Raw genomic sequence first — 52,671 nt, forward strand, 5'->3', positions numbered from 1 at the left:
TGCCGCGTCGGCGACATCGAGTGTCTCGGGAGCCGCCGCCGCGAGCAAAGCGGCGGCGCAGAGCGTCAACACGGCGACCGACGCGCTCACAAGCGCCAAGGCGAGCGCAAGTTCGCTCTCGAAGAGCGCCGGCGGGTTGCTTTCGAATTGAACGTGTCGGAATGGTCCACCCGGCGGACCAATTCTTACCTCGTCTCACGCATGCGAGTCGCCCGCAAACAGCGCGAGATATCCTTCCGGGTCGACCGGCTTCCCGCCCACACGCACCTCGAAATGTAGATGCGGTCCCGTGGATCGACCCGTCGAGCCCACCTCGGCGATAGTCTCGCGCGGCTCGACCTGCTGTCCGACGCGCACTTCGATCTTCGAAGCGTGAGCGTATCGCGTGATAAAGCCGTTGCCGTGATCGATCTCGACCGTATTGCCATAGCCCGGCATCGGTCCGGCGTGGATCACGCGGCCGCCGGCGGCCGCGAGAATCGGCGTACCTGTCGGGGCGACCAGATCCACGCCCGGGTGGAAACTCAGGTGACGATTGAACGGATCCAGACGGTTCCCGAACGATGAACTCGTTCGTCCGAACGCGAGCGGACGACGCCCCGGAAAGGCTTCCCACGCCGCCTCGTGCTGCGCCGCGTCTTGTTCGAGCGCGTCAAGCGTCGTCGCCAGGCAGTCGAGTTCGTTGCTTCGGTTTCGCGGCTCCGGTCGCGCGTCGGCGGCCTGGCAAGGGCGGGGCGGAAGCTCTGGGCCGCCCGCTGCGTCGCTGGAGGCCGCGCGCACCGAGGCCACTGCGCTGGTCGCCGTGGCGCGCGGCGGTTTTGCGCGCAAGCGTTGATCGAACCCACTGAGCGTGTCCAACTGCGCAGCGAGCCGCTCCACGCGCGCATCGAGCGCGGCGTTCGACGCCTTCAGACGCGCGAGCTCATCGGCGTTGTAAGGGGCTTGGGCGTATCGGACGGCGGCGGGCTCCTGCGCACGCCGCATCTGAACGTCATACTGGCCCAGCGCGAGACCGCCTGCCAGCGCCAGCACCGCCACCGAGCAGGCAGTACCAACGATGGCGCGCAGCGCGCCTCGCCGCATCACGATGTAAAGATCGTTTTTCGAGCGCGAGATGACTGACACCACCCTTATCTCCCTGCAATCAGTGCGAGTTTTGAGATGGTAGGAGCGCGCCGGATCTCGGCCTATCGGACGAATCAGAGAAATTTGGGACAAGAGTCGATTCCGCGGCCTGCGCTATATCCGCTCATACATTCCGCCCTATATAAACAATAAAAATGTTTTGCTTTCATAGATGGTTCTTCTCCCTCAACATGAAGTGATCCGAAAAAGCACTGGAGCGAGACATGGAAAGCACCGCGGATTTGAAGCGCTATGAATTGCTGATCAATGGCGAGTTCGTCCCGCCGAGCGGAGGCGACTACTCGACGAACCTCGATCCTTCGAACGAGAATCCGATCGCCCACGTCGCGCAAGGCACGTCCGCCGATGTCGACCGCGCGGTGCAGGCGGCGCGCGCCGCGCTCAAGCCGTGGAATGCGATCCGCGCCGCCGAACGCGGCCGAATCCTGATGAAGCTTGCCGATCTCCTGCGCGAAAATCAGGAAGAACTCGCGGCGCTCGAAAGTCTCGATGCCGGCAAGCCGATCTCCGGTGTACAACGCCAGGACGTGCCCGCCGCCATCGATACGCTCGCCTACTATGCCGGCTGGTGCGACAAGATCAACGGCCAGGTCGTGCCCGCACGCCCCGACGCGCTGACCTACACCGTGCGCGAGCCGGTCGGCGTCGTCGCGGCGATCGTGCCGTGGAATTTCCCGCTGATGATCGGCATGTGGAAGATCGCGCCCGCGCTCGCGTGCGGCTGCACGCTGATCGTCAAGCCGGCCGAAATCACGCCGCTTTCGGCGCTGATGGTCGGGCGGCTCGCGCTGGAAGCCGGCGTGCCGCCGGGCGTGCTCAACATCGTGACCGGCAAGGGCTCGGTCGTCGGCGATTCCCTCGTCGCGCATCCGGGCGTCGACAAGGTGACGTTCACCGGCTCGCCGTCCGTCGGGCGCGGCATTCTGCAGGGCGCGGCGGGCAACTTCAAGCGCGTCACGCTCGAACTAGGCGGCAAGTCCGCCAACGTGATCTTCGCGGATGCGAACATCGACGGCGCCGTGCGCGCGGCCGCATCGGGCATCTTCTTCAACGCGGGGCAAGTCTGCTCGGCGGGCTCGCGCATTCTCGCGCAGCGCGCTGTCTACGACGAAGTCGTCGAGCGCCTCGCCCAGCGCGCGCAGACGATCAAGCTCGGCGATCCGTCCAAACGCGAAACCAACATGGGCCCGCTCATTTCCGCCAAGCAGATGAAGAGCGTGCTCGACTACGTGGACATCGGCACGGGCGAGGGCGCCTCGCTCGTGACAGGCGGCAAGCGCGCGGGCGAACGCGGCTATTTCGTGGAGCCGACGGTGTTCGCCAACGTCGAGCACGAGATGCGCATCTCGCAGGAAGAGATTTTCGGGCCGGTCGCGAGCGTGATTCCCTTCGACGACGAAGCCGACGCGCTGCGCATCGCCAACGGCACCGCGTACAGTCTCGCAGCGGGCGTCTGGAGCGCGGATATCGGCCGCGTGCATCGCATGGCCGCGGAATTGAAAGCGGGCACGGTCTGGGTCAATACCTACGGTTTCACGGACGTGCGCCTGCCGTGGGGCGGCGGCGGCGACTCGGGCTTCGGCCGCGAACATGGCGACGTCGCCATCGAGAATTTCACCGAGCCGAAGGCGGTCTGGGTGGCGCTGACGCCTTGACGGAATGAACGCCGCGGCCAACCGCGGCGAAAGGGAAACGGGCGGTCCGACTCATCGAACCGCCCGTTTGGATCGGAAAGACCCGTCAGACGCGCGCCGTTTCCTCGTTGCGCGCCCGCCAGAGCCGCGCCCGCTGCGTGCTGTCTTCATATTGGACCGTGTTTTGCCGGCAGGCTTCGATTGTCGAATTCTTGCGCTCGACGATCGCCTGGCAAAGAAACTCGGCGCTGTAGGCCGTCAGCAAATGCGGGGAATGGGTTGCGATGTACTGTGCGATCTTCCCGTAATCGCTATCCGCCGATGCCAGCGCGCGATACGTCTGCACATCCCAGCGGAACATCAGGTCGAGTTCTTCGAAAGCCGTGTTGAACGCGCAGACTTGCGCCTGAAGTTCGCGGTCATCGTCGTGCGTTGCATGGATCATGATCGTCTCCTGTATGGCCGTGGGGCTTGAATGCAGGATAGAAAAGTCGATCCATATACGATAGTTAAAGTTTTTTCGCTTATCTATTCAGAAAGAATTATGCGTTCGGTTTGCCCGTCTTCGCGACGATTTGCGTGATCGCTTCGATCTGCGCAGCGCCTTCTTCGATCAGAAACTGCTTGAACGCAAGCGCCACCGGCGGTAGCCGCTTGTTGTTCCGATGCACGACGAACCAGTTGAGCATCACGGGAAAGCCCTCGATATCGAGCACCGCCAGCTTTCCGACCTGCAATTCCATGCTGATCGTGTGCGCGGACAAGAAGCTCAGGCCCATGCCGGCGATCACCGCCTGCTTGATCGTCTCCGTGCTGGTGATTTCCATCGCGACGTTAAGGTTCGGCAGCCGTCCGCCGAATCCTTCTTCCATCGAATTCCAGGTGTCGGAGCCACGCTCGCGCACGATGAACGGTTCGTCGGCGAGCGCTTCGAGCGGCAAGTTCCTCCGTCCGACGAGCGGATGATCCGGCGGCGCGACGATCACGTACGGATGGGGCGCGAATGAGACGTTCACCGTGTCCATATCGCGCGGGGGGCGGACCATCACGGCGAGATCGGTGAGATTGTCGGACAGCTGATGCAGCAGTTCCTCGCGATTGTGTACCGCGAGATTGAGCCGGACATCGGTATTGCGCTGCGTGAACGCGGCGAGCAAGCGGGGGAAAAAGTAATCGCCGGCGCTGATCACCGCGACGTTGAGCGTGCCGCCCGCGATGCCTTTGAGTCGGGCCATCGCATCGTCGGCTTCGCGGAATTGCTCCAGAATCGCGCGGCTGTAGTGAAGCATTTCATTTCCGGCCGGCGTCAGATAGATTTTCTTGCCGAGCTGCTCGAACAGCGGCAGCCCGGCGTGCTCCTCCAGTTGCTTCACCTGCGTCGAAACAGCCGGCTGCGTAAGGTAGAGCTCTTCAGCGGCGCGCGAGAAACTCAGTCGACGGGCGACGGTCTCGAAGATCTTGAGTTGACGCAGGGTGGCGTTGCGCAGCACAGCAATCCCTCATCCATTAACGATCACTAATTTATACAATAATTTTTTCTAACTTTCCTTAATCGTTTTTCTCCCCCACGATGCTTTCACGTCCGCGAAAGTTGTAAGGCGGACGGGTGCGCCAAGAACGAAGGGCCACGCCAGACCCCAGGCATCGGCCAGTTTGCCGCAAAGCAACATGAGCACACCCGCAGCATGGAAGCCCGCAAACGCTGCATAACCCATCCGGACTTTATTGGGAATCGCTTTGAAATGATTCTTCGATCGCCTGAAGCGGATGTTTGCCGGATGTGCGAATCGATCGCCCACCTCAAAACGCGCGACATGCGCAATACCCGTGACCGGCGGCCTCACGCCCATGCCGCCTGGACCGAGCATTTCCCCTGACCGACCGCTCGCCGCCGACGCACCGCGCCGGCTTCTCGCAGCACATCAAGCGCCGTACGAGCGCTAAGACAGATAACGGAGACAGACATGGCAAGCGCAGACACGGTTGTGTCCGGGCAATCGCACGGGCGTCACCACAACAGATGGATCCAGCTCGCAGTCGGCATCGTATGCATGGGGCTGGTCGCCAACCTCCAGTACGCATGGACTCTTTTCGTCGTTCCGATGGATGCGAAGCACCATTGGGGTCAAGCGGCGATTCAAACCGCCTTCACCATCTTCATCGTCACTGAAACGTGGCTCGTGCCCGTCGAGGGCTGGCTCGTCGATAAATTCGGACCGCGCCCGGTCGTGATGGGCGGCGCACTTTGCGCCGCCATCGGCTGGATGATCGACGCCCACGCCACCACGCTCACGCATCTGTACATCGCCGCCGTGGTCGCAGGTATCGGCGCCGGTTGCGTGTATGGCACCTGCGTCGGCACGGCGCTCAAGTGGTTCCCGGACAAGCGCGGTCTCGCGGCGGGCCTGACCGCTGCTGGCTTCGGCGCGGGCGCGGCTGTCACGGTGATTCCGATCTCGAACATGATCCAGAGCTCAGGCTACGAGCACGCGTTCATGTTCTTCGGCATCCTGCAGGGCGCGTGCATCTTCGTGCTCGCGCTGATGCTCGTGCGGCCGAATCCGCCGAAAGGCATCGTGCCGGCCAAGCGCATCGTGTCGACGAAGATCGACTACACGACAGGACAGATGGTGCGCTCGCCGCTCTTCTGGGTGCTGTATCTGATGTTCGTGTTCGTCGCGGCGGGCGGCGTGATCGCGACCGCGCAGTTCGGGCCGATCGCGAAGGAATACGGCTTCGCCAAGATGCCGGTGAATCTGCTCGGCGTAACGCTGCCGCTGCTCGCGATGACGCTGTCCATCGACAATCTGTGCAACGGCTTCACGCGTCCGCTGTGCGGCTTCATCTCGGACAAGATCGGCCGCGAAAACACGATGTTCATCATCTTTCTCGGTGAAGGCGTCGCGCTGCTCGGGCTGATGGAGTTCGGCCACAATCCGTATCTCTTCATGCTGTTCGCGGCGATGACGTTCCTCTGCTGGGGCGAAATCTTCTCGATCTTCCCGGCGACCTGCGCGGACACCTTCGGCAGCAAGTACGCCGCCGCCAACGCGGGCACGCTCTACACCGCGAAAGGCACGGCGTCGATGCTGGTGCCGCTCGCTTCGGTGCTCGCGTCGATCGGGTCGTGGAACGCGGTGTTCATCACGGCGGCGGTGACGTCGATCGCGGCGGGACTGTGCGCGAAATTCGTTCTCGCGCCGATGCGAAAGCGCTGGATCGAAAACACGCTCACGGAAGAGTCGTCGGCCGAATCGTCGATCAACGCGTCGTTACGGACCGGCTCGATTCAATGAAACAGGGCACGCCGACGTTGAGCGTATCGCTGCATCAACTGAGGCTTTTCGTCACCCTCGCGCGGCATCGCAGCTTCACGCGCGCGGGCGACGATCTCGGCATCACCCAATCGGCGGTGAGCCGCAGCATTCGCGAACTCGAAGATGAAATCGCGCTGCGGCTCTTCGATCGCACGACGCGTCAGGTGGCGCTCACCGAAACCGGACGCAAGCTGCTCGCCCGCATTGCGCCGCTCGTCGAGGAACTGGAAGCGACTCTGCGGCCGCGCGCGCAAGAGGGCGGCGAGCCGGGCGTCGTCAATCTCGCGAGCAGTTGCGCTCTCACGGCGAGCGTTTTGCCCGCGATGCTCGCATCGTGTCGCGAATGTCTGCCTGAAGTCACGATCATCGTGATGGATCGGCCGCAAAATGCCGTGCTGCAACTCGTGCGTTCGGGCGAGGCGGAACTGGGCGTCGCGATCGCGCCCGACAATCTCGACGAACTCGCCGCCGAGCCTCTTTTCGCCGACGGACTTGCTGCCGTCGTCAGCGCGTCGCATCGACTGAGCGCGGCGGCGGGCATCGACTGGCAGCAGTTGCGCGGCACGCCGCTTCTCCTGCTCGACGATGACACCGGCAGCCTGGGCGCCATCGAGGCTGCGCTCGCGCTGCACGGCGTCGCGGGCGCGGTGCGCCAGAAATTCACGCAAGCTGCCGCGGTTGCGCGCATGGCGGAAGCCGGCCTCGGCGTCGGTATCCTGCCGATGCACGCGCGCGCTGCCATCGACTGCGCGCAGACGCGCATCATCCCGCTCGTGCCGGACACGTCGCGCACGATCATGCTCGTACGGCGCAAGAGCCGCGCGCTGCGCTCGAGCGCGGCGAACGTCTGGTCACACATCGTCGCATCCTCGTCGCATACTTTCATCTCGGGTCAGGCCGTCGAGGTCTGACCGACTTCTTGCCGCTGAAGGAAGCCCGCCGCGCATCTCGCGCATGCGGGTTTTCGCTCGTCTGCGAGCGCACGATTCGCCTTGTCCTGTCTGCACTCGGAATGTAGTATCTTGTATATCAGAGAGATATAAAGCTACAACCCTCAGGAGACGAACCATGAAGATCTGCGTGTACGGCGCCGGAGCGATCGGCGGCTATATGGGCGCGCAACTGGCGCGAGCGGGTGCGGACGTCAGTTTCGTCGCGCGCGGGCCGCATCTCGCGGCGATGCAGGCGAACGGCGTCAAGCTCCGGATCGATGGCGAGGAGCACACCGTCAAGGTGCGCTGCACGAACAATGCCGCCGAACTCGGCCCGCAGGATTACGTGATCGTCGCGCTGAAGGCGCATTCGATTCCGGGCGTCGTCGATCTGATTCCGCCGCTGCTCGGCCCGGAAACCGCGATCGTCACGGCCGTCAACGGTCTGCCTTACTGGTATTTCTACAAACACGGCGGCGCGCTCGAAGGCACGAAACTGCAGAGCGTCGATCCTGGCGGCCGCCAGTGGGACGTGTTCGGTCCGGAACGCGCGATCGGCTGCGTGCTGCTGCCGGCGGCGGAAATCGCGGAGCCGGGCGTCATCGAACATCACTACGGCAAGAAATTTCCCATCGGCGAGCCGAGCGGCGAAATCACGCCGCGTCTGCAGGCGCTGCACGACATGATGGCGAAGGCGGATATGGAAGCGCCGATGCGCGACAACATCCGCGATGAAATCTGGCTGAAGCTCTGGGGCAATCTGTGCTTTAACCCGATCAGCGCGTTGACCGGCGCGACGCTCGACGTGCTCACGAGCGATCCCGGCACGCGCGCGCTCTCGAAGGCGATGATGCTGGAGGCGAAGGCGATCGGCGACAGGATCGGCGTGAATTTCCGCGTCGACGTCGAGCGGCGCATCAACGGCGCCGGCGCGGTCGGCGCGCACAAGACGTCGATGCTGATGGACTGCGAGGCCGGACGCCCGATGGAAATCGATCCGCTGATGACGGTCGTGCAGGAAATCGGCCGCCTCGTGCACGTCGAAACGCCGATGCTCGATGCCGTTCTCGCATTGATCAAGCTGCGCGAAGGCGTGAATCAGGGCACGGCGAAGCCGCTGCCGCTCCCGCAATCTCAAAAAGCCGCCTAAACTGCAGACGAAGAGACCAGCGTTGTTTCTGATATACAAGATGCAAAATACTTGCGTGCTGTTGCGATGCAGCATATACTGAGGGCTCTTGAGTGATTCAACTGGAGCCTGAAATGAGCATCGCCCTGCTGGTTGTTGTCGGATTCGCGCTGGTTGCCGTTGGTGTAGGTGTTACGTTTATGATTGCGTCGGCCGTGCCGCAAAGCATGCTGCAGCGCGCACAGGATCACGGTCGCTTCGCCGGTCTCGCGGCGGATGACCAGAACGGCGGTTCGGGCAAGCGTGTCGACGCTCGCCGTCCGCACTTGGGAAATCAAGCCATCAATGCCATCTGATACTCAATCCGTAGATAGTCCGGAAGTTCGCCCCGATGTACGTCCGCCCGGGCTGACGCTTTCGCTGGAGCCGATCAATGCCACGGTTTCGCTGCGCGATCAGGCGTACGCGAAGCTGCGGCAGGCGATCGCCGAGGCGGACATCTATCGTTCGCGGGAAGAAATCCGTCTCGACGAGAAAGAACTGACCGAAGCGCTCGGCGTGTCCCGCACGCCGATTCGCGAGGCCATGACGCTGCTCGAGCAGGAAGGTTTTCTGCGCACGGTGCCGCGCCGCGGCGTCTATATCTTGCGCAAGACCAAGCGCGAGATCGTCGAGATGATTCACATGTGGGCGGCGCTGGAAAGCATGGCGGCGCGCCTCGCGACGCAGCGCGCGACGGACGAGGAAATCGCCCATCTGCGCCACATGTTCGACAATTTCCGCGACTCGACGCCCGCCGAGCATATCGACGAGTATTCGGAAGCGAATATCGCGTTCCATTCGGCGATCGTGCGGCTGTCGAAGTCGGAAATCATCTTCGACACGATCAAGAACATCTTCGTGCACGTCCGCGCGATCCGTAAGATGACGATCTCGCAGAGCGACCGGGCGTCGCGCTCGATCGTCGATCACATGCGGATCATCGAGGCGCTGGAGAAGCGCGACACGGAGCTGGTCGAGCGGCTCGTGAAGCAGCATTCGCTCGATCTGGCGGCGTTCGTCGAGGCGAATTGCGACTTTCTGGACTGATGACGGATTGAGTTGGAAAGAAAAAAACCGCATGGCGTTCGCCGTGCGGTTTTTTTATTTCGTCGTCGATCGAAACGGTGATGCGCGAAGCGGATAGTCGTCGCTCGGCAGCGCGCCGCGCGTCTCGACGGGCACGAAGCCGGGCGCATGACTCGGAGCCGGCGCGACGGCTTGCGATGTCGCGAACGACAGGGCAGTGACCTGGCCGATGCGCAAGGCCACCGCCATCGCAGAGTCGAGGTAGACGAACATGGCGCGGAAAAAAGGCGCAAGTCTATCGATGCTGCCCTTTCTCAGCAATAGCGCGCGCCCTTGCTCGGCCCGCGCCGGTTGCCCGCGTGACTAACGCATCGCGTGCAGCATCGTTTCGCCGAGCGCGGCCGGCGAATCGGCGACGTGAATGCCCGCCGATTTCATCGCGTCGATCTTCGCGCTGGCCGTGCCCGATCCGCCCGAGATGATCGCGCCCGCGTGACCCATGCGGCGTCCCGGCGGCGCGGTCGTTCCGGCGATGAAACCGACCACTGGCTTCGTCGTCTTCGCGTCCTTGAGAAACTGCGCGGCTTCTTCCTCCGCCGATCCGCCGATCTCGCCGATCATGATGATGCCCTCGGTCGCATCGTCCTCCAGAAAGAGCGACAGGCAATCGATGAAGTTCGTCCCGTTCACCGGATCGCCGCCGATACCGATGCACGTCGTCTGCCCGAGGCCGGCCGCGGTCGTCTGCGCGACGGCCTCATAGGTCAGCGTGCCCGAACGCGATACGACGCCGATCTTCCCCGGCCGGTGAATATGCCCCGGCATGATGCCGATCTTGCACTGCCCCGGCGTGATGACGCCCGGACAGTTCGGCCCGACGAGCCGGCTCGACGAACCGCTCAACGCGCGCTTCACGCGCAGCATGTCGAGCACCGGAATGCCTTCCGTGATGCAGACGATGAACGGCACCTGCGCGTCGATGGCTTCGAGAATCGCATCGGCGGCGAAGGGCGGCGGCACATAGATGACGGAGGCGTCGGCGCCCGTTTTCGCGACGGCATCGGCGACGGTGTCGAACACGGGCAAGTCCAGATGCGTCGTGCCGCCTTTGCCCGGCGTCACGCCGCCGACCATGCGCGTGCCGTACGCGATCGCCTGTTCGGAATGAAACGTGCCTTGCGCGCCGGTGAAGCCCTGGCAGATGACCTTCGTATCTTTATTGATGAGAACGCTCATTGGGCCACTCCTTGAGCGACGGCGCTGACGATCTTGTCGGCGGCATCGGCGAGATTTTCGGCGGGGATGATGGTGAGACCGGACGTGCGCAGAATCTCGCGGCCCGCATCGACATTCGTGCCTGCGAGGCGCACGACGAGCGGCACGCTCAGATCGATCTCGCGCGCGGCCGCGACGACGCCTTGCGCGATCACGTCGCAGCGCATGATGCCGCCGAAGATGTTGACGAGAATGCCCTGCACCTTCGGGTCGCGCAGGATCAGCTTGAACGCGGTCGCGACGCGCTCCTGGGTCGCGCCGCCGCCGACGTCGAGAAAGTTCGCCGGCTCGCCGCCGTAGAGCTTGATGATGTCCATCGTGGCCATCGCGAGGCCCGCGCCGTTCACCATGCAGCCGATATTGCCGTCGAGCTTGACGTAGTTCAGACCGTGCTTCGCCGCTTCGATTTCGGCGGGATCTTCCTCGTCCTCGTCGCGCAGTTTCTCGATGTCGGGATGGCGATACAGCGCGTTGTCGTCGAAATTGAGCTTCGCGTCGAGCGCCATCACGTCGCCGGAGCCGGTCACGACGAGCGGATTCACTTCCACGATCGACGCATCCAGATCGACGAACGCCTGATAGAGCGCCGTGATGAACTTCGACGCAGCCTTGATCTGATTGCCGGTGAGCCCGAGTCCGAACGCGATCTGGCGCGTGTGAAAGGGCTGAAGCCCGGTCGCCGGATCGATCGCGACCTTGAGAATTTTTTCCGGCGTGCGATGCGCGACTTCCTCGATCTCCATGCCGCCTTCCGTCGACGCCATGATCGTGATGCGCGAGTTGGCGCGATCGACCAGCATGCCGAGATACAGCTCGCGCGCGATATCGCAGCCTCCTTCGACGTAGAGCCGCTTCACTTCCTTGCCCGCCGGCCCCGTCTGCTTGGTCACGAGCACGGACGCGAGCATCTTCTGCGCGTTCTCGCGCACTTCGTCGACCGACTTCACCACGCGCACGCCGCCTTTTCCGTCCGGATCGTTGGCGAAGCGCCCGGCGCCGCGGCCGCCCGCGTGAATCTGCGACTTCACGACCCAGACGGGTCCGGGCAGCGCGCGCGCCGCATCGGCGGCCTCCGTCGCGGAAAAGGCGACGCGGCCCTCCGGAACCGCGACGCCGTACTTTCGCAGCAGCGCCTTCGCCTGATATTCGTGGATGTTCATCTCGTCTCCTGATGTCCTCTGATGGGAATGAGCGAGCCGAGCAACAGCATCGTCGGCGCGCTGAAATACTGTATATCAGATTTCACGACGCGCAAAACTTTCGTTTGCGGGCTTCTGCAGCGTTAAATGAGTGCTTAACGGGCCGAGGCGGACGACGGTGATTGATGCACTGCAGAATTAAAAATCGGTCGAGCGTTGCTCACAGCGGCGTTCAAGGGATCGTGCGCTGCATCACAGGGTTTTCATCGACCGGCGGACGGTTGACTAATACTGTGTGTGGAATATTGTATATCACAGGAGGCGGGTCGCTTTGCGGTCCGACGGTCTACGCGCTCCGGGCACGACGGCGCGGGACGATGTACAAATAATCGCGAATCTATAAACGTCGAAAGAGAGTGGGAGACAAAGCCATGACGGTGAACACATCTGGCAAGGCGCTGGACGGCGTGCGAATCCTGGACTTCACGCACGTTCAGTCGGGACCGACCTGCACGCAGTTGCTCGCGTGGTTCGGCGCCGACGTCATCAAGGTCGAGCGCGCGGGTTCGGGCGACATCACGCGGGAGCAGTTGCGCGATATCCCCGACGCCGACAGCCTCTACTTCACGATGCTCAACCACAACAAGCGCTCGATCACCATCGACACGAAGAATCCGGAAGGCAAGAAGGTGCTCGAGACGCTCGTGAAGAAGTGCGACGTGCTCGTCGAGAACTTCGCCCCGGGCGCGCTCGATCGCATGGGCTTTACGTGGGAGCGCATCCAGGAACTGAATCCGCGGATGATCGTCGCGTCGGTGAAGGGCTTCGGCCCGGGACCGTACGAAGATTGCAAGGTGTATGAGAACGTCGCGCAGTGCGCGGGCGGCGCGGCGTCGACGACCGGTTTCGAAGACGGTCCGCCGACCGTCACCGGCGCGCAGATCGGCGATTCGGGCACGGGCCTGCATCTGGCGCTCGGCATCGTCACGGCGCTGTATCAGCGCAACACGAGCGGACGTGGTCAGAAAGTGCTCGCCGCGATGCAGGATGGCGTGCTCAATCTCTGCCGCGTGAAATTGCGCGACCAGCAGCGCCTCGAACGCACTGGCGTGATGAAGGAGTACCCGCAATATCCGAACGGCACGTTCGGCGAAGCCGTGCCGCGCGCGGGCAACGCATCGGGCGGCGGCCAGCCGGGCTGGATTCTCAAGTGCAAGGGCTGGGAGACCGATCCGAACGCGTACATCTACTTCATCACGCAGGCGCCGGTCTGGGGTGAAATCTGCAAGGTGATCGGCAAGGAGGAATGGATCGATCATCCGGATTACAAGACGCCGAACGCGCGTCTGCCGCATCTGAAGCAGATTTTCGAGGAAATCGAGCGCTGGACGATGTCGAAGACCAAGTTCCAGGCGATGGAAATCCTCAACAAGCACGACATTCCGTGCGGCCCGATCCTGTCGATGAAGGAAATCGCCGAAGAGCCGTCGCTGCGAAAGACGGGAACGGTCGTCGAAGTCGATCATCCGGTGCGCGGGAAGTATCTGACGGTCGGCAATCCGATCAAATTGTCCGACAGTCCGACCGAAGTCGTGCGCTCGCCGCTGCTCGGCGAACACACCGACGAAGTCATGGCCGAACTCGGCTACACGCCGGATCAGATCGCCACGCTGAAGAGCCTCGGCGCGATCTGAGCACATTGCCTTGCACTGACGTCCGCCTTCGAAAGAGGGCGGCGCAGGCCCCTGCACGCCCCTATAACGGAGACGCACCAAATGAACAGCACGGTTGCCCAGGACCGCGGCGAAGCAGCCAATTCATCCACGCACGCGGCGGCGGTCGTTCCGCTCCACGCGCCCGACGCGAAACGCCGCGTCGCGGAAGTGTTCGCCCGAGTGAAGGCGGAAGGCCGCACGTCGCTGACCGCGCCGGAAGGCAAACTCGTCTGCGATGCATACGGCATCGCGGTGCCGCAGGAAGGCGTCGCGAAATCGGCGGACGATGCCGCGAAGCTCGCGTCGTTCATCGGCTTTCCGGTGGTGCTGAAGATCGTTTCGCCGGAAATCCTGCACAAGACCGAAGCGGGCGGCGTGCTCGTCAACCTGAAGAATGAAGCCGATGTGCGTGCCGGTTTCGACACGATCATCTCGAACGCGAAGAAGTACGACCCAAACGCGACGCTTGTCGGCGTGCAAGTTCAGCAGATGGTCGGCGCGGGGCAGGAAGTCATCATCGGCGCGGTGACGGACCCGTCGTTCGGCAAGCTGATCGCGTTCGGTCTCGGCGGCGTGCTCGTCGAAGTGCTGAAGGACGTGACGTTCCGGCTCGCGCCCGTCACGCGCGAAGAAGCCGCATCGATGCTCGACGGCATTCAGGCCGCAGAAGTGCTGCGCGGCGTGCGCGGCGCCGAACCGGTACATCGCGAGGCGCTGATTACCCTGATCGAGCGCGTGTCGCGTCTCGTCGACGATTTCCCGCAAATCGCCGAGATGGACCTGAATCCGGTGTTCGCGAGCCCGAACGGCGCGGTCGCGGCGGACGTGCGCATCGTGATGGATTTCGCGCCCGCCGAACCGCGCTATCGGCCGACGCAAGAGCAGATCGTCGCGCAGATGAACCGCATCATGAAGCCGGATGCGGTCGCGGTGATCGGCGCGTCGAACGAGGACGGCAAGATCGGCAATTCGGTGATGAAGAACCTCATCAACGGCGGCTATCAGGGCACGATCTATCCGATTCACCCGAAAGCCGACGAGATCATGGGCCGCAAGGCGTACAAGAGCGTGAAGGACGTGCCCGGCGTGGTCGATGTCGCCGTGTTCGCGATTCCCGCGAAGTTCGTGGCTCAGGCGCTCGTCGAAGTCGGCGAGAAGAAGATTCCGGGCGCGGTGCTGATTCCGTCGGGCTTCGCGGAAACGGGCAATCACGAAGGTCAGGAAGAGATCGTCAAAATCGCGCGGCAATACGACATCCGCATGATGGGCCCGAACATCTACGGCTTCTACTACACGCCGAAGAATCTTTGCGCGACGTTCTGCACGCCGTACGACGTGAAAGGCAAGGCGGCGCTGTCGTCGCAGTCGGGCGGCATCGGCATGGCCATCATCGGGTTCTCGCGTTCGGCGAAGATGGGCGTTTCCGCGATCGTCGGTCTCGGCAACAAGAGCGATATCGACGAAGACGATCTGCTCACGTTCTTCGAGCAGGACGACAACACCGAAATCATCGCGCAGCATTGCGAGGATCTGAAGGACGGCCGTGCGTTCGCCGAAGCCGCAAAGCGCGTGTCGAAGAAGAAGCCGGTCGTCGTGCTGAAAGCGGGGCGCACGAGCCTCGGCGCGCGCGCGGCCAGCTCGCATACGGGCGCGCTCGCGGGCAACGACAAGATCTACGAAGACGTCTTCGAGCAATGCGGCGTGATCCGCGCGCGGTCGCTGCGCGATCTGCTCGAGTTCGCGCGCGGCATTCCGAAGCTGCCGACGCCCAAAGGCGAGAACACGGTCATCATCACGGGCGCGGGCGGCTCGGGCGTGCTCTTGTCGGACGCATGCGTCGACAACGGCCTCTCGCTGATGGCGATGCCCGACGATCTCGATGCCGCGTTCCGCAAGTTCATCCCGCCGTTCGGCGCGGCCGGAAATCCCGTCGACATCACCGGGGGCGAGCCGCCGTCGACGTACAAGAACACGATCCGCCTCGGGCTCGAGGACGATCGCATCCATTCGATCATCCTCGGCTACTGGCACACGATCATCACGCCGCCGATGGTCTTCGCGAAACTCGTCATCGAAGTGAAGGAGGAGATGAAGGCGCTCGGCATCGAGAAGCCGATCGTGGCGTCGCTCGCGGGCGACGTGCAAGTGGAAGAAGCCGCGGAATACCTGTACGAGCATGGTGTGCCGGCCTACGCTTATTCGACGGAACTGCCCGTTGCCGTGCTCGGCGCGAAGTACAAGTGGGCGCGCGGCGCAGGTTTGATCTGAGGTTTGGAGGAGGGGACAGGGGCGCGGACCACGTATGTCCGCGCCCTTTATAAGGGAGACACACTTGACACACTGGATTCGTTTTCGCGATGCCGGCGGCAGCATCGGTTTCGGTACGCTCGATCAGCATTCTGGCCGCGTCGTGCAGCACGACGGCGCGATGTTCGACAATCCGCGCCCGACCGACATGTCGTTCGCCGTCGACGACCTGACGCTGCTCGCGCCCTGTCAGCCGAGCAAGGTCATCGCGTTGTGGAACAACTATTACGCGCTGTCGCAGAAGCTCGACAAGGCGCCGCCGCAGCATCCGCTCTTTCTCATCAAGCCGCCGATGTCGGTGATCGGGCCGGGCGAGTCGATCCGCCGGCCGAAGAGCTATCACGGCAAGATCGCGTACGAGGGCGAACTCGGCATCGTGATCGGCAAGACGGTGAGCGGGGCGTCCGTGGAGGAAGCCGAAAGCGCGATCTTCGGCTACACGTGCGTGAACGACGTCACCGCGATCGAGCTGCTGCAGGAAGATCCCAACTTCGCGCAATGGTGCCGCTCGAAGGGCTTCGACACGTTCACCTGCCTCGGGCCGGCGATCGTCACGACGGGCAACGGCTTCGACTGGCGCACGGCGAGCGTCGTCACGACACTCGAAGGCGTCGAGCGCCAGAACTATCCGCTCGACGACATGATTTTCTCGCCCGCCGAGCAAGTGAGCATGCTGTCGCAAGACATGACGCTCGTTCCCGGCGACGTGATCGCGTGCGGCACGTCTATCGGCGTCGGCTCGATCAAGGACGGCGCGCGCGTGGATGTGTCGATCGCCGGAATCGGCACGCTGTCGAACGTGCTCGAAGCATGATCGCGGATGGACTCGCGGGCGCGCTCTGCGTGCTCGCGGCGCTGTCGGCGGGTTCGTCGATGCGTGCGTCGCGCGGAAGGCGGGAAACGGGCGCGCTCCTTGCCGCCGCGTGCTTCGCGAGCGGCGCATCGGGCGGAACCGCGCTCGTGCTTGCGCTGGTCGCGGGATTCATCGGGTATCGATCCGCGCGTGCGACGCCGGGTGTATCGGCGCAATCGCTCTTCGCGACGATGGCGTTCGTCGCGTGGGCGCTGCCGGGCCCGGACAGCGCGTATGCGGTGCTGGCGGGCGGCGCGCTGGCGGCATTGGCTTGCGTCGTCGTTCGCCGGCACACGAACGGAGCAAGCGCGAACCTTCAATCGATGCATCTCGCCTGCGCAGGCGCATGCGCGGCGTTCGCCTATGTGCTCGGCGTTCAGTCGGACGTGATTTCCGTTATCGCGATGCTCGCGCCCATCGGCGCGCACTCGTCTCCCGCTATGGGCGCCAACTCCGCCGCGCCGCTCGCATACGCGATGAGCGCGGCGGCGGCTGGCGGACTTGCGCTCGCGGCAGCGATCGGCGGTTCGCATGGCGCGCTCGTCGTGGCGGCAGTCGCGATCGCCGTCGGCTGCACGCGGTCGGCGACGCTCGTCGGCATCGTGCGCGAGACGCCATGAAACGACAAAGCCGGCGCAACCTTCGCGCCGGCTTTGCATCGCGATGCCCGAGACACATCAGCGATCGCGATTCCACAACGCGCCGAGCACGAAGCCGACGGCCGCCGCGATCAGCACGCCCTGAATCGGCTGGCTCGCGACCGCGAGACGCACGTTGTCGACGGTCTGACCATAACTTTGCTGCAAGTTGCCGTAAGCCTGCCGCACCTTGCCTTCGGCTTGCGTGCCTTCATCGCCCGTCAGTGCGCCGACTGCGTCCTGCACTTTGCCGACGACCTTCTGTGCCGCGCCTTCCACTTGATCCTGCACCATGGTGCCTCCCTTCGGTTGAGCGGTTTCTCGTAAATCCGGATTCGCCGGAACGCTCATCAGCAGCACGCAGCGTGCCCGGGCCAATTCAGGCCGAACCGATCAGTCCCTTCACGGCGTCGATCAAATCGTCGATAGAAAGCGGCTTGCGGCGAAACTGCGCATGCGGGTGCTCGAGCGCCGGCGCATGCGCCGCCGCGCTCATGAGGATCACCGGCACGCGTGCGAGGGCGGCGCTCGCGGCCAGTTGACGGATCAGTTCGACGCCGTCCATGTGCGGCATCATCCAGTCGGTGATGACGAGCGCGGGCGGATTCGAGCGCGCCGCGTCGAGCGCGGTCCGTCCGTTGGACGCGGTCGAAACTTCGTAGCCCTCCATTTCGAGCACGAGGCGCCACGTGGTCAGAATGTCGAATTCATCGTCGACGACGAGGATCTTCTTCATGCGCGCGCGCCGGGGTCCGACACAGACAGCGCGGGCGCGGCGATCGAGGGGTGTCCGGACAAGATACCCGTCGAGCCAATGAAGCCTTCGCTGATATGCAGGCCGCGCGAGTCGATCGTGAGACGGCGGATCGCCGAATCGTGCGGGCCTTCGCGCTGCTTGACGATCGACACCATGCGATACAGCGAGGAATTCGCCTCGACATAACGCATGAGCACGATGTTCTCGGTCATCGCGGACGCGCGCAACGTCGTGGGCTGCACCGAATCGCCGTAGAGCGGCATTTCCTCGGTGAGCAGGGTCGTCACGCCCGCGTCGCGCAGACGGTGCGTGAGCGCGTTGAGGAAGAGGCCGAAACGCTCCGTGCGGTTCGCGGACTGAAAAAAGCCGTCGATGCCGTCGACCACGAGCCGCGACGCATTCGTGTTCCGCACCGCGGTCATCAGTTCGACGGCGAGCTCGTCGATCGAGAGTTCGACAGCCGGATGCCAGCGGATCGCGAGACGTCCGTCCTGCACGGCCGGCGCGAGATCGATGCCGACCGACAACGCTTTGGCGAGAAGCCGCTCGGGCGATTCGTAGAGGCCGAAGTAGACGCAGCGCTCGCCGCGTTCGACGCCCGCCTGCAGGAACTTGAGCGACAGCAGCGTCTTGCCGATGCCCGATGGCCCGACGAGCGTCGTCGTCGAGCCGCGCACGATGCCGCCGCCGAGCATCTGGTCGAAATCGGGAAAGCCGAAGCTCAACTTGTTCTTGAAGTCCGGCGCGCCGTCATCGTTCGCGGGCGACGCCTCGATGCGCGGAAAGGTCACGAGACCGTTCTCCGTGATCTTGAAGAAGTGCTTGCCGAGCAGATGATCGCGGGCGCGCAGCTTGTGGACTTCGATTTCGCGGGCACGCCGCATGCCGGTGTTGTAGCGGTTCAGTTCGATGAGCCCGTCGACGAGCGTGTGCTCCGGATGCGGCTCGTTGCCCGAAAGCGGCGCGAGGATCAGCGTCGTGCAGCGCGCGGCGCTCACGAACGCCGAAAGCTCGTGGATGAACTGCGAGAGTTCGAGTTCCGTCGAGCTGAATTCGCGCGCGCTGCGAAAGCCGTCGATGACCATGAAACGCGGCCGGCTCGTCTTGATCGTCGCCGCGATCAGCGCGAGAAAGCCGGACAGGCCGTCGCGCATCAGTTCGTGATAACCGGAGACGAAGAGCATCCGGTCGGAGATGGCGTCGGCGTTGTAGAACGACAGTCCGCGAAGATGAGACAAAAGCTTGGTGTGCGATTCGGCGATCAGCGTGATGTACAGGACCAGGTCGCCCTGCGCGACGCGATGAAAGCCGATCTGCGATGAAAGAATCGTCTTGCCCGCGCCCGCCATGCCTTCGATCAGATACAGGCCGCCCTCGACGAACCCGCCGCCCAGGATGTCATCCAGGCCCGCGACGCCCGTCGTCACGTTGCCGTCGTTGGCAGCGTGTTGCCGGGGTTGAGCGGTGGAGTGCTTGTCGTCTTGGTTCATGGGATTTTCTTTTTTACTCGGCGTACCGGCTTTTTTGAGAAGGCGAATTATGGCTGACTATTGGCAAGCCGTGCTGGAAGCCATACCGCTCATGCCCGCCGTCGCGCCTTTGCGTGCGCGGTTTTGGGCGGCCACGCGCCTTTGCGTCGTCGCTGCGGCCTTTTGAAGCGAGCCCGCCGGGGCCGCGCGCGGGCGAATGCATCATGCACGCATTTTCTGCGCCCGAGCGTTTTGCGGATGGGAGCGATTGCCCGCCAACAGGAATTCTTTGAGAACTGTCTCATGGGCACTCGGAGCAGCGGGTGATGAAATGACGAACGTCTTACAGGGGCGCCGTGTTTTCTCCCGCCGCTTCACTCCGGCGCTCGCGCGCCTTCATTGCCTTCATCTCGCCATGCACCGTTCGCACTCGATTCCCGGCGCTCTTGCGCTCGCCGCCAGCTTTTTTGTTCTTTTTGCCGCGACAGCTTCGGCCGCCGCGCCGCACGCCACCGAAAGCCTGCCCGACGCGCGCATTCTCTCGGCCGCGCCTTTCGTTTTCCACGGCGACCGCCATATTTTTTCGCGCATGTCCGTGGAGCCGTCCGATTCGCGCATCTTCATGCCGGTCGAAACGATCCGCAACCTGAGCGAGCCGCGTTTGTCGCAAGTAAGTTTCAAGCGCACATCGACCATTTAAAGACGCACGGATTAACGGCGTTCGAATGAAGTATTGAGTCGTCTGGAATCGATTGCCTTGCCGCGCCATAATTCTTTCCGGGCGACGCGCGTTGCCATTACGGAAAATCGCAATGAAGCGCTGGGTAATTGCGGAAATCGTGCTGATTGCCGCCGGTTGTCCGGTCCGTTGGCGCGGGCCGCTGATTCATCGCCGATGAGGCCCGAAGCGGCTATTGCGAGCAATGGCGATGTCGCGGAACTCGAGAATCTGCTTGCCGCCGGGAAAATCACGGCGTTACGCAGGACGTTGAATGGCAGTTATGGCGCGAGTCTCTCGTATTATCCCGACGAGATGATTTATTACGCCGCGCTGTTTCAGCAAAGCAATATCTGGCGCGTGTTCAAAACGCAAAATGACGCGCGGGCCGAAACGGTCTATGCGGATTTCGCCAAGACGTCGAACACGCTCGCCGATGCGGAAATAAAGCGCATCAAGCTCGAAGCGGAGAAGGCATATGCGGACCGGCAGATCGCCGCCCAGCAGGCGCGCGCGAACCGGCTGCAAGCCGATCTCGATATTGCACGCGCGCAGCAAAATCAGGTGACGAGTTATCAAGTGGAGCAGCAGAATGCGATCCGCGAACTTCGCACGGAGCAGGCAGCGGCGCAGGCGCAACTTCGCGCGCTGCAGATCCGCGTGCAGGAGCTTCAGAAGCAATCCGACGGCGACCTTCCGGTCCCGCCCAAATAGGGGTTTCGATACGGGCGCCGCCGGCCTTGTATTTGGGAGTTGTCCGCTTAAATCGCACGAATTGTCACGCTACAATCGCGCAGCTTTCGGATTGCTTATCGAACGTTTGGCGCATCCGAAATCGATCCATCATTTTTCACGTCACCTTTGGGTTGTTCCCCGGCCCGGAATCGAGGTGCGCGCTCAGCGGCTCGCACTTTGAAATTGACTTGCATGACCACCAAGATGCTCACGAAAACCCTTGCTGTTAGTCTTATCGCCGCTGCCGTACTTGCGGGCTGTTCGTCCACGTCGGGACCGGCCTTCAATATCAGCGAAATTCAAACGTCGGATGGCCAGAAGGCTTTTCGCGCCGAATGCTACGGTCTGTTCGAAAACGGCAGCGCCTGCATGACCGCGGCTCAAAAGATGTGCGGCGATCAAAAGGTGAACGTGCTTCAGACGCTCGCCGGAACGAAGACGCCGAGCGATCCGCGCAACGTAATCTTCAACTGCGTGACGCCGCCCCAGCCGGTCGTTGCAACGCCGGAACCGGCGCCAGCGAAGGCCCCGGCTGTCGTGCCGCGCAAGATTTCGCTCGACGAAAAGACGAACTTCGCCTTCGACAGCGCCGCGTTGACGCCGAAGGCCAGGAGCATTCTGGATAAGCTCGTCGCCGACTCGAAGGGTGCGAATTTCGCGTCCGTCACGGTCGAGGGCTACACCGATTCGATGGGCCCGGATGCCTACAACCTCGGTCTGTCCCAGCGTCGCGCGCAGGCCGTGCTCGACTACCTGAAGGGACATGGCCTGAGCGCCGAGAACTTCGCGATGAAGGGTTTCGGCAAGGCCAATCCGATTGCGTCGAACGCAACGAGCGTCGGGCGTGCGGAAAATCGTCGTGTGGAAGTGATGCTTACGCCGTAATTCATCATCGGACGATGTCGAAAAAAACCCCCGCGAACCGATGGTTCGCGGGGGTTTTTGTTTTGTCGCCGACTGTGCGCTGCTTCAGAAGAGCGCGAGTTGTTCGCGCCCCGGACCGCCCTCCAGCGTGAGCAAATGGCGTTTGCGTTCGACGCCGCCCGCATAGCCGGTCAATTCCCCGTCGACGCCGATCACGCGATGACACGGCACGATGATCGCGACCGGATTCCGTCCGTTCGCGCCGCCGACGGCCCGCGATGCGCCCGCGGGCAAGCCGAGCCGGCGCGCGAGATCGCTGTACGTCCACGCGTCGCCGAAAGGGATCTGGCAAAGCGCGTCCCAGACTTGTCGCTGAAAGGGTGTTCCGCGAAACTGCACCGCAATCGAAAACTTCCGACGCGTACCCGCGAAGTATTCGCCGACCTGCTCGCGCGCATCGGCAATCACGCGGGATCTCGGCGCTGTCTCCGACAGCGTCGGCGCGTGCAGACCATCGGGAAAATACTTCTGTCCGATGAAGAAGAGACCCGTCAGACATTCGTCTTCGGCGCGATACAAAATGTGCCCGAGCGGGCTCGGGCCGACATGGCATTCGATCACTTCGATTCTCCGCGCGGCTGTCTTCGGCGACGGCCGCTTCAGATGAACGGATTATCGGCGGTGCCTGACGGCGCATCCGGCTCGTCGGGCAGCTTCGCGGGCAGCGACGCATCGCTTTGCAACGCTTCGACGATCGCACCGATCGCCTTCTGAAGCGCCAGCGCGTTCGCGAGTCCGGCCTTGTCGCGGGCGATCGTCAAATTGCCGCTGATCGTGAGGCGCTTGACGCCGTTCTCGATGTTGATCGCGTCGCCCGCGATGTTCATCACATCCGTATCGTTTGCAAATGGCTTAAACACCGCGCAATCCTCCAATTCGCTTGTCCTTCAGTCCGTCCGGGATGCCGGGAAACGCGAGTCCGCTCATCGCTTCCAGTTCGTGCACGGTTTTCATCGTGTACGTGTTCGTCGGCGTATTTTCGATTACGACCGCGAACGCGATCTGACGCTGCGGCAAATAGACTACTTTATACAGTTGCGTGGGCACGAACACGCGCGATTCGCCGATCGTCTGCAACTGACGTCCCGAGAAGAGCGGCCCGGTGACGACATACGCTTCGCCCGATTCCTCCGTGAGCCTGCGCACCGCTTGCTCGATGCGCGACCAGATGCGCCGGTTGTTCGACGGATCCTGCGGGACGATGTTCGCGAGCGAGAACGATTCGGCCATGCCTTTCTTGCTTGCGCGATCGCCCGCGGGACTCATGTGGCCGCGGTCGTAACCGCTCCTCTTGTAGTCGGACAGTTGCGCGGCCTCGTCGGGCGGCAGACGTTTGTCGACGAAGAAGCGATTCGTGCGCGTGTTGTTCTTCGCCTGGTCGACACTGCTCGCGGTCAGATGTTCCGCCGACCACAGCGGCCCTTTCGTGATGCCGGAGTGCAGCAGCGCGAAGTCGGAATAGCAGACTTCCTGCGTCGACGCGCGCATCTTCGAATTGACGACGACCGGCGCGCGGCCGTTCGGGCTGAACTGCGGACAGTCGCTCGCGGATGCGCTGATGCACGCGAATGCGAGGAGCGCGGCGGCGAATGCCTTGATGCGGAATTGCATGCTTGGAATGATCCTGACGACGATCGGGGTCGCAAAGTATAAGCGCTGAATACAGCATGCGGGCGCGTGCGAAATTCAGCCGCGCTAGAATGCGTCGGCCGACGTCATCTTCAGATCAAAAAATGAAACCAGCGCGCAGCAAGCCGTCCGTCGTTCGATCCTTGATGTTGTGTCTCGCGATGTCCTTCGCTTTACAAGCACATGCCGACGAAGCCACGCAAGCGGCCGGCAATGACGGCCCCGCATACGGCCCCGAGTTGCAGGGCTTCGACTATCCGTATCCGGTCGCGCGCTTCGCGCTTACGTCGCAGCGCCAGGTCGTGCGCATGGCGTATATGGATGTGCATCCGGCGCATCCGAATGGACGCACCGCGGTACTTCTGCACGGCAAGAATTTTTGTTCGGCGACGTGGAAGCAGACGATCCAGACCTTGAGCGATGCGGGCTATCGCGTGATCGCGCCGGATCAGATCGGCTTTTGCAAATCGACGAAGCCCGCGCGCTATCAATACAGTTTCCAGCAACTTGCCCGCAACACGCATGCGCTGCTGACCGCGCTCGGCGTGTCGAAGGCGACGCTCATCGCGCATTCGACGGGCGGCATGCTCGCGGTGCGCTACGCGCTCATGTATCCGCGCGAGACGGAGCAGCTCGTGCTCGTGAATCCGATCGGGCTCGAAGACTGGAAGGCGAAGGGCGTGCCGTCGATTTCCATCGACGACTGGTATGCGCGCGAGCTCAAGACGAGCGCCGACGGCATCCGCCGCTATGAGACGAGCACGTACTACTCGGGCCAGTGGCGCGACGACTACGAACCGTGGGTGCAGATGCTGGCGGGCATGTATCGCGGACCGGGCAAGGACATCGTCGCGTGGAACTCGGCGTTGCTGTACGACATGATTTACACGCAGCCCGTCGTCTACGAATTCGATCAGTTGAAGGCGCCGACGCTATTGCTTATCGGCGACAAGGATACGACCGCGATCGGCAAGGACTTCGCGCCGCCGGAGATTCGGCCGATGCTCGGGCGATATCCGGATCTCGCGAAGCTGGCGAAGGAGCGTATCGAAGGCGCGAAACTCGTCGAGTTTCCGGAGCTCGGGCACGCGCCGCAGATGCAGGATCCGGCCGCGTTTCATAAGGCGCTGCTGGAGGGGCTGGCGGGGCAATAGCTTCGATTCGCTCGCAAAGTTTCGTTGGCTGTTCTGCATTGCGATTTCGCTCAACGTGACCATGATCGTGCCACGCCGACGCAGGGCGGCCATTATCTGGCGCACGTTATGGCAGGTCTTCTCTTGTCGATGCTGACTGTGCCGACCTCCAAGAAAATCGTTGGACGAAGCGAGGGCAGACTTGCCATCCGCGCAGAAACCCGACGCACCATACCTCACCTTCCCAAAGTCGCACACGAAGCCCGCTCGATCGCCGGCACCTGAATCGCCAACGTAATACCTCTCGCCACCATGAAAACAGTGAGCGCCAGCCACAGCCCGTGATTCCCGAGCGATCCCGCGAGCGCCCACGCAGCAAGCAGAAAGGCAGCAAGCGAGACCGCCATCGCCTTCATCAACTCGCGCGTGCGCGTCGCGCCGATGAACACGCCGTCGAGCTGAAAGCCCGCGACCGACGCGAGCGGCAGAACCGACGCCCACGGCAGATAGCGCACCGCCGCCGCCTTCACGACCGCCTGATCCGTGAGCTTGCCGATGATCCATTCGCCGCTAAACCAGAAGACGATGGAAAAGCCCGCCGCGCCGATTGCCGACCAGAACATCGTCACCTTCACGGCCTGACGGAACGCGTACCGGTCGCGCGCGCCCGCCGCCGCGCCGACGAGCGCTTCGGCCGCGTGCGCGAAGCCGTCGAGACCGAAGGACATGAAGGTCTGGAAGTTCAGCAGGACGGCGTTCGCGGCGAGGATCGCATCCCCCTGACGCGCGCCGAGATGCGCGAACCAGCCATACGAACCGAGCAGGCAGATCGTGCGGATGAAGATGTCGCGGTTGATCGCGACGACCCGCCTCAACGCGTGCGCGTCGAAGAGCGAGCGCGGGACGAGCGGCGGGAGGCCGCGCGGACGCAGATGCCAAAGAATCGCGAGTCCGAGCGCAAAGCCGCAGAAATCCGCGAACGCCGTTGCCGCGCCGATGCCCGCGATGCCCCAATCGAAGCGATACACGAAAAGCAGCACCGCGACGATGTTCACCAGATTGATGAAGATCTGCGTGACGAGCGCGAGCCTCACGCGCTGGCAGCCGAGCAGATAACCCAACACGACGTAATTGCCGAGCGCGAACGGCGCGGCCCAGATGCGCGCGTGACAGTACGCGCTCGCGGTGTCCTGCACGGCGGCGCTGCCGCCCAGCGCGACGAGCGCGTAACGAATGATCGGCACTTGCAGCACCAGCACCGCCGCGCCGATCGCGAGTCCGAGCAGCAACGCGCGCAGCACGCTCTTGCGCAAGGCGTCGTCGTCACGCGCGCCGAACGCCTGCGCCACGAGTCCCGTCGTACCCATGCGCAGAAAGCCGAAGCCCCAGAACACGAAGCTGAAGACGAGCCCGCCGAGCGCGACGCCGCCGAGATACTGCGGCCCGTCGAGATGCCCGGCGACAGCCGTGTCGACGGCGCCGAGAATCGGCTGCGTGAGATTCGCGAGAACGATGGGAAAGGCCAGCATCAGCACGCGCTTGTGCCAGTGCACGGGCAACGCGGCGGCATCGGTTGAATCGGTCTGCAAGGTCGGCGGCCTGAAGTTTCGAGCAAGGGCGTCATTGTCCGCAGCGGACGCGGACCACGCAACGTCTCGCGAACGCCGATAATGCGCCTCATGAAAACGTTCGCGCTCTATGTCGTCACCGCCATCGCCGAGATCGCCGGCTGCTATTTCCCTCATCGATGGCTCAAGGAGGGCGGCTCGCCGTGGCTCGTCGTGCCCGGCGCGCTGTCGCTCGCGCTGTTCGCGTGGCTGCTCACGCTGCACGCCGCGGCGGCGGGGCGCGTCTACGCGGCGTATGGCGGCGTGTATATCGGCGTGGCGATCGCGTGGCTATGGGCCGTCGAGCGCATCCGGCCGACGGCGTGGGATGTCGCGGGCGCGGCGATCGCGCTCATCGGCATGGGCGTGATCGCGTTCCAGCCGCGCGTCTAGAACCGCTCAGGCTTCCAGCGCCAGCAGCGCGAACGTCGCGAGCCAGTGCTCGCCCATGTAATCGCCCGCGACATGCGCAATGCCCGACGCCAGATGTTCGTGCGCCGCCGTCTCGAGCACGGCGATACGCGCATCGCCCGCCGGCAGCGCGCGTGCGATCGTGCGCTGACACCACGCGCGCGAGAGGTTCAGGCCGTCGAGATGCGCGAGCTTGCCGTCGCTGCGATCGGTGACGGTGGCCGGCGCGAAGAGCGTCGCGGGTTCTCGCTCGGCGATGCGCGGCAGAAACCGGTCGAACCAGCCGACGAAGCGCTCGCCCGGCAGCACATGACGCATCAGCACGGCTTCCATCAGCGACGGCGACAGGAACTCGTCGCCCGCCGGTTCCCACGCCTGACAGCCTTCGTCCTTCTCGAACCAGCGCAGGGCGGTTTCCTTCAGCAGATGCTCAAAATCGGCGTTCTGCGCGACGCGCGCGTAACCGATCGAAAGCGTCAAGGCGAACGCCATGTTGAAGTGCGTGCCGACGCGAAGCGGATACGTCGATTTCGGCAGGAATTCCTCGAAGCGTGCGACGAATGCGTCCGCGAGCGGCTGGAGCGTGCGGGCCCAGCGCGCGCCGTCATCGGAACGCATCGAGCGCAGCTGGCCTGCGAGCGCGAGCAGCCACGCCCAGCCATAAGGCCGCTCGAAGCCGCGCGCGGCGGGACGCTGCAGATAAGCGACTTCAGCGGCGACGTTAGCCTCGGTGACATGCTCGTCGATCACGGCGCGAATGCGCGGCGCGTCCGGCAGATCCGGAAAGCGGTCGATCAGCCGAGCGATCAGCCAGTAACCGTGCACGCACGAATGCCAGTCGAAGCTGCCGTAGAAAATCGGATGCAGCGCGCGCGGGCTTTGCACGTCGGCAACGCTTGCCATGACGTGATCGAGCTTGTTGGGATATTCGCGCGTCAGGTGGCCGAGCGCGACTTGCGCGAATGTCGACGCGAGCGCGGCGTCGAGAATGATCGGTTGATGCTGACTCATGCAGTCCTCGTCGATGTGAATCGTGATCCCGAGACTTTATCGATAAATAATCGTCAAAATCTTTAATCAGGGTAACCACCTAGTACGAACGATCGAGGCAAAGACGATTTATGTCGAAAGCGTTGAACGATGCCGTCGCAAGGGCGGCAAATGCTTTTGCGGCAAGCCTGAGCGGGTGGGGCGGTCATCGGTGAACGCGATGCGGGCGCGTCCTTGCGCGAATTTTCCTACTCCGTTCGGCCGTGTTTCGCGCGCCACGATCGCGCGCCGGTTGCGAAACCGCGTATAAACTTGCGCCCGAACGCCGCCAAGAGCGCCCGGATCGGGGATGAAACCCCGACATACGCCATCCAGACAGTGACCAAGAGATCAGAAACAACATGACCGACCTTCCCGCTTACACCGCAGAGGACACCCGGCGCCGCGTTTTCGCCATCGTCGGCGCCTCGTCGGGCAACCTCGTCGAATGGTTCGACTTCTATATCTACTCGTTCCTCGCGCTGTACTTTTCGGCGGCGTTCTTTCCCGGCGGCAATCCGACGGTTCAGTTGCTGAACACGGCGGGCGTGTTCGCGGCGGGCTTCCTGATGCGCCCGATCGGCGGGTGGCTCTTCGGCCGCATCGCCGACAAGCACGGCCGCCGCAACGCGATGATGATCTCCGTCCTGATGATGTGCGGCGGCTCGCTCGTCATCACCTTCCTGCCGACGTACGCGTCGATCGGCGCGTGGGCGCCGTTCCTGCTGCTGATCGCGCGCCTGTTCCAGGGCTTGTCGGTGGGCGGCGAATACGGCACCAGCGCGACGTACATGAGTGAAGTCGCGCTGCGCGGCCGGCGCGGCTTCTTCGCGTCGTTCCAGTACGTGACGCTGATCGGCGGCCAGCTCGCCGCGCTGCTCGTGCTCGTGATCCTGCAACTGTTCCTGTCGACGGAGGAGCTGAAGGCGTGGGGCTGGCGCATTCCGTTTTTCATCGGCGCGTGCGCGGCGCTGATCTCGCTGTACCTGCGCCGTTCGCTCGACGAAACGTCGACCGCTGAGACGCGCGATCGCAAGGAAGCGGGCACGCTCGCCGGCCTGATGCAGCACAAGGCCGCGTTCATGACGGTCGTCGGCTTCACGGCGGGCGGCTCGCTCATCTTCTACACGTTCACGACCTACATGCAGAAGTATCTGGTCAACACGGCGGGCATGCACGCGAAGACCGCCAGCAACGTGATGACCGCCGCGCTCTTCGTCTACATGCTGCTGCAGCCGCTGTTCGGCGCGCTGTCGGACCGCATTGGCCGCCGCGCCTCGATGCTTTGCTTCGGCGCGCTCGCGACCATTTGCACGGTGCCGCTGCTGCACGCGCTCTCCACGGTGACGAGCCCGGTCATGGCGTTCGTGCTGGTCGTGATCGCGCTCGCGATCGTGAGCTTCTACACGTCGATCAGCGGTCTCATCAAGGCGGAAATGTTCCCGCCGGAAGTGCGCGCGCTGGGCGTCGGCCTGTCGTACGCGGTCGCCAACGCGGTGTTCGGCGGCTCGGCGGAGTATGTGGCGCTGTGGCTGAAATCGGCGGGCAGCGAATCGACGTTCTTCTGGTATGTCACGGCGATGTGCGCCATTTCGCTCATCGTCTCCTGGCGCATGCTCGATCCGAGCAAGGAAGGGTATCTGCGCAACGAACCGTAAGCCGGCCGGCGGCGTGCGCGTCGTGTCGCACGCCCGCATCGGCGCGGACGCCGTTGTCCGCCCGGCTTGCCGATGAAGGTAGTATGGTGTTTTATGCGGTATGTAGACGACGCACCGGCCACGGTGCACGATGTTGATCGGAAAGCGCGGGAACCGGATACGCATGCGCGCAGCGCCGCCGCGCGCAAATCCGATGTGCACGTTCGGGCGCGTCGGACTGCCTGGAGCCTGTTCATGGAAGATTTCGACGAAACGCTGTTCATAGTCTGGCGAGCCAACCTCAATGTCCTGGTCGGCTCGCCGGGCGGCGCTGGCCGCCTCGCGCGCATGATGAACTTCTCGCCGACGTTCATGAAGCTGATCGTCGGCGGTCAGCGCGATTTCAACGAGGAATTCGTACGCGGCATCGAGCTCGTGACCGGCCTGCCGCCGCACTGGATGGACGAGCGCCGCACGCTGGACGAGATTCCGCCCGACGTCCTGCGCGCGATCGACGAGGAAACGCCGATGGCCGTGTTCCGCGGCACGGCCCATCCCGCGCCGAAGCGTTCCGTGTTGCGCGGCCCGGAACCGCTGCTTTCCCAGACCGAAGCGACGCGCCGTGTCGCCGATCAGGCCCAGCAACAGGCCGAAGCCAACCGCCGCGATCTGGTTTTTCGGAAGAATCGCGAGCTGCTGTCGCAGGACTTACGCCGCCTGGAGCGCCAGCTCGGCTTGCTGCAGGTCGAATCGATGCAGCCGAAGGTCGATGAACTCATCGCGTCCGATCGCATGAGCGAGTCGGCGAAGGCCGATCTGACCGGGCGTCTCGAACAGATCGACAAGCACGTCAAGCTGTTACATCAGCACGTCGAGAAGCTCGTGGTGCTGCTCTCGAGTCCGGATGAGCCCGACTCGGGCGAATAACCGAACGACTACTTGTTTTTCCGGTCTTCAGGCGATTCCGGCTCCGGATGCACCGCGATCGGATCGCTTGCGGGGAAGGTCTCTTCCAGCGCCTCGTCGAGCAAATCCTCTTCGGTTTCCTTCTTCGGTTGTTCCTGCTTCGAACGTTCATCCCGGCTGGCTTTGGTCATGGTGCGCTCCGTGGTGCGAAATCATGGACGATTCAATATAGCAGCCTCGATGTTCGCGCGCTTCAGCTCTCCCGCCGGTAATCCGCGGGGCGCACGCCCGTCCACTTCCTGAATGCGCGCCGGAACGCGCTCGGTTCCGCGAAGCCGAGCGCATCGGCGATTTGCGGAATCGTCTCCTGCGTATGCGCAAGACGCGCGATGGCCAGATCGCGCCGCAATGCGTCCTTGATGGTCTGATAGGTCAGCCCTTCCTGCTTCAGACGCCGCCGCAGCGTGGCTTCGGCCATATGCAGCGCGGCCGCGATGCTTTCGGCTTCCGGCCAGTCCGTCGGCGCGGTTTGCCGAAGACGCGTCCGGATGCGCGCCGCGAGCGAATCCGGATTGCGATACTTCACGATGAAATTCGCCGGCGCATCGCGCAGGAAGCGCTTGAGCGTGGTGGACGTCTGCACGATCGGCAGCGCCGCGCATTCGGCCGACAGGTCGACGAACGAGCGCGTCGCGTCGAAACGCAGGTCGTTGCAGAACATGAGGCGATATTCGTCGCTGTCGGCGGGCTCGGGGCAGCGCATGTGCGCCGCGAGCACCGGAATGCGCCGCCCGACCAGCCAGCACAAGAGCCCATACACGAGGATGAAGCCCGTCGCGTAGGCGAACATCGACTTCGGTCCGGCTTTGTCGGCGAGCCAGATTCGCACGCGCTTGTCGTCGATGTCCGGCTCGAAGCTCAGATCGTCGAGCACGAGCCGCATGAAAGTCGCGATGCGCCCGAGCGCCTGCGCGCCGTCGCGCGAGGAAAGCGCCGCGTGGCATAGCAGCACGAAGCTGCCGCGCCGCATCGGATGGGCGTCCTGGCCGAAGAACTCGTCGTCGAGCGCGTCGGCGGTGGCGTTCCACAGCTTGCCGTACTGGACCGGCGACACCCGCGCGCGCGGCGAATCGAGCGTCGCCGGCGCGATGCCCGCCGCGGCCAGCAAATGCCCGCGCGCGACGCCGCGCGATTCGGCGCATCGCAATGCGGCTTCGACGAGGCTCACGGAAATCGAGTCGCGCTCGATCTTTTTTTTGGTACTTGGGGTTGTCACTAGGTGGCCAAAGCGCTCAGTTAGCGTGATCGTTTTGGGCATCGGCTAACGTTAGGCGATTGCCTAGACTCGTGCTCAGACGGCCCAGCCGCCCATCATCGACCGGGCGAGCGGCGGCCAGAAAGTTTAAACGATCGATGCGGCGAGCCTCGCCGCGCAAGCCCCCATCACCGAATTCAGAACATGATCGACGCATTTCTCACCGAAGAGCAACGCATGATCCGCGACGCGGCTCGCCAGTTCGCAACCGAAGCGCTCGCGCCGAACGCGGGCCAGTGGGACAAGGACGGCGCGATCCCCGACGCAGTCGTGCGGCAACTGGGCGAACTCGGCCTGCTCGGGATGATCGTGCCCGCCGAACTCGGCGGCACCTTCAGCGACTACACCGCCTACGCACTCGCGATGGAAGAGATCGCCGCCGGCTGCGCGTCCTGCGCGACGATGATGAGCGTGCACAACTCGGTCGGCTGCGGGCCGATCCTCGCGTACGGCACCGACGCGCAGAAGGCCGAATGGCTGCCGAAGCTCGCGAGCGGCGAGGTTATCGGCGCGTTCTGCCTGACGGAGCCGCAGGCGGGCTCCGAAGCGAACAACCTGCGCGTGCGCGCCGTCGAGAAAGACGGCAAGTGGGTCATTTCGGGCAGCAAGCAGTTCGTGACCAACGGCAAGCGCGCGGGCGTGGCGATCGTTTTCGCCGTGACCGATCCCGATCAGGGCAAGCGCGGCCTCTCCGCGTTCGTCGTGCCGACGGACACGCCCGGCTTCAACGTCGGCGCGCCGGAGCACAAGCTCGGCATCCGCGCGTCGGATACGTGTCCGATCAACTTCGACGATTGCGCGATTCCCGCCGCGAATCTGCTCGGCAAGCGCGGCGAGGGCTTGAAGATCGCGCTGTCGAATCTGGAAGGCGGGCGCATCGGCATTGCGGCGCAGGCGCTCGGCATCGCGCGCGCGGCATTCGATGCGGCGCGCGCCTATGCGAAGGAGCGCGTGCAGTTCGGCAAGCCGATTCAGGAACATCAGTCGGTGGCCAACATGCTCGCCGACATGCAAACGCAGATCAACGCCGCGCGCCTCTTGATTCATCACGCGGCGCGCATGCGTACCGAAGGCGTGCCGTGTCTGACGGAGGCGTCGCAGGCGAAGCTGTATGCGTCGGAAATGGCGGAGCGCGTGTGTTCGGACGCGATCCAGATTCACGGCGGATACGGCTATCTGCAGGATTATCCGGTGGAGCGTCATTATCGCGATGCACGCATCACGCAGATTTACGAAGGCACCAGCGAAGTGCAGCGGATGGTGATCGCGCGCAACGTATAAATCTTTGGAGACGCAATGAACGAAGCCCAGGCATTCATCGAAGCACGAGACTTCCTGTTTGCTCATCGCACGGACTACGACACCGCGTATCGCGACTTCAGATGGCCGTCGCTCGATCGCTTCAACTGGGCGCTCGATTATTTCGATCCGATGGCGCGTGGCAACGACGCGCCCGCGTTGCAGATCGTCGGCGAAAGCGGCGACGAGACACGGCTTTCGTTTGCGCAGATGAGCGAGCGTTCCGCGCGCGTCGCGAATCATTTGCGGGGGCTGAACGTGAAACGCGGCGAGCGCATTCTGCTGATGCTGCCGAATCGCGTCGAGCTATGGGACACGATGCTCGCCGCGATGAAGCTGGGCGCGATCGTCCTGCCCGCGACGACGCAGCTTCCGAGCGCGGATTTGCGCGACCGCATCGCGCTAGGCGGCGTGCAGCACGTCATCGTCGATGCAGCCGAAACGAGGAAATTCGATGTCATCGACGTACCGGGCTTGCGCATCGCGGTGGGCGGCGCGCAGGACGGCTGGCTCGCGTATGAAGCCGCGTACGACGCATCGGCGGAATTCGCCAAGGACGGCGAAACGTCCGCGAACGATCCGTATCTGCTGTACTTCACGTCCGGCACGACGTCGAAGCCGAAGCTCGTCGCGCATACGCATCAGAGTTATCCGGTCGGGCATCTCTCGACGATGTACTGGATCGGCCTGCAACCCGGCGACGTCCACTGGAACATCAGCTCGCCCGGCTGGGCGAAACACGCGTGGAGCTGCTTCTTCGCGCCGTGGAACGCGCAGGCGTGCGTGTTCATCTACAACTTCAGCCGTTTCGACGCCGCCCGCGCGCTCGATGTGCTCGTGAAGCACGAAGTCACGACGCTGTGCGCGCCGCCGACCGTGTGGCGCATGCTCGTGCAGGAGCCACTCGCGTCGTACGAGGTGAAGCTGCGCGAGATCGTCGGGGCGGGCGAGCCGCTGAATCCGGAGATCATCGAGCGCGTGCAGCATGCGTGGGGATTGCCGATCCGCGACGGCTACGGCCAGACCGAAACCACCGCGCAGATTGCCAACACGCCGGGCCAGCGGCTCGTGCCGGGCTCGATGGGCCGTCCGCTGCCGGGTTATCGCGTGGCCTTGCTCGATCCGGATGGCAATCCTGCCGAAGAAGGCGAAATCGCGCTCGCGCTCGATCCGCCGCCGCTCGGCCTGATGACCGGTTACGCCGATAACCCCAAGGCCACCGAAAACGCGATGCGAGGCGGCTTCTATCGCACATCCGATGTCGCCGCGCGTGGCGCGGACGGCTACTTCGTCTACGTCGGCCGCGCGGATGACGTGTTCAAGTCGTCGGATTACCGCTTGAGCCCGTTCGAGCTGGAAAGCGTGCTGATCGAGCACGAAGCGATCGCCGAGGCGGCTGTCGTGCCGAGTCCCGATCCGCTGCGTCTTTCGGTGCCGAAGGCGTTCGTCACGCTGCGTCACGGCTATTCGATCGGACCCGAACTCGCGAAAAGCGTGTTCGCGTTCTCGCGCGAACGGCTCGCGCCGTACAAGCGCATCCGCCGGCTCGAATTCGCGGAATTGCCGAAGACCATCTCCGGCAAGATTCGCCGCGTCGATTTGCGCCGGCAGGAAATCGCGCGCACGCAGGACGGCGCGCGCGGCGAGTTCGAGTTCTGGGAGGAAGATTTCCCGGAGCTGCGCCAGACCAGCAAGGCCGACTAAAGGAATTCATGAGCACGCTTGAACTTTCACGCGACGCGCCCGAAGTCGCCTTCGAGGTCGTGAACCGCGTGGCGATCGTCACGCTCGACCGTCCGCATGCCTTGAACGCGCTCTCGCACGGCATGATCGCGCATCTCGCCGAACGTTTCGCGCAATGCGCCGCGGACGATTCGATCGCCGCGGTCGTCTTGCGCGGCGCGGGAGAGAAGGCGTTTTGCGCGGGCGGCGACGTGCGCAAGCTCTATCACGCGGCGCGCAACGATCCGCATCACGAGACGCCGTGGCTCAAGTTTTTCATCGATGAATATCGGCTCGATTTCGCGGTGCATCGCTTTGCGAAGCCGGTTATCGCGCTGATGGACGGCATCGTGATGGGCGGCGGCATGGGCCTCGCGCAAGGCGCGGCGTTGCGCATCGCGACCGAGCGCACGCGCATGGCGATGCCGGAGACGCGCATCGGCCTGTTGCCCGATGTCGGCGCGACGCATTTCCTGCGCGTGCTGCCGCGCGACCTCGCGCTTTACGTCGGGTTGACGGGCGCGCGTCTGTCGGGCGCGGATGCGCGGCGTGTCGGTCTCGCGGACGAATGCGTGCCGTCGACGTGGCTGCGCAGTTTCGTCGAGCGTCTCGAAGCTATCCGCTGGGACGATGCGCAGGACACGATGACGCAACTGGCGCGCGTGTTCGTGCCGAGCGCGAATATCGAACGGCACGCGCCGCTCGACGATATGCGCGCGCAAATCAAACGCCATTTCGCCGTGTGCGCGACGGGCGGCGTGGAACGCATCGTCGCATCGCTCGCAACGGATGAATCCGACTGGGCGCGCGCGACGCTCGCGCTGCTCGAAAGCCATTCGCCGACGATGCTCGAAGTCACGTATCACGCGCTTTTGCGTGGCCGTCAGATGTCGCTCGCGGACTGCTTTCGCATGGAACTCGGCGTCGTGTACCGCGCGATCGATGACGGCGATTTCGTCGAAGGCGTGCGGGCGCTCATCATCGACAAGGACGAGCGGCCGCGTTTCGCGCCGACGACGCTCGCGCAAGTGCGCGCCGAGCGCGTGCAGCACTTCCTGTCATCGCCGTGGCGCAGGGAAATGCATCCGCTCGCCGATCTGTAGGCGGGACCTCTCGACGGAATTTCGCAAGCAAATGTTTCTGCAGCGAACCGTCCAGATGACCGATGGTCGAATCGGGCTTATCGAACATCGGACAATTCTGAGGAGGAACCGAACATGGCGAATCGTACGTATCGAACGGCGCTTCTTTCGGCTGGGATCGCATTTGCGGTAATCGCGCCGGGGGCATCGTACGCACAACTCAATCTTCAACAGTTCGGCTTCGGCAGCGGCAAGTCCGACGTGACGTCGGGCGCGAACGGCGCGACGCAGCCTTCGGCGCTGAATTCGCTTCTGCAAAGCTATGTCGGCGCGAACCAGCAAGTGCTGACCGGGCAGTCGACCCTCGCCTCGGCGATGGGCATGTCGAGCGTCGCGAGCCAGGCGCAATCGGCGGCGGGGTTGCTCTCCGGCGCATCGGGCGGGAACGCCGTTCCGAGCACGAGCGTATTGTCGCAACTCGGCGGCACGCAGCAGAGCGTGTCCCAATCGCTGATGCAGGCATTCACGAACGGCTCCGCGACGCCGCCGACAGCCGCCAGCAAGAAGACCTTCAGCGACGGCCTCGCGTCGCTCGGGCAGGGCGTGAAGCAGTACGCCGGCCTGCAATCGAATCTCGGCTCGGTGACGAATTCGATGAACATGTCGTCGCTGCTGGAGGCGGGTTCGAATCCGTCGACCGTGCAGGCGGCGAGCTATGTCGCGCAATCGGCGCCGGGGCAGTTGCAGTCGCTCATGCAGACGCTCTCGCAAGCGGTGCAGTACGCGAAGACCAATGGCATTTCGGTGCCGTCGATCGCGACAGCGGCGCTGAGCGGCGCGCAGTAACGCGATGTGAAGCGGCGATCACGCGCGCAAAGGAAAAGCGGCGGGGCTCATGCGAGCCACGCCGCTTTTTTCGATCGCGGGAGTTGGTTCAGTAGCTTGCCGCCTGACGCATCGCGAGACGCCTGAGCAGGGGCAGCGCCTGCGGCAGGCCCGATTTGGGCATCGAGGGCGGAAGATACGAAACGTCGGCGACGTCGGCGAGTTGCTGCATGCGCGGGTCGGGATCGAGCACTTCCAGCGCGGGCGGCTCGACCGGTTCGGCTGCGACGCGCTCCGGTTTATCGACGGAAATGCCGAGCGAATGACGCACGTCGACGCCACGGATATGCACCTTGTAACCCGCGTCGGTCACGACGCGTTCGCGCGATTTCCAGAATTCGAGTCCCGACGGCGTCATGGGATGCATCGACACGTATTCGACCACGATCTCATAGCCGCGAACTTTCGGATAATTCAACAGCAATTTGCCTGAACGAATATAACGGATGTAGCGGTCGATCTTCTTTGTGAGCAAATCCTGATGCTTCTCTTCATCGCGCCAGTCCAGATCGTCGAAGAGCCCGACATATACGCGCTTGAAGAGAATATTCACTCCGATGTAATCGATGTCGTCCACGTCACGCAAAGACATGGTCAATCCCCTGCGCCCTCAATCGGGCAAATAACGAAGGATTGCATTGTAACGGATATGCATCGCCCAAAAACCGTGAAACACCGTGTTAACCGGCACAAAATCTCATTTTCGTAAGAGTCCGAATTCTCGATTTAAGCGCATTCCGATTGTCGATAAAAAATGCGACAAATCGAGAATATCTTTATCAATTAACCCTGTCTTCCCGATGTATCCGCGAGACCCCGCGTCGACGGGGTGTTCGCGATTTCCTCGTTACTCATCGCTTCGACTTGCGGCAGCGGCGGTTGCTCGTTGATCCACGCGTTCAGAATCGTCGACGTCACGGCGAGAATCACCGGACCGATGAACAATCCGACTATTCCGAATGCGAACATGCCGCCGAGCACGCCGGAGAGAATCAGCAGCATCGAGAGATTCACGCCGCGCTTGATGAGAATGGGGCGCAGGAAGTTATCGAGCATCGCGATCATGATCGACCACACGAGCAGCATCGAAGCGACGACGGTCGATCCGTTCCAGAAGAGCCATGCAACGCCGCCGAGCAGCGGCAGGAGCGGGCCGATCTGCGCGAGGCAGAGCATCAGCATGACCGCGGTGATGATGCCCGCGGCGGGCACGCCCGCAACCGCAAGCCCGATGCCGCCGAGCGCCGATTGCGTGACCGCCGTCACGACGATGCCGAGCGCGACCGCGCGGATCGCGAGGCCGGCGAGCTTGACGGCTTCGGCGCCGCGCTGCGCGGCGATGCGCGTCGCGAAGCGCGTGACGAAGCGGCCGGCCGCCTCGCCGTTGGTGTACAGGATCCCGGAGATGATGACGGTGATCACCATGTGCATGACGAACACGCCGACCACGGCCGCATGCGAAAGCATCCAGCGCGCGACGATCGTCACGTAGGGTTCGAGCTTCGCGAGCAGGCCGCCGGGGCCGGCGTCGGAGAGCATCTGCCATTCCTTCGATACGCGCGCGCCGACGAGCGGCACGTCATGGATCCAGCCCGGCGGCGGCGGCAGCGCGTAGCTCGGCAGACTCTTGACGGCGGCCATGATCTCGCCGCCGTGCTCCGCGAGCGTCGAGATCGCCGAATAGAGCGGCAGCACGATGACGACCAGCAGCATCAGCAGCATGACGGTGGTCGCGATCCAGCGGCGGTTGCCGCAGCGGCGCTGCACGGCGAGCATGAGCGGCCAGGTCGCGACGACGATCGTCGTCGCCCAGATGAGTCCCGGCAGGAACGGGCGCAGCACGTAGAGACTGCCGACCGTGAGCGCGGTCAGGATCGTGATGACGAGCAGAATGCGCGCGATGTCCACCGGCTGGCGGGGATTCGGATTCGGCTGTCCGTTGGATAGGATGGGCATGATGCGTCCGGATAAAGGTGATGATCGAAGCGGCGCCCGCGCAGAGGCCACGCGCGTGACGAGGATGAACGAGCGATAAGCGAAAGCCGGCGATCCGGCAAGCCGCTCCCGGCATCGACGGGCGCAATCATAACGGCACGCCAATCCATACTACTAAAAATCGGCGCCCGTCTTCCCCTGAAATACCCTTCGTGCAGCGCGTGCCGAAACGAACGCGCGCGTTTAACGAAATCTGGAAATGCATTTTTAAATTGCCTATTCTTTTTTGCGGGCGCAGAAGAGGGCACGCAATGTTCCGCCGCGCATAACGAGGCCCACACAAGAACGATTTGGGAGACTGACATGGCCGGTTTTTCCCGTACCTCGCTCGTTGCGCTCATTGTTGCCGTCGGTGCTTTCGGGATCGTGACATCGCCCGGAATCGAAGCCGCCGACGAAATCCAGAACGCCAACACGACGCAAGCCTCGCCAGTCCCGAGCTCGCTGCGATCCATCTCGCAGCAGCAGCTCGACGGCGCCGCGGGCGACAGCGCGTCGTGGCTGCATTCGAACGGATCGTATGCCGAAACGCGCTACGCGCCCGCGACGCAGATCAACACGTCGAACGTCGCCAAGCTCAAACCGGCGTTCATCTTCCAGACCGCCGTGATGGAGTCGATGGAAACCGCGCCGATCGTCTCGAACGGTGTGATGTTCCTGACCACGTCCTACAACCACGTCTACGCGATCGACGCGGTCACGGGCAAGGAGTTCTGGCATTACAAGCACAAGATGGGTCCGGTCACGACGTTCTGCTGCGGTCCGAACAATCGCGGCGTGGCGATCTCGGGCGACCGGCTCTTCATGGGCACGCTCGATTCGAAGCTCGTCGCGCTCGATGCGAAGACCGGCAACGTGCTCTGGTCGACGCAGATCGCCGATCCCGAAGAAGGCTATTCGGAGACGATGGCGCCCGTCGTCGTCGAAGACAAGGTGCTGATCGGCACGAACGGCGGCGAGTACGGCATACGCGGCTTCGTGAAGGCGTTCGACGCGAACTCCGGCCAGTTGCTGTGGACGTTCTACACGATTCCCGATACCGGCAGCGAAGGCGTCTGGGCCGAGAACGACGCCGTCGGCCGCAACATGAAGCGCGACATCGCGGCGGAAAAGAAGACGCTCGCGGAGAAGGGCGGCGACTTCAACAAAACGCTCGGCGGCGGCGTGTGGATGGCGCCCGCGATCGATCGCAAGACGCGCACGGTGTACTTCGTGGTCGGCAATCCGTCGCCGGACCTCTACGGCGCGATTCGTCCCGGCGACAATCTCTATACCGATTCGCTCGTCGCCGTCGATCTCGACAGCGGCAAGTACAAGTGGCACTTCCAGTACATCGCGCACGACGTATGGGATCTCGACGCGGCGAGCCCGCCGATTCTCATCGACGTGAAGGACAAGAACGGGCAGATGATTCCGGGCATCATCCACGGCGGCAAGACGGGCTTCGTCTATGTGCACGATCGCCGCGACGGCAAGCTGATTCGCGTCTCCGAAGCGATGATTCCGCAGGAAGGCGTGTGGACACTGCCGACGCCCACCGGCGCGCGGATGCTGCCGGGCGCGAACGGCGGCGTCGAATGGTCGCCGATGGCCTTCAGCCCGAAGACGCGCATGGCGTATGCGGCGAACCTGCATCAGCCGATGACGTATCAGGTCGAGGAAGTCGCGTACCCCGGCGGCAAGCTGTGGCTCGGCGGCGCGTTCAAGGTGATTCCTTCCGAGCAGCAATGGGGCAGGCTCGTTGCGGTGAACGTCGATACCGGCAAGATCGCGTGGGGCTTCAAGACGGATCAGCCGTTGATCGGCGGCGTACTCGCGACGGCGGGCGGGCTCGTCTTCAACGGCGAAGGCAACGGCCTGTTCCGCGCCTTCGACGCCGCCACCGGCCGCAAGCTCTGGGAGTTCCAGTGCGGCGCGGGGGTCAACGCGCCGGCGGTGTCGTACATGGTGAACGGCAAGCAGTACATCGCGGTCGCGGCGGGCGGCAACACGCAGCTCGACTTCAAGCGCGGCAACAGCCTGCTCGTGTTCGCGCTGCCTTGATGATGACGCCTTCGAAGCGATCGAAACGCGTGCGTGTCTGGCTCGTCTACGCGCTGTGGCTCGTCGCGTGTCTGCTGTTGTCGCTGCCGTCGCTCTCGCGCGCCGCGGACGCGCAGACGGCTGCCGCGACGAAGGCCGCCATCTGCACATCGTGCCACGGCATCAACGGCAATTCGACGACGGGCGATTATCCGTCGCTCGCGGGGCAAACGTCGCGCTACATTTATCTGCAATTGCGCGACTTCAAGGCGGGCCGCCGCAGCGATCCGCGGATGTCGCCGATGGCCGCGAATCTCACGCCCGACGACATGCACGTGCTCGCCGATTACTTCGCCGCGCAAAAGCCCATCGCCGCCGATTTCAAGGCGGACCCGGTGAAAGTGGAAGCGGGCAGGAAGAAGTCCGAAGAGATTCTGTGCACGATGTGCCACCTCGGCGGCTTCTCCGGGCAGAACGAGATCCCGCGCGTGGCGGGACAGCAGTATCCGTACATCGTGAAGCAGTTGCAGGACTTCCGCGACCGGAAGCGCACCAACGACGCGGGCAACATGACGAGCGTGTCGAAGAATCTGACCGACGCGGACATCGAGAATCTGGCGAACTACATCGCGAATCTGCAATGACGCATGACAAAACGCCTACGCTTGCTGACCATTTTCCTGTCGATGACATGCGCGATCGCTTACGCGCAAGAGGACGCCTACACGCTCAACGAACGCCTGCTTTCCGCGACGCGCGAAGGCGATCAGGCGTCCGTCGCGCGCTTGCTCGATGAAGGCGCGGCGATCGATTCGCGCAATCGCATCGGCGACACGCCGCTCATCAGCGCGTGCAAGAAGGGCCTCGCGCCGATGGCGCGCATGCTGATCGAGCGCGGCGCGAACGTCAGCCAGGCCAACGTGCAGGGCATCACGCCGCTGATGGCCGCGGCCTTCGACGGCAACGACGAAATCGCCGCGCTGTTGATCGCGCGTCACGCGGATGTCGCCGCGACGGATCGCGTCGGCAAGACGGCGATCGAATACGCGGCGGGGCAGGGGCGCACGGCGATCGTGCAGCGTCTGCTCGATGCCGGTGTCGATGTGAACGCGGCGTATCGCAATCATCTGACCGCGCTGATGTGGGCGGCAGGCTACGATCGCGACGAAACCGCGTCGATGTTGCTCGCGCGCGGCGCGAAACGCGATCTGCGCGACGATCGCGGCCTGACAGCGATGGACATCGCCGAGCAGACGCATTCGATGCGCGTCGTCGAGTTGCTGTCGAAGGGTTAATCGGCCGGGGTGCGTTGCGCGCCGACGCGCTGCAAATCGCTGGCCTCGGCCGTTTCGCGAACACGCGGCCGCGTCACGCGAACGCGTCGATGCCATCGACGAGACGTTGCGCGAGACGCGGTTGCCGCAACTGCTCGATCCACCATTGCAGCGCGCGGCCTTCGTGATCGCCGCGCCAGCCCACATACAACACGTTCGGCTCGCGCGGATCGGCGGTTTCCTTTTCGACGAGTTCGCCGCGCGCAAACAACGCCTGCACGCGATACCGCGGCACCCAGCCCGTGCCCAGGCCTTGCCGCTGGGCGAGAATTTTTGCGCGCATCGTCGGCACGGCGAGCGCGGCCTGACCGCCGAGCACGCCGTAAGCGCGGCCCGCCGAACGCGACGAATCCGCGACGACAACCGCACGATGCGCCGCGATCTGCTCGCGCTTGAGCGGCCCGCTGACGCTCGCGAGCGGATGACGCGGCGACACGGCGAACACCCACTGCATCACGCCGAGCTCGAACCAGCGCAGACCGGGAATCGCGGGCGGCTCGTTGGTCGCGCCGACGATCAGATCCGCGCGGCCGTCGCGCAACGCTTCCCAGGTGCCGGAGAGCACTTCGTGCGTGATGCGCAGCGCCACGCCGGAACCGAGCGCGTCGAACGCCTGCACGACCGGCAGCAGCGTCTCGAATTCGAGGATTTCATCGCAGACGAGCCACAGCCGGTCTTCCCAGCCGCTCGCGACCTGCTTCACGCGTTGCGTGAGCCGCGACACGTCGAGCATCAGGCGCGAGGCTTCATCGGCGAGAAGATGTCCGGCGGGCGTCAGTTGCAGCCGATAACGCCGCCGGTCGAAGAGCAGCGCGTCGAAACGTGTTTCCAGTTGCCGCGCCGCGTGCGACACGGTGGACGGCGCCTTGCCGAGCCGCGCCGCCGCGCGCGACAAGCTGCCGGTTTCACGAATCGCATCGAGCAGCGAGAGTTCTTCCTCTGACAACATGTTCGACTCCATCGAACGAGTTCATCGTCCGGATCGTACGGCAAAAGCGCGGCGGGGGTCCAACCTGAGCGTCATCGGATAACCGAACCTTCGATGGAGCTGAACGATGAAAACCTTCCTGCACACGATCCGCCGCGCCGTTGGCGTGCTTGTCGCCGCCGCTGCGCTGCAACCGTCCGCGTATGCCACGAACGCGCCGCGCCCGCCGCAACCCGTCGCTGCCGCGAGCGCGATCCACTCCCGCTCGATCGATGCGAACGGCGTCGAACTGCACTATTTGCAAGTTGGACACGGCGACGCGACGCCCGTCGTCCTCCTGCATGGCTACACGGAAACGAGCCGCATGTGGCAACCGCTGATGACGCGTCTTGGCGGTGAGCGCGTCGTAATCGCGCCGGATCTGCCGGGCGCGGGCGGCTCGGCGATGCCCGCTGCCGGCTACGACAAGAAGACGCTCGCGCAAGACATTCACGCGATGGTGCAAGCGCTGGGCTATCGCAAGGTGAAGCTGGTCGGGCATGACATCGGGCTGATGGTCGCGTATGCGTACGCCGCGCAATATCCCGACGAAGTCGAAAGCATCGTGCTGATGGACGCGTTTCTGCCGGGCGTCGGCGACTGGCAGAAAGTCTGGCTGTTGCGCGATAAATGGCACTTCAATTTCTACGGCGACACGCCCGAAAAGCTGGCTCGCGGACGCGAGCGCGTTTTCTTCGAGCACTTCTGGAACGACTTCGCCGCCGATCCCGCGCATTCGGTGAGCGAAGCCGATCGCCGCTATTATTCGGCGCAATACGCGCGCAACGGCCGCATGCGCGCGGGTTTCGAATACTTTCATGCGTTCCCGCAAGACGCGGACGATTTTGCCGCGTTCGCGAAGACGCCGCTTCCGATGCCGATGCTCGTCCTCACCGGCGAGCGCGCGTCGGGCACGTTTCTGATCGATCAGGCGAAGCTCGTCGCGACGAACGTGCAAGGCGTGGTCGTGCCGGGCGCGGGCCACTGGCTGATGGAAGAAGCGCCGGACGCGACGATGGCGCAACTCGTGCGCTTCATCGAACAAGACTGATTGATATGAATGCCGCGGCGCGCCGATTGCGCCACCCCACGCAAGGAGAATCGAAATGGGACTGCTCGTCGACGGAAAATGGCAGGACAAGTGGTACGACACGTCATCCACGGGCGGACGCTTCGTGCGCAAGGACGCGGCGTTTCGCAACTGGGTCACGGCGGACGGCGATACCGGCTTCAAGGCCGAGGCAGGGCGTTATCACCTGTATGTGAGTCTCGCGTGCCCTTGGGCGCATCGCACGCTCATCATGCGCGCGCTCAAGGGGCTGGAAGCGATGATCGACGTATCGGTCGTCAACTGGCTGATGCTCCAAAACGGCTGGACCTTCGACGACGCGCCGGGCGTCGTGCCCGATTCGATCAACGGCGCGCGCTATCTGCATCAGGTGTACACCGCCGCCGATCCGCATTACACCGGTCGCGTCACGGTGCCGATTCTGTGGGACAAACAGCGCGGGACGATCGTCAATAACGAGTCGTCGGAAATCATTCGGATGCTGAATTCGGCGTTCGACGGCATCGGCGCGAAGCCGGGCGATTACTATCCGCGCGAGTTGCGCGAAGAGATCGACACGCTCAACGCGCGCATTTACGACACGGTCAACAATGGCGTCTACAAGGCGGGTTTCGCGACGACGCAAGCCGCCTACGAGGAAGCGGTGATGCCGCTCTTCGAGACGCTCGATTTTCTCGAAGAACGCCTCGGCACGCACCGCCATATCGCAGGAGACCGGTTCACCGAAGCCGACATTCGCCTCTTCACGACGCTCGTGCGTTTCGACGCCGTGTACTTCGGCCACTTCAAGTGCAATCTGCGGCGCATCGCGGATTATCCGAATCTGTCAAAGTTCGTGCGCGACGTTTACGCGATGCCGGGCATCGCCGCGACCGTGAACTTCGAGCACATCAAGCGGCATTACTACGAGAGCCATCGGACGATCAATCCGACGGGCATCGTGCCCGCCGGACCGGTGCTCGATTTCGTCGCTTCTCAATCGTACTGATACACGCCGCGCTTCGTCTTGCGACCGAGGCGTCCCGCCGACACGAGCTCGCGCAACAGCGGGCAGGCGCGGTACTTGGAATCGCCGAAGTCCTTGAGGAACACGTCCATCACCGAGAGGCACACGTCGAGGCCGATCAGGTCCGCGAGCGCGAGCGGTCCGATCGGATGATTCGCGCCGAGCTTCATGCCGGCGTCGATTTCCTCCGCGCTCGCGACGCCTTCGTACAGCACGAAGAACGCTTCGTTGATCATCGGCACGAGAATGCGGTTGACGACGAAGCCCGGCGAATTGCGCACGCCGATCGGCGATTTGTCGAGCTTCTCGGTGAGTTCGCGCACGGCGGACGCGGTTTCATCGCTCGTCTGCACGCCGCGAATCACTTCGACGAGTTGCAGGAGCGGCACCGGATTGAAAAAGTGCATGCCGATGAAGCGCTCGGGCGTGGCGAGCGTCGCGGCGAGCGCGGTGATCGAAATCGACGACGTGTTCGACGCGATGATCGCATCGGCGCGCGCGGCGTCTTCGATCTGCTTCAGAATGCGGTTCTTGAGCTCCGCGTTCTCGGTCGCGGCTTCGATGACGATGTCCGCTGCGGCGAGACGTCCGTAATCGGTCGACGTTTCGATGCGCGTCAACGCCGCGTCGCGCGCCGATGCCTCCAGCTTGTCCTTCGACACGAGCCGCTCGAGGCTGCCCGTCAGCGTTTTGATGCCTTTTGCGAGCGCGGCGTCGGTGACGTCGATCATCACGACCTTGAAGCCCGCGACGGCGGCGACCTGCGCGATGCCGTTGCCCATGGTTCCTGCGCCGACGATGCCGACGGTCTGAATCTTCATGCTTTTGCTCCTCCTTGATCTGCGCCGGCGCGTGCGGCCGGCAAACCGGAAAGGGTCGAAAGCGCGCGAGGCGCGTCCTGGCATCGATTCTAACCAGCGGAAAAGGCGGTCAGATCTTTTGGCGCGATGCCGTTTGCGTCGCAAAACGCAAGGTATCGGTCGAGTCCGCTTTTCCAGTTTTCGGCGGCGACGACGTGGCCCTTGTCGTTCACGAACAGCAGTTCGCCCTGAATGATATTGAGCGTGACGATGTCCGCGCCCCCCGAATCCGGTGGCAGCGCCTCGGGCGTGTGGCTCGAACCCGCCGTCTCGTACACGATGCTGCCCGGCTCCGCGATCCACTCGTGCTCGCGATATTTCCAGCGCCCCTGCACCGTATAGACGATCACGGTTCCCGTATGACGATGACGGGGCATCTCGCCTTTCGCCGGCGCCTTCATCATCGCGATGACTTCGCCGCGAACCGGGTCGAGCTTGAAATACTTGACGAGCACGCGCTCGCTGTACGGCGTGAACGGCACCCACGGCAGGTCGGCGTCGTTGAGGCACGAGGTCTGGATCTGTTCGAACAGCATGATGTAGCTCCTTTCGGGAACGGCCATTTTATGCACTGCCGCGCGCGTCGAACATTGGCCGAATGGCCGACCCCTTCATTCAAGCCGGAAGGCGCGGTATCTGCTATCGTCCACGCCATGTCGACCATCATCACCGTTTCCAATCTGTCCAAGACCTACGGGTCGGGCTTTCGCGCGCTCAGGGACATCAACCTCGAAATCCGTCGCGGCGAGATTTTTGCGCTGCTCGGCCCGAACGGGGCGGGCAAAACGACGCTCATCAGCACCGTCTGCGGCATCGTCAATCCGAGCGAGGGCAAAGTGACCGTCGCCGGTCACGATATCGTCACCGACTATCGCGCCGCGCGCGCGATGATCGGTCTCGTGCCGCAAGAGCTCACCACCGACGCCTTCGAAACCGTCTGGGCGACCGTGTCGTTCAGCCGCGGGCTTTTCGGGCGGCCGAAGAATCCGGCTTACGTCGAGAAGGTGCTGAAATCGCTGTCGCTCTGGGCGAAAAAGGACAACAAGATCATGACGCTTTCGGGCGGCATGAAGCGGCGCGTGCTGATAGCGAAGGCGCTCGCGCACGAACCGGAGATTCTGTTTCTCGACGAGCCGACCGCGGGCGTCGACGTCGAATTGCGCCGCGACATGTGGAACCTTGTGCGAGAGCTGCAGGGCAACGGCGTGACCATCATCCTGACGACGCACTACATCGAGGAAGCGGAGGAGATGGCGGATCGCATCGGCGTCATCAATCGCGGCGAAATCGTGCTCGTCGAGGAAAAGCGCGAGCTGATGCGCAAGCTCGGGCAGAAGAAGCTCACGCTGCAACTCGAACATCCGCTCGCCGAAATTCCGACGCAGCTTCAGCCCTACGGCCTCGCGCGTTCGGCGGACGGCGGCGAACTCACGTACACATATGACGCGCAGGACGAGCCGGGCCGCATTATTGCGCTGCTTCGTCACGTCGACGAAGCCGGCGTGCGTTTCAAGGATCTGCAAACGACGCAAAGCTCGCTTGAAGATATTTTCGTGAGCCTCGTCAGGGAAGCCAAATGAATCTATACGCCGTTCGCGCGATCTACCGTTTCGAGATGGCGCGCGCCGGGCGCACGCTGATGCAAAGCATCGTGTCGCCGGTCATTTCCACATCGCTTTATTTCGTCGTCTTCGGCGCGGCCATCGGCTCGCGCATTCCGGAAGTCGACGGCATCAGCTACGGCGCGTTCATCGTGCCCGGCCTCGTGATGCTGTCGCTGCTGACGCAAAGCATCGCCAATGCGTCGTTCGGCATCTATTTCCCGAAGTTCACGGGCACCATCTACGAATTGCTGTCCGCGCCGGTGTCGTACTTCGAGCTCGTCGTGAGCTATGTCGGCGCGGCGGCGACGAAGTCCGTCATTCTCGGGCTCATCATTCTTCTGACCGCGCGGTTATTCGTGCCGCTCAGAATCGATCATCCGGTGTGGATGATCGTCTTTCTGCTACTCACGTCGGTAACGTTCAGTCTGCTCGGGTTCATCATCGGCATCTGGGCCGACGGCTTCGAGAAGCTGCAGATCATTCCGCTGCTGATCGTCACGCCGCTCACGTTCCTCGGCGGCAGCTTCTATTCGATCAATATCCTGCCGCCGTTCTGGAAGGCGGTCGCGTTGTTCAATCCGGTCGTCTATCTGATCAGCGGCTTTCGGTGGAGCTTTTACGGACTCGCCGATGTCCACGTCGGCGTGAGTTTCGGCATGACGCTGGTGTTTCTTGCGGTGTTTATCGCGATCGTCGCGTGGATCTTCAAGACGGGATACCGGTTCAAGACGTAGCGCGGCGCCGGCTGTCAACCAAGGCATGAGGGCGTTCATCGTATGAAGATCATGAGGCGCACGAAGCGCAATTTTCTCGGTGCGATGGCGGCCGCCTTCACGGGCGGCTTTCCCTCGGCGCCCGCCAGATCGTACGAAATCGATCACACCAGCGCGGACTGGCGGCGCCGTCTGTCGTCGGAACAATTCCGCGTGCTGAGGCGCGGCGGCACGGAGCCGCCGTTCTCGAGCCCGCTGCTCAAGGAACGCCGCGACGGCACGTACGCGTGCGCGGGATGCGGATCCGCGCTGTTTTCGTCGGCGACGAAATTCGATAGCGGCACCGGCTGGCCGAGCTTCTGGAAGCCGGTCGATGGCGCAGTCGCGACGCACGCGGACGCAACCGGCCACATGCGCAACGAGGTCCATTGCCGGCGCTGTGGCGGGCATCTCGGCCACGTTTTCGACGACGGTCCGAAACCTACCGGCCTGCGCTATTGCATGAACGGCGCGGCGCTTGAATTCCTGCACGACGAAGCCTGACAACGCGCAGTCATCCATCCATTTCTAGCCGACTCGCCATGAACGCACCTGAACTCAAGCTCGATGCCGCGAAGACCGCGCTCGTGCTGATCGATTTGCAGGCGGGCATCGCCGCCTTGCCCGTGCAACCTCACTCCGCCGCGAGCGTGCTCGCCAATGCGCGCGCGCTCGCCGACCGCTTTCGCGCGCTCGGCGCGCCGGTCGTGTTCGTCAAGGTCGCGTTTCCGAACGCCCCCGGCGGCTTGCGGCCGATCACCGACGCAGGTCAGGCGCAGGAAGCGCCGGAGCCGGCGGGCTGGAGCGACCTGTGCGCGGAACTGGACGTGCAAGCAACCGATATCGTCGTCACGAAGCGGCAGTGGGGCGCGTTCTACAATACCGACCTCGACTCGCATCTGCGCCGGCGCGGCATCGGCACGATCGTGCTGGGCGGCATCGCGACGGCGATCGGCGTCGATTCGACGGCGCGCGGCGCGCACGAGCGCGGTTATCAGCAAGTGTTTGTCGAGGACGCGATGAGCGATCTCAACGCCGACACGCACGAATCGACCTGCCGCTACATCTTTCCGCGCATCGGGCGCATTCGTTCGACGCAGCAGGTGCTCGCCGCGCTGGCATAGCGGCGCGCGTCGCCTATCCTGTAGCGTACGTCCGATATCGACGGACGCGAGAGGTGCGGCGATGGCGGCCATTCCCAAAGTAGCGATCGCGTGTCAGGGCGGCGGCAGCCATGCGGCATTCGCCGCGGGCGTGCTCGACCGGCTGCTGAGCGGCGAGTTCGTCAACCGCTTCGAACTGGTGGCGCTGTCCGGCACGTCGGGCGGCGCGATGTGCAGCGCGCTCGCGTGGTGCGGACTGCTGCTCGGCGGCCCGCCCGACGCCAGGCGGCGTCTCGCCGCGTTCTGGAAGGATCTGGAGGCGCGCGACGGGCCGGATATCGTCGTCAACGCGGTCGGTACGTGGTACGCACGCTTGCCCGTCAATGCGGAGATCAGTCCGTATCTGTATCCGCCGATAGCCGAAGAACGCCTGCGCGAACTGCTCGCCAAGCATCTGCCTTTCGCGTCGCTTCCCGCCGATCCGCAACTGCGCGCGAAGCCGACGCTTCTCGTCGGCGCAACGGACGTGCGTTCGGGCGACCGCGTGATCTTTCCCGGCGACAGGCTCGATCAGGACCAACTGGTCGCCTCGGCTGCGGTGCCGCCGCTGTATCGCGCGGTCGCGGCCGATGGGCGCATGTGCTGGGACGGCCTCTTCAGCAGCAATCCGCCGGTGCGCGAATTTACCGACTTCGCGCTCGATTCGCGGCCCGACGAAATCTGGGTCGTGCAGATCAATCCGCAGTATCGGCGCGAGTTGCCTGAATCGATGAACGAGATCATCGACCGTCGCAACGAGTTGTCCGGCAATCTCGCGCTCGGGCAGGAGCTTTACTTCACGACGCGCGTGAACGAACTGCTTGCAGCCGATGCGTCGCTCGAAAAGCGCTACAAGCCGATCAAGGTTCGCGTCGTGGAGATGCATCTCCACGCGAAGGATTATCCCGGGCCGCTCGACTATGCATCCAAGCTCGATCGCAATCCGGCGCTGATTCATGCGTTGATGCGCAAGGGACGCGAGCGCGCGGAATGGTTCTTCGACGCCCGCTCCCACTGGCCGCGCGAGGGCACCGCCCCGCACAGAAGCGTCTATGCGACGACGCCCGCGGCGATGTCGGCGAAAGCGTGAGTGGAGATTCGGACTCCGTGACAATCGAACTGCGTTTCATTGTTTAGGAGATTTCTTATGTCCTCGGTTTTTCTGTTCGCCTATTTTTCACTTACTCGCTGGCGGGGCCCCGCCCGTCAATCGAGTTGCCCGTTCATCACCGTGATCGGGAGTAGCGCTTGTCCCCGAGCGCTGGACGCGCGCCGCACCCTACGGCGCGCGTCCCTTTTTTTATGCGGCCGTAGCCGCAACCAGTCGAACCAGCGTGATCTCTGAAGGCGCGCCCAGCCGCTTGGGCGGTCCCCAATAGCCGGTTCCACGGCTCGTATAGACCCACAGTCCGTTGAACTTAACGAGTCCGGCGACGAACGGCTGTTGCAGCCGCACGAAGAAATTCCACGGCAGGAATTGACCGCCATGCGTGTGCCCCGAGAGCTGTAGCGTGAAGCCCGCTTCGGCGGCGGCCGTGGCGCTGCGCGGCTGGTGCGCGAGCAGCACGCGCACGATGGCGTCGTCGGGTGCGCCGCTGATCGCCTTCGCGGGATCGCTGCGATGCGCCGGATCGAAACTGCCCGCGCTGAAATCCGTGACGCCCGCGACCACGGCCTGAGCGCCGTCATGATTCAGCACGACATGCTGATTGAGCAGCACGGTCAGGCCGAGGCGCCGAAATTCGGCGATCCACTTGTCCGCGCCTGAGTAATATTCGTGATTCCCGGTGACGAGAAACGCGCCATGCCGCGCGCTGAGGCCCGCGAGCGGGCGTGTGTGATCGGCGAGATTCGGCACGCTGCCGTCGACGACATCGCCTGTCACGGCGATGAGATCAGGTTCGAGCCCGTTCACGGCGGCGACGATGCGTTCCACATAGTGCCGCTTGATCGTCGGGCCGACGTGGATGTCGCTGATCTGCGCAATCGTGAAACCCTGGAGCGCGGCCGGGAGATTGTCGATGGGCACATCCACGCTGACGACCGGCGCGCGCCGCCGCGCGTTGTAGAAACCGATCGCGGAGAAGAGCACGGCGAGGAGCGGCACGGCGAGCGCGCTATAGCCGACGAGCATCGGCGAACCGACGGGCGCGCCGCGCAGCCAGTCGGCGAGATGCACGAAGAGGAGCATCACGTCTCGCGCGAAGGTCAGCAAGAGCAGCGACGAGAAAAAACCGAGCGCCGTCAGCCCGAACCAGGCGAGGCGATCCGCAAGCGACTGCGGTTCGATCTGCCGGGCCGCCATGCCGAGCGGAATCGTGATGACCGATACCGCAAGCAACAGCGCCGCCAGCACCTTGAGCGGCAGGCCGACGGGCGCATCCGGGATGAGCCGGACGCCCACATAGATATGAAACAGAACGCCGATGCCGATGAAGCGGAGAAAGAATGCCGAGCGTCGCATAGCGCTCCTGGAGAGATCGGGGAAGCGGCAAGGAGACGGGCGGCGCGCGCCCGTGGCGGATATGGGGCCGATTCTACCGGTTAGACGCCGGGCGCGCCTTTGTCGACGCGCGTCGCGGAGAAGATGGCGAATCGTAATATATCGTTCGAATGGCTCGGCGCACGCGGCGCGGACGTTATAAATACGCCGCCTCGACTGTCGTTGCGACAGTCGCACGGCGGAATTTCCGCATCGCGTTTTTATTCGAGGAGTCCATTCAATGAATCTGAAACTGTGTGCCGCTGCAATCCTTTCCCTGTCCGCAATCGTCGCTTCGACGGGCACGGCGCTCGCGCAAGACAGAACGCTGGCGGCGACCGCGGAACAAGTCGTGAGCCAGGAGCAGCCGGTTCATATCCGGGCGCAGATCGTCGGCATCGATCGCGCGAATCGCGCGCTGATGGTGCGCGGCGCGAACGGTGATTCGACCGTCCAGGTGGGCAAGGAAGTCAAAGGCTTCGAGCAATTGAAAGTCGGCGACCAGATCGACGTCACCTACAAGGCCGCGTTGCTCGTCAGCGCCGAGAAAGTGACGGGCGCGGCCAAGGGCGACCGTACGCGCATCGATACGACGACCTATCAGCCGACCGTGGGTGCCGACGGCGTGACGGGTTTCGATGCGACGCGCCGCATCGAGACGATCGCGACGGTCGAAAGCGTCGACGTGAAGAAGCGCAAGATCACGCTGCGCGGCGCATGGCGCACCGAGACGCTCGACCTCACGCCGGGCATGGCTGCCGAGAAGCTGAAGAAGGGCGACACGATCCACGCGGTGTACGTGTCGGCGACGGCGGTGCAAGTGAAGTCGGCACAATGATCGGCAGGACGTTCTAAACGGCAAAAAGCCTCGGCACGAAATGAACTGCACCCCAAAAGTTGGACACCCGTTCAACGATTTGGGGTGTTTTTTGAACCGCTTGGATTTCTTGGACAGTGCCGAGCGTTAGTGTTCGGTCTTTCATGAGCCTTCGGCCGTGGGCCGGAGGCTGTATTGCCGGGCGAATTC

55 protein-coding genes are annotated in these 52,671 nt (G+C 63.6%); 32 read left to right on the forward strand and 23 right to left on the reverse strand.

Annotated features, from left to right (window positions below; genetic code table 11):
• Window positions 1-195: 195 nt before the first annotated feature.
• Complete coding sequence (locus QCE58_RS24225) at window positions 196-1,128, reverse strand: M23 family metallopeptidase (protein ID WP_409014148.1); 933 nt, start codon at window positions 1,126-1,128, stop codon at window positions 196-198.
• A 221-nt stretch (window positions 1,129-1,349) separates the two neighbouring features.
• Here QCE58_RS24225 and QCE58_RS24230 point away from each other — a divergent pair, with 221 nt between their 5' ends.
• Entirely contained in the window at window positions 1,350-2,801 is a 1,452-nt protein-coding gene (locus QCE58_RS24230; RefSeq protein ID WP_175983081.1) for an aldehyde dehydrogenase family protein, read from the forward strand.
• An 85-nt stretch (window positions 2,802-2,886) separates the two neighbouring features.
• Here the strand turns inward: QCE58_RS24230 and QCE58_RS24235 are convergent, their stop codons facing one another.
• The 3 genes from QCE58_RS24235 to QCE58_RS24245 all read right to left on the reverse strand — a co-directional run bounded on the left by QCE58_RS24235 (window position 2,887) and on the right by QCE58_RS24245 (window position 4,648).
• Entirely contained in the window at window positions 2,887-3,225 is a 339-nt protein-coding gene (locus QCE58_RS24235; protein ID WP_008353905.1) for a hypothetical protein, read from the reverse strand.
• A 97-nt stretch (window positions 3,226-3,322) separates the two neighbouring features.
• Window positions 3,323-4,267, reverse strand: coding sequence for a LysR family transcriptional regulator (locus tag QCE58_RS24240; RefSeq protein ID WP_033536098.1), 945 nt, complete (start codon window positions 4,265-4,267; stop codon window positions 3,323-3,325).
• Window positions 4,268-4,318: 51 nt separating this feature from the next.
• On the reverse strand, window positions 4,319-4,648 hold the full coding sequence (locus tag QCE58_RS24245) for a hypothetical protein (protein WP_250440432.1): 330 nt from the start codon (window positions 4,646-4,648) through the stop codon (window positions 4,319-4,321).
• 96 nt (window positions 4,649-4,744) lie between these two features.
• Here QCE58_RS24245 and oxlT point away from each other — a divergent pair, with 96 nt between their 5' ends.
• From oxlT to QCE58_RS24270, 5 genes are all read left to right on the forward strand, one after another.
• On the forward strand, window positions 4,745-6,076 hold the full coding sequence (oxlT, locus tag QCE58_RS24250) for an oxalate/formate MFS antiporter (protein WP_008353903.1): 1,332 nt from the start codon (window positions 4,745-4,747) through the stop codon (window positions 6,074-6,076).
• A complete protein-coding gene (locus tag QCE58_RS24255; RefSeq protein ID WP_250502748.1) occupies window positions 6,073-7,008 on the forward strand; it encodes a LysR family transcriptional regulator in 936 nt (311 codons plus the stop codon). The genes oxlT and QCE58_RS24255 overlap by 4 nt, the downstream gene beginning before the upstream one ends.
• Before the next feature lie 157 nt (window positions 7,009-7,165).
• Complete coding sequence (locus QCE58_RS24260; RefSeq protein ID WP_250521536.1) at window positions 7,166-8,179, forward strand: 2-dehydropantoate 2-reductase; 1,014 nt, start codon at window positions 7,166-7,168, stop codon at window positions 8,177-8,179.
• 113 nt (window positions 8,180-8,292) lie between these two features.
• Window positions 8,293-8,514 (forward strand): hypothetical protein, encoded by a 222-nt coding sequence (locus QCE58_RS24265; protein ID WP_051079075.1) that lies wholly within the window; start codon window positions 8,293-8,295, stop codon window positions 8,512-8,514.
• The gene (locus QCE58_RS24270) at window positions 8,504-9,247 is read left to right on the forward strand and encodes a GntR family transcriptional regulator (RefSeq protein WP_008353900.1); all 744 of its coding nucleotides are present in this window, start codon (window positions 8,504-8,506) and stop codon (window positions 9,245-9,247) included. Before QCE58_RS24265 ends, QCE58_RS24270 begins: the two co-directional genes overlap by 11 nt.
• A gap of 54 nt (window positions 9,248-9,301) precedes the next feature.
• On the opposite strand, the gene QCE58_RS24275 is transcribed toward QCE58_RS24270, so the two are convergent.
• The 3 genes from QCE58_RS24275 to sucC form a co-directional block, all read right to left on the reverse strand.
• Entirely contained in the window at window positions 9,302-9,499 is a 198-nt protein-coding gene (locus tag QCE58_RS24275; RefSeq protein WP_033536086.1) for a hypothetical protein, read from the reverse strand.
• Window positions 9,500-9,589: 90 nt separating this feature from the next.
• Window positions 9,590-10,462, reverse strand: coding sequence for a succinate--CoA ligase subunit alpha (gene sucD, locus QCE58_RS24280; protein WP_008353897.1), 873 nt, complete (start codon window positions 10,460-10,462; stop codon window positions 9,590-9,592).
• Window positions 10,459-11,661, reverse strand: coding sequence for an ADP-forming succinate--CoA ligase subunit beta (gene sucC, locus QCE58_RS24285; RefSeq protein ID WP_250521538.1), 1,203 nt, complete (start codon window positions 11,659-11,661; stop codon window positions 10,459-10,461). Before sucC ends, sucD begins: the two co-directional genes overlap by 4 nt.
• Window positions 11,662-12,071: 410 nt before the next feature.
• Between sucC and frc the strand changes: the two genes are divergently transcribed.
• The 4 genes from frc to QCE58_RS24305 all read left to right on the forward strand — a co-directional run bounded on the left by frc (window position 12,072) and on the right by QCE58_RS24305 (window position 17,135).
• Complete coding sequence (gene frc, locus QCE58_RS24290) at window positions 12,072-13,334, forward strand: formyl-CoA transferase (protein ID WP_008353895.1); 1,263 nt, start codon at window positions 12,072-12,074, stop codon at window positions 13,332-13,334.
• A gap of 81 nt (window positions 13,335-13,415) precedes the next feature.
• The gene (locus tag QCE58_RS24295) at window positions 13,416-15,623 is read left to right on the forward strand and encodes an acetate--CoA ligase family protein (protein ID WP_250521539.1); all 2,208 of its coding nucleotides are present in this window, start codon (window positions 13,416-13,418) and stop codon (window positions 15,621-15,623) included.
• 64 nt (window positions 15,624-15,687) lie between these two features.
• Complete coding sequence (locus QCE58_RS24300) at window positions 15,688-16,476, forward strand: fumarylacetoacetate hydrolase family protein (protein ID WP_250435532.1); 789 nt, start codon at window positions 15,688-15,690, stop codon at window positions 16,474-16,476.
• A complete protein-coding gene (locus QCE58_RS24305) occupies window positions 16,473-17,135 on the forward strand; it encodes a hypothetical protein (protein WP_309780480.1) in 663 nt (220 codons plus the stop codon). The genes QCE58_RS24300 and QCE58_RS24305 overlap by 4 nt, the downstream gene beginning before the upstream one ends.
• A 57-nt stretch (window positions 17,136-17,192) precedes the next feature.
• On the opposite strand, the gene QCE58_RS24310 is transcribed toward QCE58_RS24305, so the two are convergent.
• The 3 genes from QCE58_RS24310 to QCE58_RS24320 form a co-directional block, all read right to left on the reverse strand.
• A complete protein-coding gene (locus QCE58_RS24310; RefSeq protein WP_008353889.1) occupies window positions 17,193-17,447 on the reverse strand; it encodes a CsbD family protein in 255 nt (84 codons plus the stop codon).
• An 85-nt stretch (window positions 17,448-17,532) separates the two neighbouring features.
• A complete protein-coding gene (locus QCE58_RS24315) occupies window positions 17,533-17,889 on the reverse strand; it encodes a response regulator (protein ID WP_250435536.1) in 357 nt (118 codons plus the stop codon).
• Window positions 17,886-19,400 (reverse strand): ATPase domain-containing protein, encoded by a 1,515-nt coding sequence (locus tag QCE58_RS24320; RefSeq protein WP_250521540.1) that lies wholly within the window; start codon window positions 19,398-19,400, stop codon window positions 17,886-17,888. The genes QCE58_RS24315 and QCE58_RS24320 overlap by 4 nt, the downstream gene beginning before the upstream one ends.
• A 247-nt stretch (window positions 19,401-19,647) precedes the next feature.
• Between QCE58_RS24320 and QCE58_RS24325 the strand changes: the two genes are divergently transcribed.
• From QCE58_RS24325 to QCE58_RS24335, 3 genes are all read left to right on the forward strand, one after another.
• On the forward strand, window positions 19,648-20,079 hold the full coding sequence (locus QCE58_RS24325) for a hypothetical protein (RefSeq protein ID WP_175983075.1): 432 nt from the start codon (window positions 19,648-19,650) through the stop codon (window positions 20,077-20,079).
• Between the two features lie 195 nt (window positions 20,080-20,274).
• Window positions 20,275-20,811: a DUF2968 domain-containing protein gene (locus QCE58_RS24330; RefSeq protein WP_250521541.1), complete on the forward strand. Its 537-nt coding sequence runs from the start codon at window positions 20,275-20,277 to the stop codon at window positions 20,809-20,811.
• Between the two features lie 390 nt (window positions 20,812-21,201).
• Entirely contained in the window at window positions 21,202-21,717 is a 516-nt protein-coding gene (locus tag QCE58_RS24335) for an OmpA family protein (protein ID WP_160297400.1), read from the forward strand.
• 84 nt (window positions 21,718-21,801) lie between these two features.
• Here QCE58_RS24335 and QCE58_RS24340 read toward each other — a convergent pair whose 3' ends face one another.
• Genes QCE58_RS24340 through QCE58_RS24350 form a run of 3 tightly spaced genes read right to left on the reverse strand, consistent with a single transcriptional unit; the run spans window position 21,802 to window position 23,367 of the window.
• Complete coding sequence (locus QCE58_RS24340) at window positions 21,802-22,317, reverse strand: methylated-DNA--[protein]-cysteine S-methyltransferase (RefSeq protein ID WP_008353883.1); 516 nt, start codon at window positions 22,315-22,317, stop codon at window positions 21,802-21,804.
• A gap of 38 nt (window positions 22,318-22,355) precedes the next feature.
• Window positions 22,356-22,583 (reverse strand): hypothetical protein, encoded by a 228-nt coding sequence (locus tag QCE58_RS24345; protein ID WP_008353874.1) that lies wholly within the window; start codon window positions 22,581-22,583, stop codon window positions 22,356-22,358.
• A gap of 25 nt (window positions 22,584-22,608) precedes the next feature.
• Window positions 22,609-23,367 carry a DNA/RNA non-specific endonuclease gene (locus QCE58_RS24350; protein WP_250435541.1) on the reverse strand — a complete coding sequence of 253 codons (759 nt, stop codon included), beginning with the start codon at window positions 23,365-23,367 and terminating at the stop codon, window positions 22,609-22,611.
• 179 nt (window positions 23,368-23,546) lie between these two features.
• Here QCE58_RS24350 and QCE58_RS24355 point away from each other — a divergent pair, with 179 nt between their 5' ends.
• Complete coding sequence (locus QCE58_RS24355) at window positions 23,547-24,539, forward strand: alpha/beta fold hydrolase (protein ID WP_250521542.1); 993 nt, start codon at window positions 23,547-23,549, stop codon at window positions 24,537-24,539.
• A gap of 215 nt (window positions 24,540-24,754) precedes the next feature.
• On the opposite strand, the gene QCE58_RS24360 is transcribed toward QCE58_RS24355, so the two are convergent.
• Window positions 24,755-26,047: an MATE family efflux transporter gene (locus QCE58_RS24360; RefSeq protein ID WP_250521552.1), complete on the reverse strand. Its 1,293-nt coding sequence runs from the start codon at window positions 26,045-26,047 to the stop codon at window positions 24,755-24,757.
• A 150-nt stretch (window positions 26,048-26,197) separates the two neighbouring features.
• Here QCE58_RS24360 and QCE58_RS24365 point away from each other — a divergent pair, with 150 nt between their 5' ends.
• Window positions 26,198-26,518, forward strand: coding sequence for a YnfA family protein (locus tag QCE58_RS24365; protein WP_008353867.1), 321 nt, complete (start codon window positions 26,198-26,200; stop codon window positions 26,516-26,518).
• A 6-nt stretch (window positions 26,519-26,524) separates the two neighbouring features.
• On the opposite strand, the gene QCE58_RS24370 is transcribed toward QCE58_RS24365, so the two are convergent.
• Window positions 26,525-27,547 carry a DUF2891 domain-containing protein gene (locus QCE58_RS24370; RefSeq protein ID WP_250502753.1) on the reverse strand — a complete coding sequence of 341 codons (1,023 nt, stop codon included), beginning with the start codon at window positions 27,545-27,547 and terminating at the stop codon, window positions 26,525-26,527.
• 380 nt (window positions 27,548-27,927) lie between these two features.
• On the opposite strand from QCE58_RS24370, the gene QCE58_RS24375 reads away from it, so the two are divergent.
• A complete protein-coding gene (locus tag QCE58_RS24375) occupies window positions 27,928-29,223 on the forward strand; it encodes an MFS family transporter (RefSeq protein ID WP_008353864.1) in 1,296 nt (431 codons plus the stop codon).
• Between the two features lie 234 nt (window positions 29,224-29,457).
• Window positions 29,458-30,129, forward strand: coding sequence for a hypothetical protein (locus tag QCE58_RS24380; protein WP_033536103.1), 672 nt, complete (start codon window positions 29,458-29,460; stop codon window positions 30,127-30,129).
• An 8-nt stretch (window positions 30,130-30,137) separates the two neighbouring features.
• Here QCE58_RS24380 and QCE58_RS24385 read toward each other — a convergent pair whose 3' ends face one another.
• The gene (locus tag QCE58_RS24385; RefSeq protein ID WP_008353861.1) at window positions 30,138-30,299 is read right to left on the reverse strand and encodes a hypothetical protein; all 162 of its coding nucleotides are present in this window, start codon (window positions 30,297-30,299) and stop codon (window positions 30,138-30,140) included.
• Window positions 30,300-30,361: 62 nt separating this feature from the next.
• A complete protein-coding gene (locus QCE58_RS24390; RefSeq protein WP_409014179.1) occupies window positions 30,362-31,357 on the reverse strand; it encodes an AraC family transcriptional regulator in 996 nt (331 codons plus the stop codon).
• Window positions 31,358-31,570: 213 nt separating this feature from the next.
• Here QCE58_RS24390 and QCE58_RS24395 point away from each other — a divergent pair, with 213 nt between their 5' ends.
• The 4 genes from QCE58_RS24395 to QCE58_RS24410 all read left to right on the forward strand — a co-directional run bounded on the left by QCE58_RS24395 (window position 31,571) and on the right by QCE58_RS24410 (window position 36,372).
• Window positions 31,571-32,704, forward strand: coding sequence for an acyl-CoA dehydrogenase family protein (locus QCE58_RS24395; protein ID WP_250521553.1), 1,134 nt, complete (start codon window positions 31,571-31,573; stop codon window positions 32,702-32,704).
• Between the two features lie 15 nt (window positions 32,705-32,719).
• Entirely contained in the window at window positions 32,720-34,426 is a 1,707-nt protein-coding gene (locus QCE58_RS24400; protein WP_250521544.1) for an AMP-binding protein, read from the forward strand.
• 8 nt (window positions 34,427-34,434) lie between these two features.
• The gene (locus QCE58_RS24405; protein WP_250521545.1) at window positions 34,435-35,547 is read left to right on the forward strand and encodes an enoyl-CoA hydratase/isomerase family protein; all 1,113 of its coding nucleotides are present in this window, start codon (window positions 34,435-34,437) and stop codon (window positions 35,545-35,547) included.
• A 114-nt stretch (window positions 35,548-35,661) separates the two neighbouring features.
• A complete protein-coding gene (locus QCE58_RS24410) occupies window positions 35,662-36,372 on the forward strand; it encodes a hypothetical protein (protein ID WP_008353855.1) in 711 nt (236 codons plus the stop codon).
• Between the two features lie 88 nt (window positions 36,373-36,460).
• Here the strand turns inward: QCE58_RS24410 and QCE58_RS24415 are convergent, their stop codons facing one another.
• Window positions 36,461-37,003 carry a DUF6572 domain-containing protein gene (locus tag QCE58_RS24415; RefSeq protein WP_008353854.1) on the reverse strand — a complete coding sequence of 181 codons (543 nt, stop codon included), beginning with the start codon at window positions 37,001-37,003 and terminating at the stop codon, window positions 36,461-36,463.
• 191 nt (window positions 37,004-37,194) lie between these two features.
• Window positions 37,195-38,367, reverse strand: a complete 1,173-nt coding sequence (gene ydiK / locus QCE58_RS24420; RefSeq protein WP_250435543.1) for an AI-2E family transporter YdiK — start codon at window positions 38,365-38,367, stop codon at window positions 37,195-37,197.
• A gap of 342 nt (window positions 38,368-38,709) precedes the next feature.
• On the opposite strand from ydiK, the gene QCE58_RS24425 reads away from it, so the two are divergent.
• The 3 genes from QCE58_RS24425 to QCE58_RS24435 are packed head-to-tail and all read left to right on the forward strand — an operon-like array spanning window position 38,710 to window position 41,723.
• Window positions 38,710-40,449 carry a PQQ-binding-like beta-propeller repeat protein gene (locus QCE58_RS24425; protein ID WP_250502757.1) on the forward strand — a complete coding sequence of 580 codons (1,740 nt, stop codon included), beginning with the start codon at window positions 38,710-38,712 and terminating at the stop codon, window positions 40,447-40,449.
• Window positions 40,449-41,072 carry a cytochrome c gene (locus QCE58_RS24430; RefSeq protein ID WP_250435545.1) on the forward strand — a complete coding sequence of 208 codons (624 nt, stop codon included), beginning with the start codon at window positions 40,449-40,451 and terminating at the stop codon, window positions 41,070-41,072. The genes QCE58_RS24425 and QCE58_RS24430 overlap by 1 nt, the downstream gene beginning before the upstream one ends.
• A gap of 3 nt (window positions 41,073-41,075) precedes the next feature.
• Window positions 41,076-41,723, forward strand: coding sequence for an ankyrin repeat domain-containing protein (locus QCE58_RS24435; RefSeq protein WP_250521546.1), 648 nt, complete (start codon window positions 41,076-41,078; stop codon window positions 41,721-41,723).
• Window positions 41,724-41,796: 73 nt separating this feature from the next.
• Here QCE58_RS24435 and QCE58_RS24440 read toward each other — a convergent pair whose 3' ends face one another.
• On the reverse strand, window positions 41,797-42,711 hold the full coding sequence (locus QCE58_RS24440; protein WP_008353847.1) for a LysR family transcriptional regulator: 915 nt from the start codon (window positions 42,709-42,711) through the stop codon (window positions 41,797-41,799).
• A 106-nt stretch (window positions 42,712-42,817) separates the two neighbouring features.
• Between QCE58_RS24440 and QCE58_RS24445 the strand changes: the two genes are divergently transcribed.
• Together QCE58_RS24445 and QCE58_RS24450 are read left to right on the forward strand one after the other, a co-directional pair.
• Window positions 42,818-43,780, forward strand: coding sequence for an alpha/beta hydrolase (locus tag QCE58_RS24445; RefSeq protein ID WP_309780481.1), 963 nt, complete (start codon window positions 42,818-42,820; stop codon window positions 43,778-43,780).
• A gap of 55 nt (window positions 43,781-43,835) precedes the next feature.
• Window positions 43,836-44,786, forward strand: a complete 951-nt coding sequence (locus QCE58_RS24450; protein WP_008353845.1) for a glutathione S-transferase family protein — start codon at window positions 43,836-43,838, stop codon at window positions 44,784-44,786.
• Here the strand turns inward: QCE58_RS24450 and QCE58_RS24455 are convergent.
• Window positions 44,774-45,625 carry a 3-hydroxybutyryl-CoA dehydrogenase gene (locus tag QCE58_RS24455; protein WP_008353844.1) on the reverse strand — a complete coding sequence of 284 codons (852 nt, stop codon included), beginning with the start codon at window positions 45,623-45,625 and terminating at the stop codon, window positions 44,774-44,776. The genes QCE58_RS24450 and QCE58_RS24455 overlap by 13 nt on opposite strands.
• A gap of 89 nt (window positions 45,626-45,714) precedes the next feature.
• Complete coding sequence (locus tag QCE58_RS24460; protein ID WP_250521548.1) at window positions 45,715-46,200, reverse strand: 2,4'-dihydroxyacetophenone dioxygenase family protein; 486 nt, start codon at window positions 46,198-46,200, stop codon at window positions 45,715-45,717.
• Window positions 46,201-46,317: 117 nt separating this feature from the next.
• On the opposite strand from QCE58_RS24460, the gene QCE58_RS24465 reads away from it, so the two are divergent.
• The 5 genes from QCE58_RS24465 to QCE58_RS24485 all read left to right on the forward strand — a co-directional run bounded on the left by QCE58_RS24465 (window position 46,318) and on the right by QCE58_RS24485 (window position 50,252).
• Window positions 46,318-47,244 (forward strand): ABC transporter ATP-binding protein, encoded by a 927-nt coding sequence (locus tag QCE58_RS24465; protein ID WP_008353841.1) that lies wholly within the window; start codon window positions 46,318-46,320, stop codon window positions 47,242-47,244.
• The gene (locus tag QCE58_RS24470) at window positions 47,241-48,002 is read left to right on the forward strand and encodes an ABC transporter permease (protein WP_008353839.1); all 762 of its coding nucleotides are present in this window, start codon (window positions 47,241-47,243) and stop codon (window positions 48,000-48,002) included. The genes QCE58_RS24465 and QCE58_RS24470 overlap by 4 nt, the downstream gene beginning before the upstream one ends.
• A 42-nt stretch (window positions 48,003-48,044) precedes the next feature.
• Entirely contained in the window at window positions 48,045-48,524 is a 480-nt protein-coding gene (msrB, locus tag QCE58_RS24475) for a peptide-methionine (R)-S-oxide reductase MsrB (RefSeq protein WP_008353838.1), read from the forward strand.
• Window positions 48,525-48,562: 38 nt separating this feature from the next.
• Window positions 48,563-49,144: a hydrolase gene (locus QCE58_RS24480; protein ID WP_008353837.1), complete on the forward strand. Its 582-nt coding sequence runs from the start codon at window positions 48,563-48,565 to the stop codon at window positions 49,142-49,144.
• Window positions 49,145-49,205: 61 nt separating this feature from the next.
• Window positions 49,206-50,252: a patatin-like phospholipase family protein gene (locus tag QCE58_RS24485; protein ID WP_250521549.1), complete on the forward strand. Its 1,047-nt coding sequence runs from the start codon at window positions 49,206-49,208 to the stop codon at window positions 50,250-50,252.
• A gap of 210 nt (window positions 50,253-50,462) precedes the next feature.
• On the opposite strand, the gene QCE58_RS24490 is transcribed toward QCE58_RS24485, so the two are convergent.
• Complete coding sequence (locus QCE58_RS24490) at window positions 50,463-51,626, reverse strand: metallophosphoesterase (protein ID WP_250521550.1); 1,164 nt, start codon at window positions 51,624-51,626, stop codon at window positions 50,463-50,465.
• Window positions 51,627-51,885: 259 nt separating this feature from the next.
• Between QCE58_RS24490 and QCE58_RS24495 the strand changes: the two genes are divergently transcribed.
• Window positions 51,886-52,482, forward strand: coding sequence for a hypothetical protein (locus QCE58_RS24495; RefSeq protein WP_250521551.1), 597 nt, complete (start codon window positions 51,886-51,888; stop codon window positions 52,480-52,482).
• Window positions 52,483-52,671 lie beyond the last annotated feature (189 nt).

Source organism: Caballeronia sp. LZ028 (genome assembly GCF_031451415.1).
Lineage (GTDB): Bacteria > Pseudomonadota > Gammaproteobacteria > Burkholderiales > Burkholderiaceae > Caballeronia > Caballeronia zhejiangensis.

Coding starts and splice junctions, on each gene's coding strand:
- QCE58_RS24230 (WP_175983081.1), top strand. CDS start 1,350: ATGGAAAGCACCGCGGATTTGAAGCGCTATGAATTGCTGATCAATGGC.
- QCE58_RS24235 (WP_008353905.1), bottom strand. CDS start 3,225: ATGATCCATGCAACGCACGACGATGACCGCGAACTTCAGGCGCAAGTC.
- QCE58_RS24245 (WP_250440432.1), bottom strand. CDS start 4,648: ATGCTCGGTCCAGGCGGCATGGGCGTGAGGCCGCCGGTCACGGGTATT.
- oxlT (WP_008353903.1), top strand. CDS start 4,745: ATGGCAAGCGCAGACACGGTTGTGTCCGGGCAATCGCACGGGCGTCAC.
- QCE58_RS24255 (WP_250502748.1), top strand. CDS start 6,073: ATGAAACAGGGCACGCCGACGTTGAGCGTATCGCTGCATCAACTGAGG.
- QCE58_RS24260 (WP_250521536.1), top strand. CDS start 7,166: ATGAAGATCTGCGTGTACGGCGCCGGAGCGATCGGCGGCTATATGGGC.
- QCE58_RS24265 (WP_051079075.1), top strand. CDS start 8,293: ATGAGCATCGCCCTGCTGGTTGTTGTCGGATTCGCGCTGGTTGCCGTT.
- QCE58_RS24270 (WP_008353900.1), top strand. CDS start 8,504: ATGCCATCTGATACTCAATCCGTAGATAGTCCGGAAGTTCGCCCCGAT.
- QCE58_RS24275 (WP_033536086.1), bottom strand. CDS start 9,499: ATGTTCGTCTACCTCGACTCTGCGATGGCGGTGGCCTTGCGCATCGGC.
- sucD (WP_008353897.1), bottom strand. CDS start 10,462: ATGAGCGTTCTCATCAATAAAGATACGAAGGTCATCTGCCAGGGCTTC.
- sucC (WP_250521538.1), bottom strand. CDS start 11,661: ATGAACATCCACGAATATCAGGCGAAGGCGCTGCTGCGAAAGTACGGC.
- frc (WP_008353895.1), top strand. CDS start 12,072: ATGACGGTGAACACATCTGGCAAGGCGCTGGACGGCGTGCGAATCCTG.
- QCE58_RS24295 (WP_250521539.1), top strand. CDS start 13,416: ATGAACAGCACGGTTGCCCAGGACCGCGGCGAAGCAGCCAATTCATCC.
- QCE58_RS24305 (WP_309780480.1), top strand. CDS start 16,473: ATGATCGCGGATGGACTCGCGGGCGCGCTCTGCGTGCTCGCGGCGCTG.
- QCE58_RS24310 (WP_008353889.1), bottom strand. CDS start 17,447: ATGGTGCAGGATCAAGTGGAAGGCGCGGCACAGAAGGTCGTCGGCAAA.
- QCE58_RS24315 (WP_250435536.1), bottom strand. CDS start 17,889: ATGAAGAAGATCCTCGTCGTCGACGATGAATTCGACATTCTGACCACG.
- QCE58_RS24320 (WP_250521540.1), bottom strand. CDS start 19,400: ATGAACCAAGACGACAAGCACTCCACCGCTCAACCCCGGCAACACGCT.
- QCE58_RS24330 (WP_250521541.1), top strand. CDS start 20,275: ATGAGGCCCGAAGCGGCTATTGCGAGCAATGGCGATGTCGCGGAACTC.
- QCE58_RS24335 (WP_160297400.1), top strand. CDS start 21,202: ATGACCGCGGCTCAAAAGATGTGCGGCGATCAAAAGGTGAACGTGCTT.
- QCE58_RS24345 (WP_008353874.1), bottom strand. CDS start 22,583: ATGAACATCGCGGGCGACGCGATCAACATCGAGAACGGCGTCAAGCGC.
- QCE58_RS24350 (WP_250435541.1), bottom strand. CDS start 23,367: ATGCAATTCCGCATCAAGGCATTCGCCGCCGCGCTCCTCGCATTCGCG.
- QCE58_RS24355 (WP_250521542.1), top strand. CDS start 23,547: ATGTCCTTCGCTTTACAAGCACATGCCGACGAAGCCACGCAAGCGGCC.
- QCE58_RS24360 (WP_250521552.1), bottom strand. CDS start 26,047: ATGCTGGCCTTTCCCATCGTTCTCGCGAATCTCACGCAGCCGATTCTC.
- QCE58_RS24365 (WP_008353867.1), top strand. CDS start 26,198: ATGAAAACGTTCGCGCTCTATGTCGTCACCGCCATCGCCGAGATCGCC.
- QCE58_RS24370 (WP_250502753.1), bottom strand. CDS start 27,547: ATGAGTCAGCATCAACCGATCATTCTCGACGCCGCGCTCGCGTCGACA.
- QCE58_RS24375 (WP_008353864.1), top strand. CDS start 27,928: ATGACCGACCTTCCCGCTTACACCGCAGAGGACACCCGGCGCCGCGTT.
- QCE58_RS24380 (WP_033536103.1), top strand. CDS start 29,458: ATGGAAGATTTCGACGAAACGCTGTTCATAGTCTGGCGAGCCAACCTC.
- QCE58_RS24385 (WP_008353861.1), bottom strand. CDS start 30,299: ATGACCAAAGCCAGCCGGGATGAACGTTCGAAGCAGGAACAACCGAAG.
- QCE58_RS24400 (WP_250521544.1), top strand. CDS start 32,720: ATGAACGAAGCCCAGGCATTCATCGAAGCACGAGACTTCCTGTTTGCT.
- QCE58_RS24405 (WP_250521545.1), top strand. CDS start 34,435: ATGAGCACGCTTGAACTTTCACGCGACGCGCCCGAAGTCGCCTTCGAG.
- QCE58_RS24410 (WP_008353855.1), top strand. CDS start 35,662: ATGGCGAATCGTACGTATCGAACGGCGCTTCTTTCGGCTGGGATCGCA.
- QCE58_RS24415 (WP_008353854.1), bottom strand. CDS start 37,003: ATGTCTTTGCGTGACGTGGACGACATCGATTACATCGGAGTGAATATT.
- ydiK (WP_250435543.1), bottom strand. CDS start 38,367: ATGCCCATCCTATCCAACGGACAGCCGAATCCGAATCCCCGCCAGCCG.
- QCE58_RS24425 (WP_250502757.1), top strand. CDS start 38,710: ATGGCCGGTTTTTCCCGTACCTCGCTCGTTGCGCTCATTGTTGCCGTC.
- QCE58_RS24430 (WP_250435545.1), top strand. CDS start 40,449: ATGATGACGCCTTCGAAGCGATCGAAACGCGTGCGTGTCTGGCTCGTC.
- QCE58_RS24435 (WP_250521546.1), top strand. CDS start 41,076: ATGACAAAACGCCTACGCTTGCTGACCATTTTCCTGTCGATGACATGC.
- QCE58_RS24440 (WP_008353847.1), bottom strand. CDS start 42,711: ATGTTGTCAGAGGAAGAACTCTCGCTGCTCGATGCGATTCGTGAAACC.
- QCE58_RS24445 (WP_309780481.1), top strand. CDS start 42,818: ATGAAAACCTTCCTGCACACGATCCGCCGCGCCGTTGGCGTGCTTGTC.
- QCE58_RS24450 (WP_008353845.1), top strand. CDS start 43,836: ATGGGACTGCTCGTCGACGGAAAATGGCAGGACAAGTGGTACGACACG.
- QCE58_RS24455 (WP_008353844.1), bottom strand. CDS start 45,625: ATGAAGATTCAGACCGTCGGCATCGTCGGCGCAGGAACCATGGGCAAC.
- QCE58_RS24460 (WP_250521548.1), bottom strand. CDS start 46,200: ATGCTGTTCGAACAGATCCAGACCTCGTGCCTCAACGACGCCGACCTG.
- QCE58_RS24465 (WP_008353841.1), top strand. CDS start 46,318: ATGTCGACCATCATCACCGTTTCCAATCTGTCCAAGACCTACGGGTCG.
- QCE58_RS24470 (WP_008353839.1), top strand. CDS start 47,241: ATGAATCTATACGCCGTTCGCGCGATCTACCGTTTCGAGATGGCGCGC.
- msrB (WP_008353838.1), top strand. CDS start 48,045: ATGAAGATCATGAGGCGCACGAAGCGCAATTTTCTCGGTGCGATGGCG.
- QCE58_RS24480 (WP_008353837.1), top strand. CDS start 48,563: ATGAACGCACCTGAACTCAAGCTCGATGCCGCGAAGACCGCGCTCGTG.
- QCE58_RS24485 (WP_250521549.1), top strand. CDS start 49,206: ATGGCGGCCATTCCCAAAGTAGCGATCGCGTGTCAGGGCGGCGGCAGC.
- QCE58_RS24490 (WP_250521550.1), bottom strand. CDS start 51,626: ATGCGACGCTCGGCATTCTTTCTCCGCTTCATCGGCATCGGCGTTCTG.
- QCE58_RS24495 (WP_250521551.1), top strand. CDS start 51,886: ATGAATCTGAAACTGTGTGCCGCTGCAATCCTTTCCCTGTCCGCAATC.